The organism is Streptomyces sp. NPDC048392, from assembly GCF_043200575.1.
Taxonomy (GTDB): Bacteria; Actinomycetota; Actinomycetes; order Streptomycetales; family Streptomycetaceae; genus Streptomyces.
The window spans coordinates 1-57,671 of record NZ_JBICYB010000003.1 but is presented as its reverse complement, the minus strand read 5'-3'; the positions used below and the strand labels follow the sequence as shown (position 1 = coordinate 57,671).

The 57,671-nt window shown below is 72.8% G+C and carries 47 protein-coding genes, 1 pseudogene and 1 riboswitch (1 of these 49 running past the window's edge); of the genes and pseudogenes, 32 read left to right on the top strand and 16 right to left on the bottom strand.

The genetic code is table 11. From position 1 onward, the window contains the following. A protein-coding gene (locus tag ACGFYH_RS06470) for a chitinase C-terminal domain-containing protein (protein WP_393802001.1) crosses the window boundary here: on the bottom strand, positions 1–1,646 show its 5' portion. Its footprint begins 727 nt before the window's first position; only the first 1,646 of its 2,373 coding nucleotides appear in the window; the start codon lies at positions 1,644–1,646; its stop codon lies off the left edge, out of view. A 227-nt stretch (positions 1,647–1,873) separates the two neighbouring features. Next, a riboswitch (FMN riboswitch) is annotated at positions 1,874–2,004 on the top strand. A gap of 149 nt (positions 2,005–2,153) precedes the next feature. Here ACGFYH_RS06470 and ACGFYH_RS06465 point away from each other — a divergent pair. From ACGFYH_RS06465 to ACGFYH_RS06425, 9 genes are all read left to right on the top strand, one after another. Then, entirely contained in the window at positions 2,154–2,756 is a 603-nt protein-coding gene (locus ACGFYH_RS06465; RefSeq protein ID WP_393802000.1) for a riboflavin synthase, read from the top strand. Further along, positions 2,753–3,397 carry a nicotinamide riboside transporter PnuC gene (locus ACGFYH_RS06460; protein WP_393801999.1) on the top strand — a complete coding sequence of 215 codons (645 nt, stop codon included), beginning with the start codon at positions 2,753–2,755 and terminating at the stop codon, positions 3,395–3,397. The genes ACGFYH_RS06465 and ACGFYH_RS06460 overlap by 4 nt, the downstream gene beginning before the upstream one ends. After that, positions 3,394–4,683, top strand: coding sequence for a bifunctional 3,4-dihydroxy-2-butanone-4-phosphate synthase/GTP cyclohydrolase II (locus tag ACGFYH_RS06455; RefSeq protein WP_393801998.1), 1,290 nt, complete (start codon positions 3,394–3,396; stop codon positions 4,681–4,683). The genes ACGFYH_RS06460 and ACGFYH_RS06455 overlap by 4 nt, the downstream gene beginning before the upstream one ends. Positions 4,684–4,713: 30 nt before the next feature. Next, positions 4,714–5,199, top strand: a complete 486-nt coding sequence (gene ribH / locus ACGFYH_RS06450) for a 6,7-dimethyl-8-ribityllumazine synthase (RefSeq protein WP_393801997.1) — start codon at positions 4,714–4,716, stop codon at positions 5,197–5,199. A 33-nt stretch (positions 5,200–5,232) separates the two neighbouring features. Further along, positions 5,233–5,505, top strand: a complete 273-nt coding sequence (locus ACGFYH_RS06445; protein WP_007447430.1) for a phosphoribosyl-ATP diphosphatase — start codon at positions 5,233–5,235, stop codon at positions 5,503–5,505. Positions 5,506–5,555: 50 nt separating this feature from the next. Beyond that, the gene (gene hisG, locus ACGFYH_RS06440) at positions 5,556–6,413 is read left to right on the top strand and encodes an ATP phosphoribosyltransferase (RefSeq protein WP_393801996.1); all 858 of its coding nucleotides are present in this window, start codon (positions 5,556–5,558) and stop codon (positions 6,411–6,413) included. A gap of 26 nt (positions 6,414–6,439) precedes the next feature. Further along, on the top strand, positions 6,440–6,898 hold the full coding sequence (locus tag ACGFYH_RS06435; RefSeq protein WP_393801995.1) for a PH domain-containing protein: 459 nt from the start codon (positions 6,440–6,442) through the stop codon (positions 6,896–6,898). A gap of 204 nt (positions 6,899–7,102) precedes the next feature. Further along, a complete protein-coding gene (locus tag ACGFYH_RS06430; RefSeq protein WP_393801994.1) occupies positions 7,103–8,434 on the top strand; it encodes a hemolysin family protein in 1,332 nt (443 codons plus the stop codon). Continuing rightward, positions 8,431–9,468, top strand: coding sequence for a hemolysin family protein (locus tag ACGFYH_RS06425; protein ID WP_393801993.1), 1,038 nt, complete (start codon positions 8,431–8,433; stop codon positions 9,466–9,468). Before ACGFYH_RS06430 ends, ACGFYH_RS06425 begins: the two co-directional genes overlap by 4 nt. 97 nt (positions 9,469–9,565) lie before the next feature. Here the strand turns inward: ACGFYH_RS06425 and ACGFYH_RS06420 are convergent, their stop codons facing one another. Next, positions 9,566–11,422, bottom strand: coding sequence for an AAA family ATPase (locus ACGFYH_RS06420; RefSeq protein ID WP_393802298.1), 1,857 nt, complete (start codon positions 11,420–11,422; stop codon positions 9,566–9,568). Between the two features lie 429 nt (positions 11,423–11,851). Further along, entirely contained in the window at positions 11,852–12,421 is a 570-nt protein-coding gene (locus tag ACGFYH_RS06415; RefSeq protein ID WP_393801992.1) for a uridine kinase, read from the bottom strand. A gap of 268 nt (positions 12,422–12,689) precedes the next feature. Here ACGFYH_RS06415 and ACGFYH_RS06410 point away from each other — a divergent pair, with 268 nt between their 5' ends. The 4 genes from ACGFYH_RS06410 (at position 12,690) to ACGFYH_RS06395 (ending at position 16,765) form a co-directional block, all read left to right on the top strand. After that, complete coding sequence (locus ACGFYH_RS06410; RefSeq protein ID WP_393801991.1) at positions 12,690–14,078, top strand: peptidase C39 family protein; 1,389 nt, start codon at positions 12,690–12,692, stop codon at positions 14,076–14,078. Positions 14,079–14,186: 108 nt separating this feature from the next. Then, positions 14,187–14,333 carry an SCO1431 family membrane protein gene (locus ACGFYH_RS06405; protein ID WP_393801990.1) on the top strand — a complete coding sequence of 49 codons (147 nt, stop codon included), beginning with the start codon at positions 14,187–14,189 and terminating at the stop codon, positions 14,331–14,333. A gap of 81 nt (positions 14,334–14,414) precedes the next feature. After that, a complete protein-coding gene (locus ACGFYH_RS06400) occupies positions 14,415–15,077 on the top strand; it encodes a TetR/AcrR family transcriptional regulator (protein WP_393801989.1) in 663 nt (220 codons plus the stop codon). A gap of 512 nt (positions 15,078–15,589) precedes the next feature. Further along, positions 15,590–16,765 (top strand): acyl-CoA dehydrogenase family protein, encoded by a 1,176-nt coding sequence (locus ACGFYH_RS06395; protein ID WP_393801988.1) that lies wholly within the window; start codon positions 15,590–15,592, stop codon positions 16,763–16,765. Here the strand turns inward: ACGFYH_RS06395 and ACGFYH_RS06390 are convergent. Both ACGFYH_RS06390 and ACGFYH_RS06385 read right to left on the bottom strand, forming a co-directional pair. Continuing rightward, positions 16,728–17,045 carry a hypothetical protein gene (locus ACGFYH_RS06390; RefSeq protein WP_393801987.1) on the bottom strand — a complete coding sequence of 106 codons (318 nt, stop codon included), beginning with the start codon at positions 17,043–17,045 and terminating at the stop codon, positions 16,728–16,730. The genes ACGFYH_RS06395 and ACGFYH_RS06390 overlap by 38 nt on opposite strands. Positions 17,046–17,350: 305 nt before the next feature. Beyond that, complete coding sequence (locus tag ACGFYH_RS06385) at positions 17,351–17,788, bottom strand: hypothetical protein (protein ID WP_393801986.1); 438 nt, start codon at positions 17,786–17,788, stop codon at positions 17,351–17,353. A gap of 266 nt (positions 17,789–18,054) precedes the next feature. On the opposite strand from ACGFYH_RS06385, the gene ACGFYH_RS06380 reads away from it, so the two are divergent. The 4 genes from ACGFYH_RS06380 to fxsA all read left to right on the top strand — a co-directional run bounded on the left by ACGFYH_RS06380 (position 18,055) and on the right by fxsA (position 22,229). Continuing rightward, entirely contained in the window at positions 18,055–18,495 is a 441-nt protein-coding gene (locus ACGFYH_RS06380) for an Lrp/AsnC family transcriptional regulator (RefSeq protein WP_393801985.1), read from the top strand. Between the two features lie 89 nt (positions 18,496–18,584). Then, complete coding sequence (locus ACGFYH_RS06375; RefSeq protein WP_393801984.1) at positions 18,585–20,189, top strand: amidohydrolase; 1,605 nt, start codon at positions 18,585–18,587, stop codon at positions 20,187–20,189. Positions 20,190–20,715: 526 nt separating this feature from the next. Beyond that, entirely contained in the window at positions 20,716–21,603 is an 888-nt protein-coding gene (locus ACGFYH_RS06370; protein ID WP_393801983.1) for a polyprenol monophosphomannose synthase, read from the top strand. Positions 21,604–21,656: 53 nt separating this feature from the next. Beyond that, complete coding sequence (gene fxsA, locus ACGFYH_RS06365; protein WP_393801982.1) at positions 21,657–22,229, top strand: FxsA family membrane protein; 573 nt, start codon at positions 21,657–21,659, stop codon at positions 22,227–22,229. 102 nt (positions 22,230–22,331) lie between these two features. Here fxsA and ACGFYH_RS06360 read toward each other — a convergent pair whose 3' ends face one another. The 4 genes from ACGFYH_RS06360 to ACGFYH_RS06345 form a co-directional block, all read right to left on the bottom strand. Next, positions 22,332–22,706, bottom strand: a complete 375-nt coding sequence (locus ACGFYH_RS06360) for an RNA polymerase-binding protein RbpA (protein ID WP_003977404.1) — start codon at positions 22,704–22,706, stop codon at positions 22,332–22,334. A 279-nt stretch (positions 22,707–22,985) separates the two neighbouring features. Further along, positions 22,986–24,329 (bottom strand): MFS transporter, encoded by a 1,344-nt coding sequence (locus ACGFYH_RS06355; RefSeq protein ID WP_393801981.1) that lies wholly within the window; start codon positions 24,327–24,329, stop codon positions 22,986–22,988. A 53-nt stretch (positions 24,330–24,382) separates the two neighbouring features. Then, entirely contained in the window at positions 24,383–25,150 is a 768-nt protein-coding gene (locus tag ACGFYH_RS06350) for a glycerophosphodiester phosphodiesterase (RefSeq protein ID WP_393801980.1), read from the bottom strand. Further along, positions 25,147–25,797 (bottom strand): YitT family protein, encoded by a 651-nt coding sequence (locus tag ACGFYH_RS06345; RefSeq protein ID WP_393802297.1) that lies wholly within the window; start codon positions 25,795–25,797, stop codon positions 25,147–25,149. The genes ACGFYH_RS06350 and ACGFYH_RS06345 overlap by 4 nt, the downstream gene beginning before the upstream one ends. Before the next feature lie 173 nt (positions 25,798–25,970). Here ACGFYH_RS06345 and ACGFYH_RS06340 point away from each other — a divergent pair, with 173 nt between their 5' ends. Further along, entirely contained in the window at positions 25,971–27,470 is a 1,500-nt protein-coding gene (locus tag ACGFYH_RS06340; RefSeq protein ID WP_393801979.1) for a PLP-dependent aminotransferase family protein, read from the top strand. A gap of 289 nt (positions 27,471–27,759) precedes the next feature. Here ACGFYH_RS06340 and ACGFYH_RS06335 read toward each other — a convergent pair whose 3' ends face one another. Further along, entirely contained in the window at positions 27,760–29,547 is a 1,788-nt protein-coding gene (locus ACGFYH_RS06335; protein ID WP_393801978.1) for a hypothetical protein, read from the bottom strand. A gap of 52 nt (positions 29,548–29,599) precedes the next feature. Beyond that, the gene (locus ACGFYH_RS06330; RefSeq protein ID WP_393801977.1) at positions 29,600–29,794 is read right to left on the bottom strand and encodes a hypothetical protein; all 195 of its coding nucleotides are present in this window, start codon (positions 29,792–29,794) and stop codon (positions 29,600–29,602) included. 201 nt (positions 29,795–29,995) lie between these two features. Here ACGFYH_RS06330 and ACGFYH_RS06325 point away from each other — a divergent pair, with 201 nt between their 5' ends. Further along, positions 29,996–30,388, top strand: coding sequence for an ankyrin repeat domain-containing protein (locus tag ACGFYH_RS06325; protein WP_393801976.1), 393 nt, complete (start codon positions 29,996–29,998; stop codon positions 30,386–30,388). Positions 30,389–30,720: 332 nt separating this feature from the next. Further along, positions 30,721–32,139, top strand: coding sequence for a HEAT repeat domain-containing protein (locus tag ACGFYH_RS06320; RefSeq protein WP_393801975.1), 1,419 nt, complete (start codon positions 30,721–30,723; stop codon positions 32,137–32,139). A gap of 113 nt (positions 32,140–32,252) precedes the next feature. On the opposite strand, the pseudogene ACGFYH_RS06315 reads toward ACGFYH_RS06320, so the two are convergent. Next, positions 32,253–33,557: pseudogene (locus ACGFYH_RS06315) on the bottom strand (MFS transporter); the annotation flags it as partial. 211 nt (positions 33,558–33,768) lie between these two features. Between ACGFYH_RS06315 and ACGFYH_RS06310 the strand changes: the two are divergent. The 4 genes from ACGFYH_RS06310 to ACGFYH_RS06295 all read left to right on the top strand — a co-directional run bounded on the left by ACGFYH_RS06310 (position 33,769) and on the right by ACGFYH_RS06295 (position 41,827). Beyond that, complete coding sequence (locus tag ACGFYH_RS06310; RefSeq protein WP_393801974.1) at positions 33,769–34,464, top strand: GntR family transcriptional regulator; 696 nt, start codon at positions 33,769–33,771, stop codon at positions 34,462–34,464. Positions 34,465–34,581: 117 nt separating this feature from the next. After that, entirely contained in the window at positions 34,582–36,108 is a 1,527-nt protein-coding gene (locus ACGFYH_RS06305) for a hypothetical protein (protein WP_393801973.1), read from the top strand. A gap of 88 nt (positions 36,109–36,196) precedes the next feature. After that, on the top strand, positions 36,197–37,066 hold the full coding sequence (locus ACGFYH_RS06300) for a hypothetical protein (RefSeq protein WP_393801972.1): 870 nt from the start codon (positions 36,197–36,199) through the stop codon (positions 37,064–37,066). 75 nt (positions 37,067–37,141) lie between these two features. After that, entirely contained in the window at positions 37,142–41,827 is a 4,686-nt protein-coding gene (locus tag ACGFYH_RS06295; protein ID WP_393801971.1) for a hypothetical protein, read from the top strand. 345 nt (positions 41,828–42,172) lie between these two features. On the opposite strand, the gene ACGFYH_RS06290 is transcribed toward ACGFYH_RS06295, so the two are convergent. Then, entirely contained in the window at positions 42,173–42,703 is a 531-nt protein-coding gene (locus tag ACGFYH_RS06290; protein ID WP_393801970.1) for a hypothetical protein, read from the bottom strand. 418 nt (positions 42,704–43,121) lie between these two features. Between ACGFYH_RS06290 and ACGFYH_RS06285 the strand changes: the two genes are divergently transcribed. The 6 genes from ACGFYH_RS06285 to ACGFYH_RS06260 all read left to right on the top strand — a co-directional run bounded on the left by ACGFYH_RS06285 (position 43,122) and on the right by ACGFYH_RS06260 (position 49,361). Next, on the top strand, positions 43,122–45,983 hold the full coding sequence (locus tag ACGFYH_RS06285) for a nitrate- and nitrite sensing domain-containing protein (protein WP_393801969.1): 2,862 nt from the start codon (positions 43,122–43,124) through the stop codon (positions 45,981–45,983). After that, complete coding sequence (locus tag ACGFYH_RS06280) at positions 45,980–46,414, top strand: roadblock/LC7 domain-containing protein (protein ID WP_393801968.1); 435 nt, start codon at positions 45,980–45,982, stop codon at positions 46,412–46,414. The genes ACGFYH_RS06285 and ACGFYH_RS06280 overlap by 4 nt, the downstream gene beginning before the upstream one ends. A gap of 10 nt (positions 46,415–46,424) precedes the next feature. Beyond that, the gene (locus ACGFYH_RS06275) at positions 46,425–46,820 is read left to right on the top strand and encodes a DUF742 domain-containing protein (protein ID WP_393801967.1); all 396 of its coding nucleotides are present in this window, start codon (positions 46,425–46,427) and stop codon (positions 46,818–46,820) included. 46 nt (positions 46,821–46,866) lie between these two features. Further along, positions 46,867–47,472, top strand: coding sequence for an ATP/GTP-binding protein (locus tag ACGFYH_RS06270; RefSeq protein WP_393801966.1), 606 nt, complete (start codon positions 46,867–46,869; stop codon positions 47,470–47,472). Between the two features lie 492 nt (positions 47,473–47,964). Continuing rightward, on the top strand, positions 47,965–48,777 hold the full coding sequence (locus ACGFYH_RS06265) for a M15 family metallopeptidase (protein WP_393801965.1): 813 nt from the start codon (positions 47,965–47,967) through the stop codon (positions 48,775–48,777). 47 nt (positions 48,778–48,824) lie between these two features. Then, entirely contained in the window at positions 48,825–49,361 is a 537-nt protein-coding gene (locus tag ACGFYH_RS06260; protein WP_393801964.1) for an NUDIX domain-containing protein, read from the top strand. Here ACGFYH_RS06260 and ACGFYH_RS06255 read toward each other — a convergent pair. After that, positions 49,352–51,730, bottom strand: a complete 2,379-nt coding sequence (locus tag ACGFYH_RS06255; RefSeq protein ID WP_393801963.1) for a glycoside hydrolase family 31 protein — start codon at positions 51,728–51,730, stop codon at positions 49,352–49,354. The two genes, ACGFYH_RS06260 and ACGFYH_RS06255, sit on opposite strands and share 10 nt — an antisense overlap. 213 nt (positions 51,731–51,943) lie before the next feature. Between ACGFYH_RS06255 and ACGFYH_RS06250 the strand changes: the two genes are divergently transcribed. Both ACGFYH_RS06250 and ACGFYH_RS06245 read left to right on the top strand, forming a co-directional pair. Beyond that, entirely contained in the window at positions 51,944–53,920 is a 1,977-nt protein-coding gene (locus tag ACGFYH_RS06250; protein WP_393801962.1) for an acetoacetate--CoA ligase, read from the top strand. Between the two features lie 121 nt (positions 53,921–54,041). After that, a complete protein-coding gene (locus ACGFYH_RS06245; RefSeq protein ID WP_393801961.1) occupies positions 54,042–54,932 on the top strand; it encodes a hypothetical protein in 891 nt (296 codons plus the stop codon). Positions 54,933–55,004: 72 nt separating this feature from the next. Here the strand turns inward: ACGFYH_RS06245 and ptsP are convergent, their stop codons facing one another. Both ptsP and ACGFYH_RS06235 read right to left on the bottom strand, forming a co-directional pair. Further along, complete coding sequence (ptsP, locus tag ACGFYH_RS06240) at positions 55,005–56,675, bottom strand: phosphoenolpyruvate--protein phosphotransferase (protein WP_393801960.1); 1,671 nt, start codon at positions 56,673–56,675, stop codon at positions 55,005–55,007. An 85-nt stretch (positions 56,676–56,760) separates the two neighbouring features. Continuing rightward, entirely contained in the window at positions 56,761–57,210 is a 450-nt protein-coding gene (locus ACGFYH_RS06235) for a PTS glucose transporter subunit IIA (protein ID WP_393801959.1), read from the bottom strand. Positions 57,211–57,671: the final 461 nt, after the last annotated feature.

Here is a 57,671-nt window from a genome sequence, read left to right as displayed (position 1 = left end):
GTGTCGGTCAGCGTCGAACCCGGCACGTACTGGTCCTTGCCCGCGTCCCAGGCGTAGTCGCCGGCCAGCTCCCAGATCATCGTGCCGCCGATGCCGCGGTCGGCGACGTAGTCCGCCTTGGCCTTCACCGACTGCTCGTCCTCGGTCGACAGGAAGACCTTCTTCTCGGCGTTCCACAGCCAGGGCGCGACCAGCGTGGCGTCGTACCTGCGGGCGTAGGTCCCGGTCAGCTTCGTGCCGGCCGGGAAGCCGTAGTCGGTGACGTAGTCGCCGACGATGCCCTTCTCCAGGTTCTTGGCGTGCCACATCGGGTTGGAACCCGCGGGCGACTCCTTGCCGTCGGCGTCGAGGTCGTGCCACAGATTGTCGATGCCGACCGCGCCGTCACCGCACTTGGTCAGGCCCGAGCCCGCCGGGCAGTCCGTGGCGGGTGCCCTGCCCCAGAGCCCGTCGGTGCCGCCGGTGACGTTCTTGAAGCCCCGCGTGTAGTAGGGGAGCCCGATGTTGATGCGTCCGGCGGGCATCGAGCCGCGGAAGTAGTGGTATGCCCAGTCGGTGTTGAGGTAGCCGACACCGCCGTACTGGGAGGTGGTGTACACACCCGCCGAGGCGAGTTCCGCGTCCTTGCCGTCGTCGAAGAGGGAGGCGTTCGGGCCGACGTACTCGTTCCAGGCGCCGTGCAGGTCGTACGACATGATGTTGACGTAGTCCAGGTACTTCTGGACCTGGAAGGTCTCCATGCCGCGCAGCAGGTAACCGGAGGACGGCGCGGCGACGGAGAGGAGGTAGTGCCTGCCGTCCGCGGCGCCCGCGCGGTCGAGTCTCTCGCGCAGCGTCTTCATCAGCGCCGCGTAGCCCTCGGCCAGCCCGGCCCGGCGGCCGTTCGCGAAGGACCGGTCGAGCGGATTGCCCGCGTCCTTCATCGTCGTCGGGTACTCGTAGTCGATGTCGACGCCGTTGAAGCCGTACTCGCGCACGAAGTCGACCGCCGAGTCGGCGAAGGTGTCGATCCCGGCCCGGTTGACCGAGCCGTCGGCGTGGGTGGCCATCGAGTAGAAGCCGCCCGAGTCCACCCGTGTGCCGTCGTCCGCGAAATAGCCGCCCGTCTCGGCCCAGCCGCCCACCGAGATCATCGTCTTGACGTCCGGGTGCTGCTTCTTGAACTTGTTGAGCACATTGAAGTGGCCCTTGTAGGGGAGACCCGGGTCCATCTCGGCACCCTCGACCCCGGGCCACGTCATGCCGGTCGCCGGGTTCGCCGCGCCGTCCGAGCCGACCGAGAGCCTGTTGCCGCCGTCCACGTGCGCGAAGGCGTAGTTGATGTGGGTGATCCTGTCCCACGGGATGTCCGAGGCCAGGTACGCCGGCTTGCCGTCCTTGCCCGTGCGCCAGCCGGTGAAGTACCCGATCACCCGGCGCGGGTGGTCGACGCCCATCTTCTCCCGGCCCGCGGAGTCGTAGACCGAGCAGTACGGGACGTCCACGCCTGGAGTCTCGTAGAGGCCGTCGGGACGGCAGGACTCCTGGCCGGCGGCTTGGGACGCGGTCGCCGGTAGACCGGCGAGCAGCAGGCCGGCGACGGCGGCGGCCGCGAACAGGGCCGGACCGGCTCTGCGGCCGGTTCTGGGGCGTGAGGGGGAAGGCACAGTCGGTTCCTCTCCACGGAAGTTGCGCAGACCCTAGAGAGGACTAGACCACTGAGTCAATAGGTATGGACCAATCTCGGGGCGGCTCGGCGGCTCGGCGGCTCGGAGGCCGCCCGGCCGGCCGCCCGTGGCACGGCCCGCCGCCCGGGAGCGTTCTGTGAGCCACTCCACACGGTCCGTCCGCATGGACCGCGATCAGTCGTGGCACACTGGCCGTGTACCAGAAGCAGCGCACTCCGGGGTCGGTGAAAGTCCGAACCGGCGGTTACAGTCCGCGACCCGGTCGCCTCCAGCGGCCGGTTGACCAGGTGAAATTCCTGGACCGACGGTTAAAGTCCGGATGGGAGGCAGTGCGCGGCGGGCGAGCACAGGTGCGCGCCGCCGATCTCTGGACGCGCCCGTCACGGGCGGGTCCCGTCCGGTGGCGTTCCCGGTGTCCTCGCTCGCGGTCTCTGTCGTTCCGACAGCCCCGGAGTCCGTGCCCGAAGAGGCAGGAGGACCCGGGAAGTGTTCACCGGAATCGTCGAAGAGCTGGGCGAGATCACCGCCGTCGAGACCCTCGACGACGCCTGTCGCTTCCGTCTGCGCGGCCCCGCGGTCACCGAGGGGGCACGGCACGGCGACTCCGTCGCCGTCAACGGCGTCTGCCTCACGGTCGTCGATCACGAGGGCGACGAGTTCACCGCCGACGTGATGGCCGAGACGCTGAACCGCTCCAGCCTCGGCGTCCTCGCCGTCGGCTCCCGCGTCAACCTGGAGCGCCCCACCGCCGTCGGCGCCCGGCTCGGCGGGCACATCGTGCAGGGGCACGTCGACGGCACCGGCGAGATCCTGGAGCGCAAGCCCTCCGAACACTGGGAGATCGTCAGGATCTCCCTGCCCGCCGACCTCGCCCGCTACGTCGTGGAGAAGGGCTCCATCACCGTCGACGGGATCAGCCTCACCGTCGTCGAGGCGGGCCCCGACTTCTTCACCGTCAGCCTCATCCCCACCACCCTCGCCCTGACCACTCTGGGCATCAAACAGCCCGGCGATCCGGTCAACCTCGAGGTCGACGTCATCGCCAAGTACGTCGAGCGGCTGCTCGGCGCCCAGGGGGGCACCCGGTGAACTGGCTCAACTCCCAGGCGTTCACCCTCTTCGACCAGCACATCAAGTGGTCGGACATGATCGGCAACGTGATCGGTCTGCTCGGCCTCGCGCTCGGCTGGCGGCGCTCGATCTGGACCTGGCCCGTGCAGTTCGTCTCCGGACTCGTCCTCTTCGCGGCCTTCGCCACCGCCCACCTCTCCGGCAGCGCCGGCAAGCAGATCGTCGTCATGGTCGTCGCCACCTGGGGCTTCTGGCAGTGGAACCGCGGCCGGCGGCAGACCCAGGACGGCTCCATCGCCGTACGGTTCGCCACCTGGCGCGAACGCGGCGCGCTGCTCGGCGCCGCCGCCCTCGGCACCCTCGCGGTCGGCGGCCTGTTCACCGCCTTCCCGACCCTGTCCTGGGACCCCTGGCCGGACGCGTACATCTTCGTCGGCACCGTCGTCGCCATGTACGCCCAGGCGCGCGGCATGGTCGAGTTCTGGTTCGCCTGGCTGCTCGTCGACCTGGTCGGCGTCCCGCTGAACTTCGCCAACGGCTTCGCCTTCTCCGGCTTCGTCTACGTCCTCTACGGCGCGCTCGTCCTGTGGGGCCTGCGCGACTGGTGGCTGCGCTCGCGCGACGCGGCACGGCCCGTCCCGGAAGGAGCGCCCGCATGAGCACGGCACCCGTCCTCTACAGCCCCGACGGAATCGACGACCTTTCCCTCGACCCCGTCGGACAGGCCGTCGCCGACATCGCGGCCGGCCGCCCGGTCGTGGTCGTCGACGACGAGAACCGCGAGAACGAGGGCGACCTCGTCATCGCCGCCGAGAAGGCGACCGAGGAGATCGTCGCCTTCATGATGAGCGAGTGCCGCGGCCTGATCTGTGCCCCCATGGAAGGCGAGGAACTGGACCGGCTCCGGCTCCCGCAGATGGTCGACGACAACACCGAGTCGATGAAGACGGCCTTCACCGTCTCCGTGGACGCCACCGCCGCGCACGGCGTCAGCACCGGCATCTCCGCCCCGGACCGCGCCACCACCCTCCGGCTCCTGGCGAGCGGCACCGCCGAGCCCACCGACCTGGTCCGCCCCGGGCACGTCTTCCCCCTGCGGGCCCGCTCCGGCGGCGTGCTCGTCCGCGACGGCCACACCGAGGCCGCCGTCGACCTGGCCCGCCTCGCGGGGCTGCGCCCGGCCGGTGCCATCGTGGAGATCGCCGGCGAGGACGGGCGCATGCTGCGGCTGCCCGAACTGATCCCGTTCGCCCGCAAGCACGGCCTGACGATCATCTCCATCGAGGACCTCATCGCCTACCGGCGCAGCGAGGAGCCCACCGTCCGCCGCGAGGCCGAGGTCCGACTGCCCACCAGGCACGGCGAGTTCACGGCGTACGGCTACCGCTCCACGGTCGACGGCGTCGAGCACATCGCCCTCGTCCACGGCGACATCGGCGACGGCGCCGACGTCGTCGTCCGCATCCACTCCGAGTGCCTCACCGGCGACGTCTTCGGCTCCCAGCGCTGCGACTGCGGCCCCCAGTTGGACGCCTCCCTGGACCGCATCCAGGCCGAGGGCCGGGGCGTGGTGGTCTACCTGCGCGGCCACGAGGGGCGCGGCATCGGCCTGATGTCCAAGCTGCGTGCCTACGAACTCCAGGAGCGCGGCCGGGACACCCTCGACGCCAACCTGGAACTCGGCCTGCCCGCCGACGCCCGCGACTACGGCGCCGGCGCCCAGATCCTCGCCGACCTCGGCGTCCGTACCGTGCGCCTCATGACCAACAACCCGGCCAAGAGCGACGCCCTGGTCCGGCACGGCATCGAGGTCACCGGCCGCGAGCCGATGCCCGTCCAGGCCGGCGAGCACAACCTCCGCTACCTGCGCACCAAGCGGGACCGGATGGGACACGACCTGCCCTGGCTGGACACGACCCCCGTGTCCACCTGCGGCAACCAGTAAGCGCGGCAAGCAAGGGATTCAAGGAGACACGTGAGCGGCAAGGGTGCACCGGAGCTGTCCGTACGCAACGTGGGTGACCTGCGGGTCGCCGTCGTGGCGGCACAGTGGCACGACAAGGTGATGGACGGACTGGTGGACGGCGCCCTGCGCGCCCTGCACGACCTGGGGATCGACGAGCCGACCCTGCTCCGGGTCCCCGGCAGCTTCGAGCTCCCGGTGGTCGCCAAGGTCCTCGCGGGCCGCGGCTACGACGCCGTCGTCGCCCTCGGCGTCGTCATCCGCGGCGGCACCCCGCACTTCGACTACGTGTGCCAGGGCGTGACCCAGGGCCTGGTCCAGGTCTCCGTCGAGACCGGCGTCCCCGTCGGCTTCGGCGTCCTCACCTGCGACACCGAGGAGCAGGCCCTGGACCGGGCCGGCATCGAGGGTTCCAGCGAGGACAAGGGGCACGAGGCGGTGACCGCGGCCGTCGCCACGGCGGCCACGCTCCGCTCAGTATCCGAACCGTGGCGCTAGCCCGTCCGGCACACGCGTAAAGTGGGGCCCACCATGTCCAAGAAGACGTTCGAGGAGCTGTTCACCGAGCTCCAGCACAAGGCAGCCAACGGCGACCCCGCCACCTCCCGCACCGCCGAACTGGTCGACAAGGGCGTCCACGCCATCGGCAAGAAGGTCGTCGAGGAGGCCGCGGAGGTCTGGATGGCCGCCGAGCACGAGGGCAAGGACGCCGCCGCCGAGGAGATCTCGCAGCTGCTGTACCACGTCCAGGTGATGATGGTCGCCCGCGGTATCTCCCTGGACGACGTCTACGCCCACCTGTAGGCCCCGTTCTCCCCTTCCACCCACCCCCGCACACAAAGGAAGCCGACCTCATGCTGCGCATCGCCGTCCCCAACAAGGGTTCCCTGTCAGGCCCCGCGGGGGAGATGCTGCACGAGGCCGGCTACCAGCAGCGCCGCGAGGCCAAGGAACTGCGGATCGTCGACCCGACCAACGAGGTCGAGTTCTTCTACCTCCGCCCCCGCGACATCGCGATCTACGTCTCCTCCGGCAAGCTCGACATCGGCATCACCGGCCGCGACCTGCTGGTCGACTCCGGCGCCGACGCCGAGGAGATCCTGCCGCTCGGCTTCGCCCGCTCGACCTTCCGCTTCGCCGGCAAGCCGGGCACCGCGAACGGCGTCACGGACCTCAAGGGCCGGACCGTCGCCACCTCCTACGAGGGCATCGTCGCCGCCCACCTGGCCGAGCGGGGCGTCGACGCCTCCGTCGTCCACCTGGACGGCGCCGTCGAGACCGCCATCGAACTGGGCGTCGCCGAGGTCATCGCGGACGTCGTCGAGACCGGTACCTCCCTGCGCAACGCGGGCCTGGAGGTCTTCGGCGAGCCCATCATGAAGTCCGAGGCCATCGTGATCCGCCGCTCGGGCGCGGAGCCCGACGAGACCACCGAGCCCAAGGTCCAGCAGTTCCTGCGCCGCCTCCAGGGCGTCCTGGTGGCCCGGACGTACGTGATGATGGACTACGACTGCCGGGTGGAGCAGCTGGAGAAGGCCGTCGCCCTCACCCCCGGCCTGGAGTCCCCGACCGTGTCCCCGCTGCACAACGAGGGCTGGGTCGCCGTCCGCGCGATGGTCCCGGCCAAGGAGGCCCAGCGGATCATGGACGATCTGTACGAGATCGGTGCCCGGGCGATCCTGACCACGGCCATCCACGCCTGCCGGCTCTGACCCGCCCGCCGCCCCGGAGCAATGCCATGCCCGACACCACGCCGGACCTGCCCGTCACCTTCCGTCCGGGCCGCACCCGTGCCGTCCTGATCGTCCTCGCGCTCGTCGCCTTCGCGACCGTCACGGCGGTCGGGATGCTGCTGGGCGGCCTCGGCCCCGGGGAGCGCCTCAGCTTCGTGCTGACGGCCCTCCTCCTGGCCGGCGTACTGCTCATGCTGGCCCGGCCCCGGATCGTCGCCGACGAGGCGGGCGTCACCGTGGTCAACCTGACCACCCGGCGCCGCCTCGTGTGGCCCGAGATCCTCCGGGTCAACCTCCGCCAGGGCGACCCCTGGGTCTTCCTCGACCTCAGCGACGGCACCAGCCTGCCCGCGCTCGGCATCCAGCCGGGCATCGCCAGGCAGCGCGCCCTCGCCGACGCACGCGCCCTGCGAGACCTCGTGGAGGCCCGTTCCCACGCCCTCCCCGAGACTCCGTGTGACTGACGCGGGGCCGCCGCCCCTGCCGCGGGGGCCCTTTTCGTGATTAATCTGGGAACGAGGACGCGGCCGTCGCGTCCGCACCCCTGCCGCTCCGCCCGGTGCGCGGGGGTTCCTGCTACCCGAGGAGTGACTCCCTCCGGCGATGGACGGACCGTCCTGCAGTACCTGCGCCGCCCTCTGCTGTGACACCCCACAGGCGGCGGCATCATGACCACCCCCCTGCTGCTCCTGGCAGCCGCGTTCCTGCTGATCCTCGCCAACGGCTTCTTCGTCGCGGCGGAGTTCGGCCTGGTGACCGTCGAACGGCCGGACGCCGAGCAGGCCGCCGCGGCCGGCGACCGGCGCGCCCGCCGGGTCGTCGAGTCCCTCAAGGAGCTGTCCTTCCAGCTCTCCGGCACCCAGCTCGGGATCACCATCACCTCCCTCGTCGTCGGCATGCTCGCCGAACCGGCGCTCGCCCGACTGCTGGACGGACCCTTCACGGCGATCGGCGTCCCCGACGGCGCCGTGAACGGCGTGTCGGTCGTCGTCGGCATGCTGCTGGCCTCGGCGGTGCAGATGGTGATCGGCGAGCTGGTGCCCAAGAACTGGGCGGTGTCGAAACCGCTCCAGGTCGCGCGCTTCGTCGCCGGCCCGCAGCACGCCTTCGCCCGGCTCTTCCACCCGGTGATCGCCGTGCTCAACACCGTGGCCAACCGCCTGGTCCGCGCGCTCGGCATCGAACCCGCCGAAGAACTGGCCTCCGCCCGCACCCCCGGCGAACTGGTCTCCCTGGCCCGGCACTCGGCCCGGGCCGGCGCCCTGGAGCAGGACACCGCCGACCTCTTCGTGCGGACCCTGTCGCTCGGCGACCTGACCGCCCAGCACGTCATGACCCCGCGTGTGAAGGTCAGCGCCCTGCACTCCTCGGCCACCGCCGAGGACGTCGTCAACCTGACCCGCGCCACCGGTCTGTCCCGCTTCCCCGTCTACCGGGAGAAGATCGACGAGATCGTCGGCATGGTCCACCTCAAGGACGCCCTCGCGGTGCCCGTGCACGACCGGCTGCGCACCCCCGCCGGCCGGATCGCCCGCCCGGCGCTGCTCGTCCCCGAGACCCTGCCCGTACGGCCGCTGCTCACCCGCCTGCGCAGCGAGCAGCCCATCGCGGTCGTGGTCGACGAGTACGGCGGCACGGCCGGCGTCGTCACCCTGGAGGACATCGTCGAGGAGATCGTCGGTGAGGTCCGGGACGAGCACGACGGCCTCGACGTGCCCGAACTCGCCCCCGCTCCGCCCGAGGACGGCCGCCCGGCCTGGGACGTCGACGGCAGTTGCCGCGTCGACGCACTGCGACGCGTGGGTCTGGAGGCGCCCGAGGGCCCGTACGAGACGGTGGCCGGTCTCGTCGCCGACCTGCTCGGCCGTATCCCGGCCGTCGGCGACCGCGCGGAACTGCCCGGCTGGCGGCTCTCGGTCCGCCAGGTCGGCCACTACCGCGCCGAGCGGATACGCCTGGTGCGCACCGCGCAGGTGTCCGTACTGGAGGCCGCCCGATGAGCGTCCTGCAACTCCTCCTCGCCGCGCTGCTCGTGCTCGCCAACGGCTTCTTCGTCTGCGCCGAGTTCGCGCTCGTCTCCGTGCGCCGCAGCCAGATCGAACCGCTCGGCACCGCCCGCGCCCGGCAGGTGCTGTACGGCCTGGAGCGGCTGCCGCAGATGATGGCCGCCGCCCAGTTCGGCATCACCGTCTGCTCTTTGACCCTCGGTGCCGTCGCCGAACCGACCGTCGCGCAACTGCTGGAGCCGGTCTTCGAGTGGTTCCACCTGCCGCACGGGGTGATCCACCCGCTCGGCTACGTCATCGCGCTGGCCGCCGTGGTCTTCTGCCACCTCGTCATCGGCGAGATGGTCCCGAAGAACCTGGCGATGGCCGCCCCCGAGAAGGCCGCGCTGTGGCTCAGCCCCGGCCTGGTCGCCTTCGCCCGCCTGTGCAGGCCGATCACCATCGCGCTCGGCGCCTGCGCGCAGGGCATCCTGCGGATCTTCCACGTCGAGCCCAAGGACGCGGTCGAGGCCGTCTTCACCAGCGAGCAGCTCAACCGGCTGGTGGAGGACGCCGGTCAGGCCGGCCTGCTAGACCCGGAGGAACAGGAACGCCTCGAGGACGCCCTGGAACTGGGCTCCCGACCGGTGACGGACGTACTCCTGGGACGGGAGTCCCTGGTGACGGTCAGCCCCTCGGTCACCCCGGGGGAGATCGTCGCGCTCACCGCCCGCACCGGCTACTCGCGCTTCCCGATCGCGGCGGAGCAGGGTGCCTTCATGGGATACCTGCACGTCAAGGACGTCCTCGACCTGGAGGAGTCCGACCGCGCCGTCCCACAGCACCTGTGGCGCCCGATGACGACCCTGCGCCCCGAACTCCCCCTGGACGACGCCCTCACGGTCATGCGCCGCGCGGCAACCCACCTGGCCCAGGTCGCGGACGCGTCCGGGAAGGTGCTGGGCCTGGTCGCCCTGGAGGATGTACTGGAACTACTGGTCGGCGAGGTCCGGGACCCGGCCCACCGCGAGGTGACCCTGGCGACCTAGCCACGCGCCACGGGCGGGGTGCCTCCACCGAGGGGGAGGCACCCCGCAGCGCCGGGCACGGGTGCGGCCGCTCCCGGTCCGCACCCGTGCCCGGCGCCTACAGAGCCGACGGGTCCCCCGGCCCCCGACCCGACAGCACCTCCCCGTACGCCTGCATCAGATCCGGCAGCCGCAACGTCGCCAGATCGTCCCGGGTCAGTCCGCCGGGACAGACGGACAACCGCAGGTCCCGGTACGCACAGCTCTTCTCGTAGAGCGTCCGCAGAAACCGCCCGTTCCCCAACTCGTCGATCCATCCCTGGTCCACCACGTGCCCGGCGATCGACCGCAGCTCGTCCAGCGCCTCCTCGTCCCACACGTCCCCGTTCTCCGCCGCGAGCACCTCCCCGATCGAGGTCAGCTCCAGCGGCCGGTACGACGGGAAGTCCACCCGGGTGGTGAAGCGCGAGGACAGCCCGGGGTTGGCGCTCAGCAGCCGGTCCATGCCCTCCGGGTAGCCGGCCAGGATCACCACCAGGTGGTCGCGGTTGTCCTCGGCCCGCTTCAGCAGTACCTGGAGCGCCTCGTCGCCGTACGCGTCGCCCTTGCCGTAACCGGAGTTGGACAGGGAGTACGCCTCGTCGACGAAGAGGACCCCGCCGAGCGCGGAGTCGATCAGCTCGTTCGCCTTCACCGCGGTCTGGCCCAGATACTCGCCGACCAGATCGGCCCGCTGGGCCTCGACCAGATGGTCGCCGCCGAGCAGGCCGAGGGCGTAGAAGACGCGGCCCAGGATGCGGGCCACGGTGGTCTTGCCGGTGCCGGAGGGACCGGAGAAGACGAAGTGACGTTTGGGCGGCTGGACGGGCAGGCCCTGCCCGGCCCGCAGCCGCGCCATGTTCAGCTGCGCGGACAAGGCCTTGACCTGACGCTTCACCGGCTCCAGACCCACCATCCGCTCCAGCTCGGCGAGCGCCTCCTCCAATAACCCGGGGTCGGTGGGCCCGCTGGGCAGGGACGGGTCCGGGCCGCCCGCCTTCTCGCGCACCGAGGGCCCGCCGAGCGGGGGCAGCGGGACGGACGGCGGGGACCCCGGGGCGGAGAGCTTGAGATCGCGTTCCTCGGTGCCGAAGAGGGGGTCGAGCCCGTCCAGGCCGTCCGTTCCCGCACCGGCCTGCGCGAGCCCCGCGAGGTCGGTGGAGTCGTCGTAGCCGTCGCCCTCGGCGATCGCGGCCAGCCGGGCCGAGGTGTCCATGAAGGCGGGGTCGACGCGGTGCACCGCCCGGTACAGCGGGAGTGCGGCGGCGCTGCGGCCGGTGCCCTCGTGGGCCCGCGCCAGCCAGTAGCGCAGTTCCTTGCGCTGCGGCTGCTCACTGCGGCACCGCATGAGGGCCGCCGACAGCAGCGGCTCGGCCTGTCCGTACATCTCCAGGCGGACCCGGGCCATGCCGCTGAACAGGCCGGCCTCGATGCCCAGCAGAGGATCGCCCAGCAGCGGGTCGGTGTGCCGGACGAGCTGCTCCCAGTCCTTGACGAGATAGGCGCGGCAGGCGTGCAGGAAGCGGACCTGGGGGTCGGAGTCGACGGGCGGCAGCCCGGCCAGGGCCCGGTCCAGCTCCGGGACGTGCCGGCCGTCCAGCCAGTGCGAGGCGTGCGCCAGCAGCAGGTCGCGGGGGTTCTCCAGCACGGGCTGCACCCACCAGCCCAGCCAGTACCAGGAGTTGAGCGTCCGGCGATGGCGGCCCCGTTGCTCGCCGAAGCGGTCGCGGTTGCGGAACATGCGCAGCAGCGCGTTCGTCGTGTCCACCCGCAGAGCGTGCAGTCCCAGCCAGCCGTCGGCCATCGTGGGATCGATGCGCACCGCTGCCCGGAACTCCTCCTCCGCCTGCGGATAGGCCCCCATGGTGTAGGCGTCCACGCCGCGCAGCCAGGCGAGTTCGGCCGGGGCCTGTGGGCCCTGCGCGCCGAAGTCCATCACGTCCCCCACCTACCGTGCCCCCGTCGGTAAGCCGCCGAGCCGTCGCCCGCCGGCCGTCTCGGTCAACGGCTCTACCGCGGACCGGAGTTGCAGGTGCGCGCGGCAATCTCCCGTAGGTCGCACCGAGGGCATCGTACCCGCGGTGGTCTTTCCTCCGAAGGGTGCGGGAAGGGCCGTTCCGCGAGGTGGGAGCGGCAGGGGCGCACGACCGGACGGTGACCGAGGGTGATCGTGCGGCGCCGCAAAGCAGCCGCAGAAGGTGCTCAGGGCAGAACGAAGCCCCCGATCACGGGGGAACAACCGGGGGCTTCGCGTCTGCCGGCGGCTTCGAACTGCCGCACATCCAGAACGTAAGACCTGTACGACCTCTGGGTCAAGCGCAGTTGGGGCACGTCGGCGGGTTACCGGGCCGCGATCTTCACGACTTCAGCACATTGCGGAGGGCCCGTCACCCTGCGTGAGGAAGTGGGCCTCGTGGAGGGACCCCTTGGGCCCCGGCAGCACCTCGTACCCCTGTTCGCGCTGTCGCACCAGAAGGTGCGCGAAGGGGCGCGAGGGGTCCTCGGCGAAGTGCCGGCGCTCGGCCGGGATCCATCCGTCCCAGAACGTCTGCTGTTCCGCTCCGTCGCGCGCCCGCCCGCGCGCCCAGGCCTGCTCCCGGGGCAGTTCCATCCAGAGCAGCGCGGCCAGGTGCGGCCGCAGCGCCTCGCGGCCCGCGCCGACGCCCTCGACCAGGATCACCGGAGCGGGCGGCAGCGGGCGCGGCGCTCCGAAACGCCGGGTCCGCCAGTCGTAGGGGGCGTAGTGCGCGGTGTCCCCGCGCCGCAGGGGCTCGATCACCTGACCGAGCAGTCGCGCGGTCCAGTCGAAGAGCGCGTCATGGCTGGCGACGTCGTCGAGGTGCAGCACCGGCGCACCGCCCAGTTCGGCCGCCAGCCGTCCGGAGAACGTGGACTTACCGGACCCGGCGTACCCGTCGACGCCGACCAGACGCACGGGCCCGCAGGAGGGGGGAAGCCGGCGGAGCCGGGCTGCGAGGTCGAGGATGGCGGATCCTGTACGGCGGGAGGGGCGGACGAGGTGCGCTTCGCACTCTAACCGGACCCGTCCCCCGCGGCACCGCCCCTGGCGTGCCACTGGTCGACACCAATATTGGTGGCGCGGCGTGCCCGGAAGTGCTGGCAGGAGCGGACGCGTGCGGCCATAGTTGGCGCACGACCGTGCAACGGACCGCCCGTCCCGGACACCTGGGGGTCTCCCGCCCATGAGCAGAGTCGAACAGCCGTCCCGCAGAGCCGTCCTGGCCGCGGCCGTGGCCGCGGCTGCCACGGCGGGCGGCGCGTTCCCGGCCGCCGCCGCAGCCGCGCCCGGCGCGGACACCGGTGGCGGCGCCGCGGACACCGGCCGTGCCACCGCCCGGCCGGCCGACTACCGCGCCTGGACCACCTTCGGCGACTGGCGGCGCGGGACCGTGCGGGGGGCCCGCCCCGTCGCGGGTGCCCGCCCCGGCGTCGTGATCGGTGCCCCGGCAGGCACCACCGACTACACGGACCCGCACACCGGCACCACCGCCGCCTGGGAGTACGCGACCTGGACCTCGCCCGTCCACCGGCTCGCCGTGCCCTCGACGGAGGTCATCGCCTCCTGGAACGCGCACACCCCGAGCGGCACCTGGATCCAGGTCGAGCTGGAGGGCACCTATTCGGACGGCACGGACACGCCCTGGTACGTGATGGGCCGCTGGACGGCCGGTGACGGTGAGCGGGACATCCGGCGCACCTCGGTCGACGACCAGGGCGACGGCAGGAGCAGCATCTGGACCGACACCTTCTCGATCGACGACGCCTCCACCGGTCTGCGCCTGGCCTCCTACCGGCTCCGGCTCACCCTTTACCGCCGGCCCGGCACGCGCGCCACGCCCACCGTCTGGCGGCTCGGCGCGATGGGCTCCGACATCCCGGACCGCTTCACCGTGCCGGCCTCGACTCCGCGCCACGCCGGGGAACTGCGTGTCCCGCGCTACTCGCAGGAGATCCACAAGGGCCAGTACCCCGAGTACGACAACGGCGGCGAGGCCTGGTGCAGCCCCACCTCCTCGCAGATGATCATCGAGTACTGGGGCGGCCGCCTCACCGAGGAGCAGCTCGCCTGGGTCGACCCCTCCTACACCGATCCGCAGGTCTGCCACGCCGCCCGGTACACGTACGACCACCAGTACGCCGGCTGCGGCAACTGGCCCTTCAACGCCGCCTACGCCGCCACGTTCGAGGGTCTCCAGGGTGTGGTCACCCGCCTCGGCTCCCTCAACGACCTGGAGACGCTGATCGCCGCCGGCATCCCGGCCATAACGTCCCAGTCCTTCCTGGAGAAGGAGCTGACCGGGGCGGGGTACGGCACCTCGGGCCACCTGATGACCGTGATCGGCTTCACCGCCGCCGGGGACGTGATCGCCAACGACCCCGCCTCGGACGACGACGGCGCCGTGCGCCGCGTCTACCAGCGGCGCGAATGGGAGAACATCTGGCTCAGGACGAAGCGGTACAACGCCAGTGGCAAGGTCGTCTCCGGAACCGGCGGTGTCTGCTACCTGTACTTCCCCGCCCGCCCCGGTCCGAGTCAGCGCAAGGCGCTCGCGGCGGTGGGGGTGCGCTGACCGGCCGGGCTGTGACCAAGCTCTCGGCCGCGGAGGCCGCTCACGGTGGGAGGGTGGACAGCGTCACGGGGGGCCACCGAAGCAGAAGCCAGAGATCGGCGAGACGCCATGACCACACACACCACGACGGCCACCGCCCCCCGCGCCCGTACGGGCGGCCCCGAGGACAACGGCCCGGAGATCCTCGAGCACGTCATGGGCTGGACCCTCGTCGTGGTGGTCGCGATGCTCGTGGTGCAACTGGGCCTTCTGTGACATGACCCGGCGTGACCCGCCCCACGACCCGACCTGCCATACTGCGGATGTCCCGCCGCCCGTAGGAGACCAGGGTCGAAGTTGAATATCAGTCAACAAGGTGCCGACGCCCGTCCCCGGGCGCGCGGCACCGAGCGCTCGCTGGCACGCCGCGCCGAACTCATCGCCATCGGGCGGAGGTTGTTCGCCGACACGTCGTACGACGCGCTCTCGATGGACGACATCGCCCGCCAGGCGCATGTCGCCAAGGGGCTGATCTACTACTACTTCCAGTCCAAGCGGGGCTACTACCTGGCGATCATCCAGGACTCCGTCGCCGGCCTGGTGACCACCGCGGCACGCGGCACCGAACTGCCGCAGGTGGACCGGGTCCACCGCTCCATCGACGGGTATCTGCGCTACGCCGAGCACAACCAGGCCGCGTACCGCACGATCGTCAGCGGCGGAGTCGGCTTCGACGCCGAGGTGCATGCCATCAGGGACGGCGTGCGCGAGGCCATCGTCGCCACCATCTCCGAGGGGGCGTACGGCCGCTCCGACATCGGATCGCTGGCCCGCATGGGTCTGCTGGCCTGGGTGTGCAGTGTCGAGGGCGCCACCCTCGACTGGATCGGCCGCCCCGAACTGTCCCGCGAGACCATGCGCGAGCTGCTCGTGAAGTCGCTCGGCGGCACCCTGCGCGCCATCGAGGAGCTGGACCCCGCCTACCCTGCCCCCGCCCCCGCACGCCGGGGCGACGCCTGACGAAGGGGGCGGGAGCCCGAGCCGGACCCGCCCCCTCCGCACCGTGCGGCGCCGCGGCCGTGCCGGTGCCGGCCGGCGGACCGGCGCCGAGGGCGACGGAACACAGGGCGGCGAAGAGTGCCCGGGTGGGGCGGACGCGGGGGAAGCGCGGGACGTGCGCCAGGTGTCTCCTCGGGGGGAAGGGGGAGCGCGCCGATTGGCATGAACGCGGTCACGCGTTCGATGCGTCACCGTAGGAGGACTAGACCAGTGTGGGTCAATGGTTCGGACCATCTTCGGGTCCGGTAGCCGGAATCCGGCCCTTCGGGACCCGTCCGGGATTTCTTTCAGTAAGCGGTCGTTAACTGGTGACTCCATGCCTCCGATCGGGCATACTCACAGCGCACAGCCGCTGGTCAGCCGCTTCCGCGACCCGGGAGTGCGAGCATCGGCCAGGCCGAACGACCCGGCGGAGCCGCCTCCACCCAAGGCGCACGTCCGCCGATGTGCCCGACAGGGAGGAGAGCGTCGCCATGCCCGACCGCGCCCCGCAGCCGGTGGACCGGCAACTGCCCACGGACGAGGCACGGGACCTGGTCTCGCTCGTCCGCGACATCGCGCAACGCGAGATCACCCCGAGCGCGGCCGAGGAGGAGGACGCCGGACGCTTCCCGCGCGAGGTCTTCACCCTCCTCTCCGGCTCCGGCCTGCTCGGACTGCCCTACGATGCCGAGTTCGGCGGAGGTGAGCAGCCGTACGAGGTCTACCTCCAGGTCCTGGAGGAGCTTGCCACGGCCCGGCTCACCGTCGGCCTCGGCGTCAGCGTGCACACGCTCGCCTCCTACGCGCTGGCCTCCTACGGCACCAAGGAGCAGCAGGCCGAACACCTGCCCGCGATGCTCGGTGGAGGCCTGCTCGGCGCCTACTGCCTCTCCGAACCCGGCTCCGGCTCGGACGCCGCCTCGCTGCGCACCAAGGCCGTGCGCGAGAGCGGGGGAGACTGGGTGATCACCGGCACCAAGGCGTGGATCACGCACGGCGGCATCGCCGACTTCTACACCGTCATGGCGCGCACCGGGGAGGACGGGCCGCGCGGCATCACCGCCTTCCTGGTACCCGGCGACGCCGAGGGGCTGAGTGCCGCGGTGCCGGAGAAGAAGATGGGGCTCAAGGGCTCGCCCACCGCGCAGATCCACCTCGACGGCGTGCGGGTCCCCGACGCCCGCCGCCTCGGGGACGAGGGGCAGGGCTTCACGATCGCCCTGTCCGCGCTCGAATCCGGGCGGCTCGGCATCGCCGCCTGTGCGATCGGCGTGGCCCAGGCGGCGCTGGACGAGGCGGTGTCCTACGCGGCGGAGCGGCGGCAGTTCGGCAAGCCGATCGCCGACTTCCAGGGCCTTCGCTTCATGCTCGCCGACATGGCGACCCAGATCGAGGCAGGCCGTGCGCTGTACCTGACGGCGGCGCGACTGCGTGACGCCGGAGTGCCGTTCGCCAAGCAGGCCGCCATGGCCAAGCTGCACTGCACCGACACGGCGATGCGGGTCACCACCGACGCCGTGCAGATCCTCGGCGGGTACGGCTACACCGCCGACTTCCCGGCCGAGCGGTACATGCGCGAGGCCAAGGTGCTGCAGATCGTCGAGGGCACCAACCAGATCCAGCGGATGGTCATCGCCCGTCACCTCGCGGGTCCCGGGGGGCGGTGAAGTCGGGGGTGACGCGGAAGTCGCCGGTGACGCGGAAGTCGCCGGTGGCGAAGGAGTCGCCCGTGGCGAAGAAGTCACCGAGCCCGCGCGGGGGTTCAGCGAGCCTGACCCACTCCGGGTCGTGGCGCCCCGGCAGGGTGCGGCCGCCGTCGGCCCAGGTCCGCATCAGCTCACGGTAGATCGGCGGGTCCGGGATCTGCGGGGCCGGGGGAACCGGTCCCGCGGGCACCGGTACGAACACGCGGGGCCGACTCTCGGCCGCCGAGTACGTGGGGGTCATACCCGGGCAACGCGGCGAAGTGCGGACAGGTCACCGGCGAAGGCAATCGGGCGTGAGTTCGTGGGCGTCCGCGGCCGAGCCCCGGTTGCCGGACGTGGCCCGATGTCCGGCCGGCCCGGCCACCGGGCCCGGTCGGTTCATCCGCGCGGCCCGCACCGGCACGGAGCACACCGCCCCGCGCCACACCGCCCTGCGCCACACCGCCCTGCGCCACACCGCCCCGCGCCACGGCGGCCTGCGAGTCGTGGCGCGGGGCTGTCGACGGGACGGAGCGCGTGGCGTCCCCGAAGGGGCGCCCGGGTGCCTCAGGCCGCCTGGCGCCGCATCGTCGGCACCCGCATCGGGCGCGAGCCCGGACCGCCGACGTGGGAGAAGGGCTGGGTCCGCCAGTCGAGACCCTGGGGGAGCGTGAGGAGCAGGGCGGTGTCCTGCTCGTGGGGCCGGAACGACTCGTCCGCAGGGCTCGCCTCGGTGGCCCGGCGGCCGGTACCGGCGCAGACCGTGAGCCCGAACGGGTCCCACGGCGAGGCGCACAGCGCGTGCTCAGGCAGCACCGCCTCGTCCGCCAGCAGGGCGATGGGCTGCGCGCAGTCCGGGCAGATCACCCGGTACATCTCGAAGGTGTCGTAGGTGTCGAGTTCCTCGTCGCCGAAGGCGTCGGGTTCGACGCACTCCGGTGCGGGCTCGACGACCGGCTGCTGCCGCTTGGGCGTGGTACGTCCAGGGCGCTTCAGACTCTGCATGGGATTCTCCCCCTCGGGCTGGGCCGTGACGGCACTGCGGCCTCGACCACAGCAAGCACTTCCCGTCGCCCCTACGGGGTAATCACGAGAACATCACGGAGACCGTTCAAGGGGTGTGGTCTTCGTCACACGCTGCTCGCGGGCGCCCTGTGCGGCGGGTTTGTCCCCACTCGGCCGCCGCCCGGCGCCCGGCACGTCACGAACCGGGCATGACCCGGACTGCTCGGGTATCCGAGGAGATCAACCGCACTGTAGGTTCTTGCGCCATGGAGGAGCTGGACCGACAGATCGTGCAGCTGCTCGTCAAGGACGGGCGGATGAGCTACACAGACCTGGGCAAGGCCACGGGCCTGTCCACGTCGGCCGTGCACCAGCGGGTGCGGCGGCTGGAACAGCGTGGTGTCATCCGCGGTTACGCCGCGGTCGTCGACCCGGAGGCCGTCGGGCTGCCGATGACCGCCTTCATCTCGGTGAAACCCTTCGACCCCAGCGCCCCCGACGACATCGCGGACCGCCTCGCCGGCGCCCCCGAGATCGAGGCCTGCCACAGTGTCGCGGGCGACGAGAACTACATTCTCAAGGTCCGGGTGTCCACCCCGCACGAGCTGGAGGAACTCCTCGCGCGAGTCCGCTCCCTCGCCGGTGTCTCCACCCGCACCACCGTGGTCCTGTCCACCCCCTACGAGGCCCGGCCGCCGCGGATCTGACGGGCGCCCGTCCGGAAAGCGCCGGGCACGGACGACCGCCCGGCCGCCCCGACCGCCGGACGGCCTTCGGGAGGGGCGAGACTGGGTCCATGAGTGAGTCCACCACCCCGCCCACGACCGTCCTGCTGCGCCGCGGCGAGGTCCACAGTCCCGCCGACCCCTTCGCGACGGCCATGGTCGTCGAACGCGGACAGGTCGCCTGGGTCGGCTCCGAGGGTGCCGCGGACGCCTTCGCGGACGGGGTGGACGAGGTGATCGACCTGGACGGTTCCCTCGTCACCCCGGCGTTCACCGACGCACATGTGCACACCACCGCCACGGGTCTCGCCCTCACCGGCCTCGACCTGTCCGGCGCCCCCGACCGGGCGGCGGCACTCGCTCTCGTACGGGACTTCGCCGCCGCCCGCCCGGACGACCGCGTGCTCCTCGGCCACGGCTGGGACGCCGCCCGCTGGCCCGACGGACTGCCCCCGACACGCGCCGAACTGGACCGCGCCACCGGTGGCCGCCCGCTCTATCTCAGCCGTATCGACGTCCACTCGGCCGTCGTCAGCACCGCCCTGCTCGACCTGGCGCCGGGTGACCTCGCCCGCGGGGACGGCCCGCTCACCGGCGACGCCCACCACGCCGTACGCGCCGCGGCTCTCGGGGCCGTCACCCCCGCCCAGCGCGCCGGGGCCCAGCGCGCCGCCCTCGCACACGCCGCCTCCCTCGGCATCGGAACCGTTCACGAATGCGCAGGCCCGGAGATCTCCTCCGAGGACGACCTCACCGGTCTGCTGCGTCTCTCGGCCGCGGAGCCCGGGCCGCGGGTGATCGGCTACTGGGCCGAGCAGGACGTCGACAAGGCGCGGGAGCTGGGCGCCGTCGGGGCCGCGGGCGACCTCTTCGTCGACGGCTCCCTCGGCTCGCACACCGCCTGTCTGCACCAGCCGTACGCCGACGCCGGCCACACCGGCACCGCGCACCTGGACACCGCAGGCGTCGCCGCGCACGTCGTCGCCTGCACCGAGGCCGGGCTCCAGGCGGGCTTCCACGCCATCGGCGACGCCGCGGTCACCGCCGTCGTGGACGGGGTGCGCGCTGCCGCCGACAAGGTCGGCCTCGCCCGCGTCCGCGCCGCCCGCCACCGCGTCGAGCACGCCGAGATGCTCACCCCGGAGACGGTCGCGGCCTTCGCCGAACTGGGCCTGACCGCCTCCGTCCAGCCCGCCTTCGACGCGCTCTGGGGCGGCGAGGGCGGCATGTACGCCCAGCGCCTGGGCGCCGAACGGGCCCGCGCGCTCAACCCCTTCGCGGCCCTGCTCCGCGCCGGCGTGCCACTCGCCTTCGGCTCCGACAGCCCGGTCACGCCCCTCGACCCGTGGGGCACCGTGCGGGCCGCCGCGTTCCACCGCACGCCGGAACACCGTGTCTCCGTCCGCGCGGCGTTCACGGCGCACACGCGCGGCGGCTGGCGGGCGACCGGCCGCGACGACGCGGGCGTCCTGGTGCCGGGCGTGCCCGCGGACTACGCCGTGTGGCGTACCGGCGAACTCGTGGTCCAGGCCCCGGACGACCGGGTGGCGCGCTGGTCGACCGACCCGCGCTCCGGCACCCCCGGCCTGCCCGACCTGACCCCGGGCCGGGACCTGCCCGTCTGCCTGCGTACCGTGGTGGGCGGACGGACCGTCTTCGTACGGCCGGGCGAGTGATCTGGACGCCCGACGGGGCGATGATCTTCGCCTGGCCGCGACCTGCTTGTCCTCTGCGCTGACCTGCGGGTTGACATCAAAGGCGCAGGTCGAACGACTGTTGACAGGCGATGGCGGGAGGCCGGTAGGTTCGGCCGAGTCCACCACCGGACGCCCGACCGGGGAACCTTCCGCGCACGCGTCGCGGTGCCGCTGCGTCAGGGACGGTGTGCCCGCACCGGGGCACCGCCACTGGGAGCCAGGCTCAGCGCTCGCACCGCGACGAGGGAACGTTCCGGCCGGTCGGGAGGTGTGACCCGGGTGGGGCCCGGGCGCTCAGTAGACAACGGCTTTGGTCGACCCGCAGCCGGCGGGTCCCGGGCCGGCCCGAAGGGCGCCGGGCCCCCATCCGCAGCACAAACGGCCTGAATCGGCCATCCCTACCCCGGTCCTGGGGAAACGACACCACCGTACGGCTGTCCTGTCACGTCAGTGCAGGCCGCGGCGATTATGGTGTTCCTGTGCGTACGGACACGAAGGGGCAGTGGTGAACGACGGCGACGGGACGCCCGCGGCTGCGGGGCGGGGGAAGCGGTTCGGCCCCCTGGGCACGGCCTTGGTGATCATCCCGACCTACAACGAGGCGGAGAACATCAAGGCGATCGTCGCGCGCGTGCGCGAGGCGGTCCCCGAGGCGCACGTTCTCGTGGCCGACGACAACAGCCCCGACGGCACCGGCAAGCTCGCCGACGAACTGGCGGTCGAGGACGACCACGTCCAGGTCATGCACCGCAAGGGCAAGGAGGGACTGGGCGCCGCCTACCTCGCGGGCTTCCGCTGGGGCCTGGAGCACGGCTACGGCGTGCTGATCGAGATGGACGCCGACGGCTCCCACCAGCCCGAGGAACTGCCCCGCCTGCTGACCGCCCTCAAGGGCGCCGACCTGGTGCTCGGCTCCCGCTGGGTGCCCGGCGGCCGGGTGGTGAACTGGCCCAGGTCCCGCGAGTTCATCTCGCGCGGCGGCAGCATGTACTCGCGGATCGCGCTCGATCTGCCGCTGCGTGACATCACCGGCGGCTACCGCGCCTTCCGCCGCGAGACCCTGGAGGGGCTCGGCCTCGAAGAGGTCTCCTCGCAGGGCTACTGCTTCCAGGTCGACCTCGCCCGTCGGGCGCTCAAGGCCGGTTATCACGTCGTCGAGGTGCCGATCACGTTCGTCGAGCGTGAACTCGGCGACTCCAAGATGAGCCGCGACATCCTCGTGGAGGCCCTCTGGCGGGTCACCACGTGGGGCGTGGGGGAAAGGGTCGGCAGGGTCCTGGGCCGCGACAGGCGGACCGGCACGGCGGCCGGCGGGCAGACCGCTTCCGGCGGCGAGCCGGCGGAGGCCGACGACGAGTCGGCCAAGGCGTCCGACGGGAAGGCCCGACCGTGACGCCCGGCCGGCCTCTTATGCCGCACTGAGCCGGGGCCAGGCACACTGGGAGTATGACGACTGGCGCCCAGACCCCCAGGTCCCCCGCCCGGCCTCCGCGCTCACGGCTGCGCGCCCTCCTGCCGCTGTGCGTCGCCGCGTGGCTCGTGCTGGAGATCTGGCTGCTGGTCGTGGTCGCGGGAGCGACCAGTGGCGTCGTGGTCCTCCTGCTCCTGGCCGCCGGCGTGGTCCTCGGCTCCGTGGTCATCAAGGCGGCGGGCCGCCGTGCCTTCCGGAACCTCACGCAGACGCTCAACCAGCAGCAGTCGGGCGTCCAGCCCGAGACCCGCCCGAACAGCGAGGGCAACGGCCTGATGATGCTGGGCGGGCTCCTCCTGATCCTTCCCGGCCTGATCTCGGACGCGCTCGGCCTGCTCATGCTGCTGCCCCCGGTGCAGAAGGCCGTCAGCCGCTACGCCCAGCGGACCGTGGAGCGCAAGCTCCGCGACGCCGGACCGGGCAGCCTCGGTGACGCCTTCCGCCAGGCCCGCATGCACCACCCGGACGGCAGGGTCGTCCAGGGCGAGGTCGTACGGGACGAACCGGACGACGCCCCGCAGGATCCCCGCCCGCCGCTGACGCGCTGAGCCTCAGGCACCGCCCGGCACACACGGCAAAACCGCGGGTGCCGTACAAGAAGCTCTTGTACGGCACCCGCGGTTGTTCGGTCGGTCGCCTAGGGTTTCCCGCTACGCACTCTTGCGGCTGTCTCGCGGATGGACCGCGATGTTCATCGCGCCGGAGCGCAGAACGGCCAGCCGCTCCTCGAGGACCTCTTCGAGTTCCTCGCGGGTGCGTCGCTCCATCAGCATGTCCCAGTGCGTACGCGCGGGCTTGGCCTTTTTCTCCTCGGGGCCGTCGCCGTCAACCAGGAGTGCCTGGGCCCCGCAGACCTTGCACTCCCACTCCGGCGGGATCTCCGCCTCGACCGAGAAGGGCATCTCGAACCGATGCCCCTTCTCGCATGCGTACTCCACGGCCTGGCGCGGGGCCAGGTCGATGCCGCGGTCCGTCTCGTAGCTGGTCACCACGAGGCGCGTGCCGCGAAGAGCTCGCTCACTCATGAATCGTGCCTCCCGGGCTTGTCGCCCACAGGACAGGTGTGTCGCTGTCGTCGTCATCCGGTCAACGTCCGGGCGGCGGTAAAGATTCCCGTTCCGACTCCCGATCCGGGTCCTGCGTCGCCGTCGCAGCCGCAGCCTTGCAACCAGTGCAGTACCCGCCGACGTCCGGTTTGTCACCTCTGCTGGCAGATATGACATAGCGATTCGGCACCTTTGACGCGCAGTAACGGTACGCCTGGCAGGCCAAACGCGTACACTACAGCCCTTTCGCGCCGAGTGCTAAATCCTTTCGGGTACCGGGTTGCCCGCGTCGCCGATCGCCCGCCGCACGGAGACCCGCGCGAGCAGCACGAAGCCGATGACGAAGAACGCCACCAGCGAGATGGCGTCCCGGTAACTCCCGGTCAGCTGGTAGGTGAGCCCGAAGAGCAACGGCCCGAGCCAGCTCATCCCGCGGTCGCTCAGCTCGTACGCCGAGAAGTACTCGGCCTCCTTGCCGGGCGGGACCAGGTGGGAGAACAGGGACCGGGACAGCGCCTGGCTGCCGCCCAGGACCAGCCCGATGCCGGCGGCCAGCACGAAGAACCACACCGGCGCCCCGGACGGCAGGAAGTACCCGGCCGCGAGGGTCACCGTCCAGGCGACCAGCGAGCCGAGAATCGTGCGCTTGGCCCCGTACCTCCGGGCGAGCCGGCCGAGTGCCAGCGCGCCCGCCACCGCCAGGATCTGGACCAGCAGTACCGCCACGATCAGCGTGGACTGTCCGAGGTCCAGTTCCTCGGAACCGTAGACCGAGGCCTGGGAGATCACCGTCTGGATGCCGTCGTTGTAGACCAGGTACGCCAGCAGGAACGCCAGGGTCAGCGGGCGGCGGCGCATGTCGCGGACGGTCGCCGCGAGCTGCCGGAACCCGGGCAGCGCGGCCTCCCGCGCGGGAGCGCGCCGGTCACGCAGCCGGCGCAGCGGGACGAGGGCGAAGGCACCCCACCACAGCCCGGCCGATGCCAGGCAGACGCGGACCGCCGCGCTCTCGCTCAGCCCGAACGAGTCGTGGCCGGTGTAGAGGACCAGGTCGGCGACCAGCACCAGGGAACCGGCCGCGTAGCCGAAGGCCCAGCCCCGGGAGGAGACCGCGTCGCGCTCCTCGGGCGGGGCTATCTGGGGCAGATAGGAGTTGTAGAGCATCATCGCCACCGACTGCGCCGCGTTGGCGACGACCAGGAGCAGGCCGCCCAGCAGATAGCGGTGGCCGTCGAGGAAGAACATGCCGGTCGTGGCCGCGGCACCGGTGTACGCGGCGGCGGCCAGCAGGGGCTTCTTACGGCCGGAGCGGTCGGCCACGGCACCCACCAGGGGCATCACCAGCACGGCCACGATCACCGAAAGCGACACCGAGTACGCGAAGAACGACCCGGCGCGCACCGGTATGCCCAGTGGATGGACGTAGCCGTCGGCGTCCGCCGCCGATTCTGCGACCGACGTCAGATAGGGCCCCAGGAACACGGTGAGGACGCTCGTCGAGTAGACCGAGCACGCCCAGTCGTAGAAGTACCATCCGCGCTGTTCGCGCCGCCGCTCGTCGGCTCCGTCGGCCGCGTCGCTGTGCAGGGTGCCGGTGCCCACCCGTGCCCTCGCTTCCCCGTGAACGCGCACCGCCCCCGGGGCGCGACGACGTCTCATGCCCAGACGCCGCGGTCCTCCATGACCTTGCGCAGTGTGTCGATGTGATCGGTCATGATGCCATCCACTCCCAGGTCCAGAAGCCGGTGCATCCGGTCCGGATCGTTCACCGTCCAGACGTGCACCTGGAGCCCGCGCGCGTGGGCGGCGCGCACGAAGCGGTGGTCCACCACCGGGATGCCCGACCGGGCCTCGGGAACCTGAGCCGCCAGCGCCGAGCGGCGCAGCGCGGCGGGCACGCCCCACGAGCGAAGCCGCAGCCCGAGGACGCCACGGGTGCCGTACGAGGTGGCCAGGCGCGTGCCGCCCATCCGCTGCGCGCGGACCACGCGGGCCTCGGAGAAGGAGCCGACGCAGATCCGGTCCCAGGAGTTCGTCCGCGTGATCAGCTCCAGGAGGGGCCGCAGCGCGGGCTCCGCCTTCACGTCGATGTTCCAGCGCACCTCGGGAAAGACTTCCAGAAGCTCCTCGAAGAGCGGCACCGGTTCCTCGCCCGCCACGCGGGCGTGGCGCACCTTCTCCCACGTCAGGTCGGCGATCCGGCCGGCACCGTCCGTCACCCGGTCCAGGGTCGCGTCGTGGAAGGCGACGAGCTTCCCGTCCCGCGTGGCGTGCACGTCGGTCTCGATGTACCGGTAGCCCGCCGCGACCGCGCGGCCGAACTGCCGCAGCGTGTTCTCCAGGCCGTCGGCCGATCCGCCCCGGTGGGCGAAGGCGATCGGGCCGGGATGGTCGAGGTAGGGGTGGCGTGTCGGGGTGGTCACCGAGGCAGTATCGCGCGCCCCGGCCGACCGGTGGCAGCCACCGTGCTCACCTCCGGTGCCGGGGGCACGGCGAAAGCGCGCAGGAACACCTGGGCGAGCGGGCCGATCGACACGGCGTAGAGCAGGGTGCCGGGGCCGACCGTACCGCCGAGGGCGAAGCCCGTCACCACGACGGTGATCTCGACGGCGGTCCGCACCAGGCGCACCGAGAGCCCCGTGCGCTGGTTCAGCCCCGTCATGAGGCCGTCGCGCGGGCCCGGACCGAACCGTGCGGCGATGTACAGTCCGGTCGCCGCGCCGTTCAGGACGATGCCCGCCGCCGTCATGGCGATGCGCGGGGTCCAGCCGTGGGCGTCGGGCGCGACGGTCAGCGTCGCGTCCATCGCGGCGCCGATCACGAGCACGTTGGAGACCGTGCCGAGGCCGGGCCGCTGGCGCAGCGGGATCCACAGCAGCAGGACCGCCGCGCCCAGGATGGTCAGCACCACCCCCATCGACAGCCCGGTGTGCTCGGCCAGGCCCTGGTGCAGCACGTTCCACGGCTCCAGACCGAGCCCGGACCTGACCAGGAGCGCCGAACTCGCGCCGTACAGCACGAGACCGCCGTAGAGCTGGGTGAGCCGCCGTGCGAGACGTCGTTCCCGCAGTCCGGACCGCCCGAACCGCCCGGGCTCCCCCGGCTCCCCGGCCTGCTCGGCCTGACTGGCCTGACTGGACAAAACGTGCCCCCTGTGTGGTGGTAGTGGCCTGCTGCATGACACCCTGTGGCTTGAGGGGCAGAGCCAACCATGGCCAATTCGGGGAAGGTGGACTGATTTTCATGGCACAGTGGACCTCGGCCGTGGGGGCGGGTCAGCTGGCCCGGCTGCTCGGCTCCCAGCAGGACCGCCCGGCCGGACCCGGCACCCGCCGCCCACCCGCCTATCGGGCGCTTGCCGACGGCATCCGGCTGCTGGTCCTCGAAGGCCGCGTACCGGTCGCCGCCCGGCTGCCCGCCGAGCGTGAGCTGGCCCTCGCCCTGACCGTCAGCCGCACCACCGTCGCCGCCGCCTACGAGGCGCTGCGGGCCGAGGGCTTCCTGGAGTCCCGGCGGGGCGCGGGCAGCTGGACGGCCGTCCCGGCCGGCAACCCGCTGCCGGCGCGCGGTCTTGAGCCCCTGCCGCCCGAGGCCCTCGGCTCGGTGATCGACCTGGGCTGCGCGGCGCTGCCCGCACCCGAGCCCTGGCTCACCCGCGCCGTGCAGGGGGCCCTCGAGGAGCTGCCGCCGTACGCGCACACCCACGGCGACTACCCGGCCGGACTGCCCGCGCTGCGCGCGATGATCGCCGAGCGGTACACCGCGCGGGGCATCGCGACCATGCCCGAGCAGATCATGGTCACCACCGGGGCCATGGGCGCGATCGACGCCATCTGCCACCTCTTCGGCGGGCGCGGCGAGCGCATCGCCGTGGAGTCGCCCTCGTACGCGAACATCCTCCAGCTGATGCGCGAGGCCGGGGCCAGGCTGGTGCCCGTCGCGATGGCCGAGGGGCTCACCGGCTGGGACGTGGACCGCTGGCGCCAGGTGCTGCGCGAGGCCGCACCCCGCATCGCCTATGTCGTCGCCGACTTCCACAACCCCACCGGTGCGCTCGCCGACGACGACCAGCGACGCCGGCTCGTGGACGCGGCCCGGTCGGCGGGGACGGTCCTCGTGGCCGACGAGACCATGAGCGAGCTGTGGCTGGACGACGACGTCGAGATGCCGCGCCCGGTGTGCGCCTTCGACCCGGCCGGGTCCACCGTCGTCACCGTCGGCTCCGCGAGCAAGGCCTTCTGGGCCGGGATGCGCATCGGCTGGGTCCGAGCCGCGCCCGATGTGATCCGCAGCCTGGTCGCCGCGCGGGCGTACGCCGACCTGGGCACCCCCGTGCTGGAGCAGCTCGCCGTGAACTGGCTGTTCAGCACGGGCGGCTGGGAACAGGCCGTGACGGTGCGCCGAGAACAGGCCCGGCGGAACCGCGACGAGCTGGTGACGGCGGTCCGGCGGGAGTTGCCCGACTGGGAGTTCGAGGTGCCCCGGGGCGGACTGACCCTGTGGGTGCGGACCGGGGGCCTGTCGGGCTCCCGGCTCGCCGAGGCGGGAGAGCGGGTGGGCGTACGCGTTCCGTCGGGGCCGCGCTTCGGGGTCGACGGCGCCTTCGAGGGCTACGTCCGGCTGCCGTTCACCGTGGGCGGCGCGGTGGCCGAGGAGGCGGCGGTCCGACTGGCCGCGGCGGCCCGGCTGGTGGAGAGCGGGGGTGCCGGGGGCGGCGAGGCGCCGCGGACGTTCGTGGCCTGAGCCTGCCCGGCGGATCGGGCCATGGGAGACGCACCGGCGCCGATCGGTGCCGGGGGGACGAGTGGAGTCCGGCGCGTCCGGCTGCTCGGGCCGGGGGCGCCGACGCGCCGCGTCGACCACCGGCGGCGACGCGGCGGACCGCCGTGCCGCACCCGCGTCCGCGCTGTGGCCCGCCGGAGGGGCCGCGGCCGCCGGCCCCGCGGGAGCGGGCGCGGGCAGCACGCGGACTCGCGGCGTACCCGTGGCGGAAGGCCGGGGCGCGGCGGGTGGCGCCGCCCCGGCCGCGGTGTCAGGAGGTCTCCGCCGCGACCGCCTTGGCGGGGACCGTCTCGGCGGGAGCCGGTTCGGGGGCCGCCTCGGACGCCGTCGTCTCCACAGCCGCCCGGGCCGGCTCGGCCTCTGCCGCGGCCTCCTCCGGCTCGCCCGCGATGACCGCCGGGACGTCGTTCTTCTCCCTGGACAGGACCTTCGGCTCCGCCTCCGCCTCCGCCTCCGCCTCCGCCTCCGCCTCTGCCTCGGCCTCTGCTTCCGCCTCCGGGGGGAGGGGCGCCTGCTCCCCGTCCGCCGGTGTCGTGCGCGGTGGGAGCAGGTCGAGCACCGCCTGCCGGTGTGCTTCGCCCGTCGCGTCGTCGTAGGGGTCCGGGGTGGCCGGGACCTGGAGGCGGTGCACCGGTCCGGTGCCCAGGCGGGCGTATCCCCGGCCGGGCGGAACCTGGTCGACGGGTGTGGTGTGCGGCGGAGCGCCCAGCACGGTCGTCAGCTCGTCCACCGTGGCCGGGCCGAGGACCACACGCGCGCGTGTGTGCTGCCGTACGGCGTCGGTGAGGCCGTCCAGGGCGTCCAGCTGGTCGGCGACCACCACGGTCACGTTCGCGGCCCGGCCGTGCCGCAGCGGGATCTGGAGCAGGGACTGCGGGTCCCGCCGGCCGCCCGTGGCGGCGAGGTGGCTGAACGCGGTCGGACGGTCCACGAAGACCCACAGGGGCCGCCGGGTGTCGTCCGGCGCCGCCAGGCCCTGCTGGCGGGCCCGGTTGACGGCAATCAGCCGCCGTTCCGTCTCGGCGGCGGCCCACTCCAGGCTGGTCAGCGCGCCGGTGAGACCGCACTCCACGGCCAGGACGCCGTCGCGGCCGACCAGGCAGGCGTACTCGCCGGTGCCGCCGCCGTCGACGATCAGCAGGTCGCCGTGGTGCAGCGCCTGGAGCGCGACGGAGCGCAGCAGGGTGGAGGTACCGGTGCCCGGCCGGCCCAGGACCAGCAGATGGGGCTCGGTCGAGCGGATGCCGGTGCGCCATACGACCGGCGGTACGTCCCGCCGCTCCACGCCGTGGGTGAGCGGGAGCGTGCGCCGGACCCGGGTCGGGTCGGTGAAGCCGAGAACGGTCTCGCCGGGGGCCGTCACGAAACGCTGGGCGGCGATGTCGGTGGGCAGCGCCGCGAGCACGTCGACGGAGAGGTGGTTGGCCTCCTCGTCCCACGTGAAGTGGTACTCCCGGCCCCGGCCGGACTTCGCGGTGAGCAGGTGCTCGATCCGGGCCCGGGACTCGGCCTCCCCGTCGGTGAAGTACGCGGGGTAGCGGATCACCAGATGGGCGAAGCGTCCGCCGTCGTCGAACTCGTACGCCGGGAACGCCTTCTCCCAGCCGCCGCCGTGGGCGTACAGGGGGTCGGGGTCCTCGGCGATCGAGAAGTAGGGGACCAGCGCCTCGTAGAGCGACTGCAGGCGCCTGGTCTGAGTGTCGTCGGGGCCCTCGGGCGCCGGCGGGGTGCGTTCCCTGCCCTGCCAGGCTGCCGCCGCCATCAGGACGATGACGGCGAGCAGCGGGCCGTACGGCACGAGCGCCACGACCAGTACCACCGAGGCCGCCAGGAACAGCAGCGCGCCGCGCCGGTCCTTGGGGGTCTCGGTCCATCTGCGCCGCGCGGCCGCGGCCAGTCGGCGCAGACCGCGGGCGATCGTGATCAGCGGCTGGAGGACGTCGGTGGCGCTGTCGGCCGCCGTCCGGGCCAGCTCCCGGCTCCGGGCGAGCTGTGCGCCGCCGTTGCTCAGAATGCGGGGGAGGGGCCGCCGGGCCACTGCTGCCTCCTGGAGGTGCGTACGTGCGGATGTCGGGCGGGGGAGCGGGCCGTCAGAACCTGATTCCGCCGAGGAGGCCCGCCAGGCTCTCGCCGCCTGCCTTGATGCTCGGGGCGATGGCGGTACTCGCGAGGTAGAACCCGAACAGGACCGCGACCAGCGCGTGCGAGGCCTTGAGGCCGTCCTTGCGGAAGAAGATGAAGACGACGATGCCGAGCAGGACCACGCCTGAGATAGAGAGGATCATGTGAGTTCTCCTGGTTCACGGGGACAGTCACCATGAGTACTTCCAGGCTCACAGCATGTATCCATACGATAAAAGGTGCAAATGGGGGAAATTCTTCGGAAATACCCCAGGTGGCTCAGTGGTCCTTGGGCCGGTCGAGTGCTGCGCGAGCCAGTACCCTGGCGATTCGCCCGACGTTCGTAGTGAGAGGTGGTCCGGCCGATGAGTGAAGTCCCCGACCCCGGGGTCGTGGAGCTGGCGACCAGGATCTTCGATCTGGCCCGGCAGGGACGGACCGAGGAGCTGGTGGCGTACGTGGACGCCGGTGTTCCGGCCGACCTCACCAACGACCGGGGCGACTCCATCGTCATGCTCGCCGCCTATCACGGCCACGCCGACGCGGTGCGCGCGCTGCTCGCCCGGGGCGCGGACGCCGACCGTGTCAACGACCGGGGGCAGACTCCGCTCGCCGGGGCCGCCTTCAAGGGCGAGACGGAAGTGACCAAGGCGCTTCTGGAGGCCGGCGCCGATCCCGCGGCGGGCACTCCGTCGGCCGTCGACACGGCGCGCATGTTCGCCCGGACGGACCTGCTGGAGCTGTTCGGAGCCCAGTGACCGGACGGCGGAGCGGACCTCGTCCGGGTTCACTCCATATTTTCTGACCAGGGGAAACACCGAAAACGGGGGAGGCGGTACGGGGCCGCCGAAATTTCGGTCGCGGCAGATGTGACCGCCGGGCCATCATGACGACGTGGTTCACGGACGTGATGGCCGGGCAGATGTTGCCGCACCGCGCGGGCCGTGACACAGCCCGCAAGGGCCACCGACGAGAGGCAGGAACATGGTCTTCAGCAAGCAAGAGACGGCGGGCGCTCCGACGTGTTGGCGCACGGCCAGGTAACGCGTGCTCCCCGGTTGCGTCGACGCTTGATGTGAGGCTGTTTCCCATGTTCGATCCGGTCATAGCGCCCAGCGGTACGCTGCTCGGCCTGCTTCAGCGGGGTCGCGGCGACGGCACGCTGCACGCGCTCACCGCTCCGCGCGCCGAAGCGCTCGCGGCCCTGAACCACTGTGTGCTCCACGACCCCCGCCACGACTGGCAGGTCGAGAACCGTTCCCTCTACTACGCCCGCCTCTATCTCGACCTGAACGGCGAGCTGGACGCGGTCGAGGCCCACCTCTTCGGCCCCGAGGACATCCTGGACGCCGACGAGTCGCGCACCGGGCTGGCCCTCGCGGTCCTCGGCCACCTCGCCTCCTACGGCAGGCTCGACGCGCTCCAGCTGTTGCGCAGGTACGCCGCCCACGGCGTCAACTGGGCGTGGGCCCTGGACGAGCTGGCGCTGCGCGACGACGACGCCGGTCTGCGCGCCCTCGCCGCGCCGGTCCTGGCCCGCTTCCCGCGCGATCCCGAGGGCGAGGCCGAGCTGGCCGTCGCCGTGCGGGACGCCTTCGAACTCCGCCCCTGGCGCCTGTGGGCCGACGATCCTCGCGCATCGATCGCCACGCGCGTGCGTGCCGCCCAGGAGAGGGGCTGTTTCGACCGCTGGCAGCGGCAGCTGGACTCCACCGGGCCGCGTCCGGGCTGGAGTGTGCGAGCCGTGTTCGAGTGGGCCGAGCAGGGCGTCGAGCGCGGGACCCCGCTCCATGTGCCGGCCGCCCGCTGCCTCACCGCTGTCGCCGGCCCCGAGGACCGGCCCGAGATCGTCGAGGCCGCGCGGTCCGGCACCGAGGGCGCCCGCTGCACCGCCCTGCGCTACCTCGCCGACAGCGATGATCCGGCCGTCCTCGACCTGGTCGAGGGCGCCGTGGCCACCGGCTCGGCTCCGGTCGTGGAGGCCGCCGTCGCCGCCTACGAGCGCATGCGCGGCACCGCCGCCGTCGACCGGGCGCGCGGCTGGGTGCACCGGCCCGATGCCCTGGGTGCCGCCGCCGGACGGGTGCTCGCCTGCCGGGGCGCCGCCCAGGACCGCGATCTCGTGCTCGCGGTGCTGCGGGAGGCGGTACGGGGCGAAGGCCCCGACGCGCCGACCCTGTGGACCCTCGTCGACGGCACCGGACGGCTCGGCATCGCCTGCGCCGCCCCCGTACTGCGCCACATCTACCGCGAGACCGCCTCCTCCCACCTGCGCGGCCGGGCCGCCCGCGCGCTGGCCGCCACCGATCCGTCCTTCGCGGCGGGATTCGCCATCGAGTGCCTGTGGGACTGCGAGGAGACCACCCGTGAACTCGCCGCCCGCCATGCCGAGACCGGCGACAACCGCGTCGTCGAACGGCTGCGCAGGCTCGCCGCGGACCCGGCCGAGGAGGACGAGGTCCAGACGGCGGTGCGCAGCCGCTTCGGACCGGACGCGCCCGCCGTGTGAGAGCCGGTTCGGGCGGGCGCCGACCAAGCCCGCACCGGCGCCCGCGGGCCGCCCGCCCGGTGTGGGGCGGGTGCCGGGCGGCGCCCTCCGCCCTCTCCTCGTGGCGAGGACGTGTCCGCTCCGCGTGTCTCCGGCAGCCCCAGCAGGGCCAGCGCCGCGATGCCGTAACCGATGGCGCCGAAGACCAGCGCGCCGCCCACCCCCCCGGCTGTCGGCGAGGAAGCCGACCGTGGTGGGGAAGACGGCGCCCACGGCGCGCCCGGTGTTGTAGGTGAAGCCCTGACCCGCGCCCCGTACCGCCGTCGGATACAGCTCGCTCAGGTACGAACCGAAGCCGCTGAAGATGGCCGACATGCAGAAACCGAGCGGGAAACCGAGTACCAGGAGCAGGGTGTCGGCGCCGCCGGGGATGTTCGCGTACGCCAGGATGCACAGCGCCGACAGCAGCGCGAAGAGCCAGATGTTGCGCCTGCGGCCCAGCACGTCGGTGAGATGACCGCCGGTGAGGTAGCCGATGAAGGCGCCCGAGATGAGGAACGTCAGGTAGCCGCCGGTGCCGACGACCGACAGGTCGCGCTCGTCCTTCAGATACGTCGGCACCCAGGTGGCGAGGGTGTAGTAGCCGCCCTGGACACCGGTGGAGAGCAGGCTCGCGAAGAGCGTCACGCGCAACAGGCCCGGTGAGTCCGCCGTGCCCGGCTTGAAGATCGCCGGCGAAGGGGGTCTTCCCGGCCTCCCCTTCCCGGGCCTCGGCGGCCCGAGGCGCGTCGTGGACGCTGCGGCGCACCCACACCACGAGCAGCGCCGGGAGCGCGCCCGTCCAGAACATGACGCGCCAGGCCAGGTCGTCCCCGGCCGGCGAGAACACCAGCGTGTACACGACCACCGCGAGTGCCCAGCCCACGGCCCAGGAGCTCTGGACCGCGCCGAGCGTACGTCCCCGGTGCCTGGCGCTCGCGTACTCGGCGACCAGGACGGCCCCCACCGCCCACTCGACGCCGAAGCCGAGGACCTGGAGTGCGCGGAAGACGAGCAGCGTCTCGTAGTTGGGCGCGAAACCGCAGGCCACCGTGAACACGGCGTAGGTGATCACGGTGAGCAGCAGCGCCCTGACCCGGCCGACACGGTCCGCCAGCACACCCGCGAGGGCGCCGCCGATGGCCGAGACGACGAGTGTGACCGTCGTGAGCAGACCGGTCTGGCCGCTGTCCAGACCGAAGTACGCGGCCAGCGCCACCATGGTCAGCGGCAGGGTGAAGTAGTCGTAGGAGTCGAGGGCGTAGCCGCCGAAGGCGCGGCGGCCCCGCGGGCCGAGGGCGCGCAGCCAGCCGAACGGGCCCGTCCTGCGCGGGGCGTCCGGCCGTGCCGGGCGGACGGGTACGGGCGGGCGGAGCCTGCGGTGGAGGGGGTGTGCTCATGGTGCACCTCTGCAGTGGGGAGGACGGAGGGTGCTGGTCGAGTGAGCTGTGCGGTGCCGAGCGGCGGCGTGGCGTGCGGCGGCGTGGCGTGGCGTGGCGTGGCGAGCGGAGCGGGCGCCGTGCCGGGCCTTGACGGCACCGAAGGGGATCGTTCAACGATCCCTCAATAACCCCGTTGTTTCGTTCTGGTATCTGCGATTGAATTCCGGGCATGGCAGAGCAGTTGACGGGACTGGCCGACGACCGCGCCCTCCTGGGCCGGACCAGCACCGCCGAGCGGGTCTCGGACATCCTCAGGAGCCGGATCGCCGAGGGCTACTTCCCACCGGGGACCCGCCTGTCGGAGGACAGCATCGGCGGCGCCCTCGGCGTCTCCCGCAACACCCTGCGCGAGTCGTTCCGGCTGCTCACGCACGAACGCCTGCTCGTCCACGAGCTGAACCGTGGCGTCTTCGTCCGCGTCCTGACCGTCGAGGACGTCGAGGACATCTACCGCACCCGCGCTCTCGTCGAGTGCGCCGTGGTCCGCGGCCTCGGCGAGCCGCCGTACGCCCTGGACGGGCTCGCCGAGGCGGTGGAGGACGGGCGGAGGTCGGCCCGCGAAGGTGACTGGAAAGCCGTGGGTACGGCCAACATCCACTTCCACCGGGAACTGGTCGCCCTCGCCGGCAGCGAGCGCACCGACGAACTGATGCGCAGCGTCTTCGCCGAACTGCGCCTGGCCTTCCACGTCGTGGACGATCCGCGCCGTCTGCACGAGCCGTACATCGCCCGGAACGCGGAGCTCCTCGCGACCCTGGAGACCGGCGACCGGGAGACGGCCGCACGACTGCTCGCGGTCTACCTCGAGAATTCGCTCAAGCGTGTCGTGGAGGTCTACCTGCGGCGGGTCGGCGACGACGGGTAGCGACGGCGGGTAGCGACGGCGGCGGGACCGGGCGGTACGGCGGCCGTCGGTCCGTGCCGCCGGGGGCCGTCTGTGCCGTTTGGGCCGATGTCAGACCGAGGACCTAGTCTGTGCACCGTGACTTCGCCTGCATCGACGGACAGCGTTCCGCCCCAGCTCAGCGCGGGGCCGCGCCCCGCCCCGGGTCCGGCCGCCGACGAGGGACTGGCGCGGCGGCTGCGTGCGCTCGCCTGCACGGCGCCGCTGCACGACCTCGACGCACGCAAGGCCAACCTCGCCGGCGAGTACTCGGTCTACGGCATGGCGGAGGTCGCCCTCGCCGCCATCGACCTCGTCACGCTGAACATGGACTTCGACACGGGCGCCGACCACGACCAGATAGTGGCCAGGCTGATCCCGCGGGTCGCCGCCCAGGCACCGCGCCGCCCCGCCGCCGAGCACGAGCGGGTGGCCCGCTGGGTCCTGGAGAACCTGATCAACGTCGGCAGCGTCGACCGCGGCTTCCGCGCGGTGTACGGCACCTTCGGACCGGACGGCACCTATGTGCGCCGCGACTACGACTTCAAACTGCTCGAAGAGGTCCCGGGCCCCGGCGGCACCGTCTACCTGCGCACCACCGACGAGGCGGTCAACGTCCTCGTCGGCGCCCTGGACACCGACGTCACCAGCGCCCAGATCGCCGCCGAGGTCAAACTGGAGGTGCTGATCAACCGGGGGCGGCTCGCCGACGCCCAGCTCGCCGCCGAACAGGCCCGCTACCGGACCGTGCAGTACTCCGAGACCCTGCGCCGCGCCCTGGACGCCACCCGGCGCAACGTCCGCGCGGTGGACTGGCTCAGTGCCGTCCCCGACATGATCGCCGAGGCCCTGGACCACGTCGCCGACCGGTACCGTCACGAGAACGCGATTCTCACCAACATCCGCAAGGCCCGCGACGAGACCGAGGACGCCGGGCACAAGCGCCGCGCCGCCGAACTGGTCGACATCGTCAAGGACTGCATCCGCCGGCACACCCAGCTCCAGTCCCGGCTCCTGGAGGCCGGTCCGCTCTTCCGCGCCGAACAGGACCGGCAGGCCTTCGCCACCCCCCTGACGACCTCGGGCCTCGATCTGTACGGCCACCTCGTCGCCCCCGTGCTGCCGTTGCCCGTGGAGCGGGCGCTCCGCGTCACCGACGCCTTCTTCGCCCGCGGCACCGGTCTGCGCACGCCCGTGTCCGTCCGGGTCGGCGACCTCGTCGACATCCTCCTGACCCCGCCGGTGGAGCGGGAGCACCTGGGCGCCGAGATGCCGCAGCCCGACCTCATCGCCACCCCGGACGACAGCCGCTTCAGCGAGGAGCAGCTCGCCGCGGCCATGGAACTGCTCGACCTGCCGCACGACGCCCCGCGCAGGCTGTCGGGGCTGCTGGCCGACGCCCGCGCCCGCGACGCCGAGCTGCCGTACCTCGTCGCCCTGCTCGCCGTCCACGCGGCCAGCCCACCCGTCGGCACCGCCTACCGCCAGGGCGAGCCGAAGCTGCTGTTCGCCGTGGACGACGGCACCGAGCTGGACGACCACGAGTTCGGCGGCGCCGACCTCATCGTCGGCACGGCACTGCTGGACGCGGCGGGGATGGCCGCGGACCGGACGGAGGCGGCATGACCGGCCCGCACCACCCCACCCGGCACCCCAGCCCCGAGCACCAGCATCGGCACCAGCGCCGGCGCCAGCACAGCGAGGAGTACCGACCGTGACCGAGCACGTCGAACGGAGCGAACCGGAGGCGGGTGCCGCGGCGGTCACGCCCGCCGACGCCGCCGACGCGGCGCGGCTCGTCGCGTTCGGCCTCCAGCCCAAGCTGCTGCCCGCCCGTGACCAGGAGTACGCCGACCTGCTGCGCCGCTACCGGGAGGACCCTCCCTTCGCACGGCTCGCCGACGCCGTGGCGGCCGGCCTCGGGCTGATCGTCCTGGAGGTGTCCCCGCGCGCGGGGATGGCCGTCGCCGCCGCCGAGGACTCGGTGTTCGCCGTCCGCATGGGCGACTACGCGCGTCGCGCCGCCACCGATTCCGGCGACCGCTTCCTGCACGGCCTCGCCCACCTCGCCGTGGCCGCCATGGCCTATCCGCGCCCCGAGGACCTCGCCGACGACGGTTACATCGGGCGCGTCACGGTCAACGGCGTGGACGCGTTCGTCCGCCAGGCCTGCCGGAGACTGGAGGAGCGGGCCGAGCAGCAGGGCGAGAACACCGACCCGGCCACCGACCTCCCGGGCCTGGAGGCCGCCTGGCGGATCTGGGTGCGGCGCAGCTCGACCGGCGCCACCAAGGACGCGCGCAGACTCCCGGGCTCCACCACCGGCATCGTCGGCAAGGCCGCCGGGTTCCTCACCGAGTCCGGCTTCCTCCAGCGCACCGGCGACGACAACGGCGGCACCTACCGGACCACGGCCCGCTACCAGCTCCAGGTGCGCGACATGGCGGGCAGCGCCGCCATGGCCGAGCTGCTGGACCTGGGCGTGGTCCCGGTCACCGACGGCACCGCGACGCTGCTGCCGGCCGAGGAGACGGACGACCCGGAACTGGTCGCCGACGCCGGCCTGCCCTTCCACTCCTCCTGACCCCGGGCCTCCTGCCCTCCTGACTCCACCCCGTCCGAACGTCACCGACTTCCCGAAGACTTACGAGAGTCCGCCATGTACGAGCTGTCCCGGGTCCGCCTCTACTCCATCGGGCCCGCCGGTGCGCGCTACGCCGACACCGTGCTTGACCTGCGCGGTGTCGGCGAGCTCGTGCCCGACCCCGCGCCCACGCAGGCGGAGTTCTTCGAAGAGGAGCCCGTCGGCCCGCCGCGCAGGCCCGCCCCCGCAGGCGTGCTGTTCCTGGAGAACGGCGGCGGCAAGTCCGTGCTCCTCAAGCTGATCTTCTCGGTGATGCTGCCGGGCCACCGCAACACGCTGGGCGGCGCCAGCTCCGGCGTGCTGCGCAAGTTCCTGCTCGCCGACGACTGCGGACACGTGGCACTGGAGTGGCAGCACGTGCAGACCGGCGAGTGCGTCGTCGTCGGCAAGGTCAGCGAGTGGCGCGGGCGGCAGGTCTCGGGCGACCCGCGGAAGTTCGCCGAGGCCTGGTACTCCTTCCGGCCCGGACCCGGACTGACCCTGGACAACCTGCCGGTCGCCGAGGCCACCGCCGTACGCCCGTCCGTCGAGGGCGTCTCCGGCGCGCAGGGCAGGCGGCGCACCATGAAGGGGTTCCGGGACGCGCTCACCGAGGCCGGCAAGGCGTACCCGCACCTGGAGGCGCACTGGGAGGAGATCCACGACCGCTGGATCGAGCACCTCGGCGACCTCGGCCTCGATCCCGAACTCTTCCGCTACCAGCGCGAGATGAACGCCGACGAGGGCGAGGCCGCCGGCCTCTTCGCGGTCAAGAAGGACTCCGACTTCACCGACCTGCTGCTGCGGGCCGTCACCGACACCCGCGACACCGACGGACTCGCCGACCTGGTCGGCGGCTTCGGCAGCAAGCTGGGCCGGCGCGCCGAGCTGATCGCCGAACGCGACTTCACCGCCGGGTCCGTCGACCTCCTCGGCCGGATCGTCGAAGCCGCCGAGGCCCGCAGCCGCGCCCGGGACGTCCACACCGCCGCCGAACGCCGTACCAGGAACCTGGCCCGCCGGCTCTCCGCCCGCGGCGCCCGTGAGCGGGTCCGGGCAGGCGACCTCGCCCAGCGGGTCACGGCCGCCGCGTACGCCGTCACGCACGCCGAGTCCGCCCGGGACCGCAGCGGTCTCATCGCCGCCGAACTCGCCTACCGGCACGCCTCGCTGGCCCTGACCGCGGCCGAGAAGTCCGCCGCCGCGCAGAAGCGCGAACTGGCCGACGCCCGCACCCTGCACTCCGCCTGGCAGGCCGCCGAGGCCGTCCTGCGCCACCGCACCGCCGCCGACCGTGTCGCCCGCGTGTCCGCCGCCATCCAGGAGGCGGAACGGGACGCGGCCCCCGCGCTCGCCGCCCGCGCCAGGGCCGCCGTCGCGCTCGTCCACGCCCTGCACGCGGCGGCCGGAAAGGCCGAGCACCACGCCAACGAGGAGGAGGAGAGGTCCGCCGCCCTCCAGGAGGTCAGCGACGCCGCCCACCGGGACTCCACCACCGCGGCCACCGAGGCGCAGCGTGCCCGCAGCGAGGCCGGGCACCTGCGCCAGCGTCTCACCGAGGTCGGGCAGGAGACCGCCGAAGCCGTCCGCGCCGGCTGGCTGGACGACAGCGCGCCCGACGCCGACCCGGCCCGCGCCGCCCTAGCGGCCAGCGACGCGGAGAAGACGACCGTCGCGGCCTGGGACACCGCCCGCGATGCCGCAGGCCGGGCCACCGAGCACGCCCGCGAGGCCGCCGCCGCGGAGAACCGCGCCGAACTGACGGCGGCCCGCGCCGCGGACGCGGCCACCGCGGCCGAGCGCGCCCACGAGTCCGAGCGGCGCACCGCCGGGGCACTGGCCGCGGAGGAACGGCTCGCCGAACTGCTCGGCCTGGCCGCCGGGACCCATCACGGCATCCCCCAGCCCCGCCGGGACGCGGACCGCGACGACCGGGCCGCCGCTCCCCGGGCACCGCAGTGCGCGCTGACCCCCGAGGAACTCGACCGCTTCGCCGACGAACTGCGCGAACTGCTCGACGCCACCGTCTCCGCCGGCGAACGCCAGCTGTTCGAACTGCGCACCGCCGCGGCGGACGACTCCCGCATCCTCGGCGCGCTCGGCGACGGCGGGCTGCTGCCGCCCGGCCCGGACGTGCTGGCCACCGTGGAGTTCCTCGGCGAGCACGGCATCCCCGCCCTGCCCGGCTGGCGCTATCTCGCGCAGGCCGTCGACCCGGCCGACCACGCGCGCGTGCTGGCCGCCCGCCCCGAGCTGGTCGACGGCGTGATCATCACCGACCCCGACTCGCACACCCGCGCCCGGGCGGTCCTCGGCGAGGCGGCCCTGCTGCCGCGCTCCGCCGTGGCCGTCGGCACGGCCGCCGCCCTGCTCGCCCCGACCCCGGCTCCCGCGTCCGATTCCGGGGACGTCTTCCTCGTACCGCCGAATCCGGCCATGCACGACGAGCAGGCCGCCGACGAGGAGCGGCACACGCTGCGCGCACGGGCGGGTGAGCGGGACGAGGAGATCCGCGGCCTCGCCGCCCGGCTGGGCAAGGACCGCGAGCTGGCCGCCCGGCTCGCCTCCTGGCGCACCGGCTGCCCCACCGGGCGCCTTGCCGAGCTGGCCAGGGCCGCGGAGGAGACCCGCGCCTTCGCCGAGGAGACCGAGGCCGAGCTGACCGAGGCACGTACCGTGCGGGCCGAGGCCGACGAGAGTGCCGCCGAGGCCGTACACCTGCGGGACGAGCGGCAGGAGGCCGCACAGAAGGCCCGCCGCGCCGCCGACGCCCTCGCCGGACTCGCCTTCCGGCTGCGCGAACGCGCCGGCTGGCAGGCCAGACTCCGTGAACTGGCCGACGAGGGCGCCGAGGCCGAGGCCCGCGCCCAGGCCTGTCTGGAACGGGCCCGCGCCGCCGACGAGGACCGGCGTGCCGCCCAGCGTGCCGCCGACGACGCCCGCCGCACCGCGCGCGCCCTGCGCGCCGAGCGTTCCGAGATCGCCGGCGCCCCCGACGACGTGCCCGAGGACGGACCGGAGAGCGCGTCCGGGGAGGGCACGGACGTGCCCAGGGCGCCCCTGCCCGACCTGCGCGAGGCCTACCGCGCCGCCTCCCAGGTGTACGAGAAGGTCGGCGTGGGTGCCGATCTGCGCGCCGAACAGGCTCGCGCGGAGAGCGACGAGAGCGCGGCCCGCGCGGATCTGGACCGGCTCAGCAACAAGGTCCGCACCCGGGCCGGACAGCTCCTCGAATCGCCCGACGGCTCCGACGGGCCCTCCCGGCAGGCCGCCGTCGCCCGCGCCGAGGAGCTGGTGCAGCTCCTGGAAACCCGCATGTCGAGCGCGAGCGAACAGCTCGGCCGGCTGCGCGGCGAAGCCGAACGGCACGCGCCCGAGGACGGCGACACCCACACCGAACTCCCCGGCGAACTCCACCCGCGTGACGCCGAGCACGCCCAGACCCTGCTGCGCACGGCGACCACCGAACTCGCCTCCCGCACCGAGGCGCTCGCCCGGGCCCGCGAGGCCCACACCGAACTGCTCGACGCCCACCGCGCGGCCGAGGACGCGGCCGGCGGCTTCGACGAGATCGCCGCCATGCTCCGCGACCTGCTGCGCGAACACGGGTCGGAGGAGGAGCAAGAGGAGCCCGAGCCCTACGCCGGTGACCTGGAGGAGGCCCGCCGGTCCGCCGCCGAGGCCCGCCGCTCGCTGCGCGGCTGCGCCGCCGACCTGTCCGCCGCCGAGGCCGCCGTACGCGAGGCGAGCGACGTGCTCGTCCGGCACGCCAACTCCACCCGTTACGAACAGGTCCGCACGCCCGCACGCCAGCAGATCCGCGAGCTGCCCGCCGCCGCGCTGCCCGAACACGCCGCCAGGTGGGCGGACGCCTTCGCGCCCCGGCTCCGCGTGCTCACCGACGAGCTGGCACAGCTGGAGCGCAACCGTGACTCGATCGTGGACCGGCTGCGCGGCCTGGTCGAGTCCGCCCTCGCCACGCTCCGTTCCGCCCAGCGGCTCTCCCGGCTGCCGGAAGGGCTCGGCGAGTGGTCCGGGCAGGAGTTCCTGCGCATCCGCTTCGAGGAGCCCGACCAGGCCGTCCTCACCGAGCGGCTCGGCGAGGTCGTCGACGAGGCCACCCGCGCCGCCGTGAAGAAGAACTCCGACCTGCGCCGCGACGGCATGTCGCTGCTGCTGCGCGGTGTCGCCGCGGCCCTGCAGCCCAAGGGCGTCGCCGTCGAGATCCTCAAGCCCGATGCCGTACTGCGCGCCGAGCGCGTCCCCGTCGGACAGATGGGCGACGTCTTCTCCGGCGGTCAGCTGCTCACCGCCGCGATCGCCCTGTACTGCACGATGGCCGCGCTGCGCAGCAACGACCGGGGCCGCGACCGGCACCGCCACGCCGGCACCCTGTTCCTCGACAACCCCATCGGCCGCGCCAACGCCACCTACCTGCTGGAGCTCCAGCGGGCCGTCTCGGACGCGCTCGGCGTCCAGCTCCTGTACACCACCGGCCTGTTCGACACGACCGCGCTGGCCGAGTTCCCACTGGTCATCCGGTTGCGCAATGACGCGGACCTCAGGGCGGGGCTGAAGTACATCAGCGTGGAGGAGCACCTGAGGCCGGGGCTGCCGCAGCCGACGCCTGCCGCGGAGGGGGAGGGCGAGTCGGTGCACAGCGAGATCACGGCGACCCGTATGTTCAAACGCCCCGCGCAGTCACCGGCCCAGGGCGCCTGACCGGCGAGCCGTCGGAGCAGCCACTGGCGGAAGAACCCGACGGGACGCTTGCCGGTACCAGCGACCGGCCCGCGCGGCAGGCCAGGGACGCCGTGGACCGTCGGGCCCGTTCGCAGGCCGCGAAGCCCCGGGTGCCGACCCGCGCGGGCGAGCTCACGCCGGGCCCGCATGAAGGAGCGGCCCCGGCCCACGGCGAACACCACGGTCGTACGGCCGTCCCGTTCGTACCGGGCGGGGGAACGGCCCTTCGTGGGTGCGCCCTCGGCTGTCTCCCCCCGGTGGCGGAGGCCGACCGGGTACCGGCGTAGTCCGGCGTGTCCCGCGCCCAGGGCGCCGCCCGGCCGCTCAGGGGTGCGACAGCTGTCCCGCGCCGCCCCGCCGGCCTATCCGTCCCCGGTCCCGCTCGGCGGCCCGGTCCTGCCGCCTCGCCCGGCGGCGCTCGCGGCGCATGGCCCGCGCGGTGCTGCTGGGCACCGACACGACACCGTGACGCTGGTTCCACACCTGCCGTGTCACCCACACGTCCAGCACGCCCCACGTGGCCACGACCGTGCCCGCCACACTGGCGAGCACCATCGGGAAGGCCAGCCAGGACTCCGCCATCGTGCAGAGGAAGGCGACCATCGCCAGTATCAGCGTCACGGAGACGACCAGTACCGCGCGCACGGCCGCCGTACGCACCGGGTCCGGCAACCGGCGCCGTGGCGCGGGTTCTTCGTGCCACAACGGCCGGTACCCCGACTGCCGCTCGCGCGCCCGTGTGTCCGGTCCTGCCGCCGGGATGCCGCGATCCGGCACCTCGGCCACCGGTGCGGTCCCTTCGGCCGCACCGTCGTCCTCGGGCGCTCCGCGCCGCTCCGCCGTGCCCATCAACATGTCACTCCCCACCGCCAGCAGACAGCTCGACCGTGCCCCACGACACGGCTCCCCTCTGGCTGCCCGGCTTGCGCTGCTTTACGCCGCCCGGGGGCGGGATGCGGCTCCTGTGGCCCATTCCGCCTCCGTTTCCCGTAGTGAAGGACGAACGTGGGGTCCCCAAGATTCCCGGAAATCCCGCGCAGTCGAAGAATTTCGGCCAATCCGCCCGTCACGCCGAACGGCACCCTCCCCCTCCGCAGGCGGATCCCGGGACGCAATCTCCCGCAATGACCGGACAACTGACCCTTACCGGCACCGGGTGCGGAAGCACGGCCTCCGGACGGGTCTTCGAGTTACCCGTGCGTCAGTAGTAGGCTCGCGCCGTTTGTTGACGCACATGTGTGCCCCCGCAGGTGGGGTCGAGCTGGGGGAGGCCATGCGCTTTCGCGGGAAGTCGATCCGCCGGAAGATCGTGGCGCTGCTTCTCGTGCCGCTGGTCTCCCTGACCGCGATCTGGGCCTTCGCCACAGTACTGACGGGACGTGAGGCGGGACGGCTGTTCAGCGTCTCGACCGTCGTCGAGAAGATCGGTTACCCGATCGAGGACACCGTCCGCGTCCTCCAGCAGGAACGCCGCCAGACCCTCGTCCACCTCGCCGACCCGCGCGCCTCCGACGGACTGGCCGCCCTGCAGCGCAGCCGTACCGCCACCGACGAGGCCGTCGCCGAGATCCGCCGCAACGCCGCCGATCCCGACGTGCGCGACGACATGGGCCCGGCCGAGGAGGAACGTCTCACCGCGGTGCTGGACGCCTTCGACGGCATCGGCTCCCTGCGCCGCAGCGTCGAGGACGGCACCGTGGACCGCGCCCAGGCCCTCGGCCTCTACAACCGCCTGGTCGACCCCTGCCACGAGCTGCTCGCCAACCTCAACGTCGTCGACAACGTGGGCCTGGACAAGCAGTACCGCGCGCTCGTCAACGTCTCCCGCGCCCGCGAACTGCTCTCCCGCGAGGACGCCCTCCTCGGCTCCGCCCTGGTCGCCGGCCGGCTCACCCGCACGGAGACACGGGACGTCTCCGACCTCGTCGCGCAGCGCACCGTGATGTACGACACCAACCTGCCGCTGCTGCCCTCCGCCGAACGCGGCCGTTACCAGCGGTTCTGGAAGAACGCCTCCTCCGCTCCGCTGCGGGTCGCCGAGCAGGCCGCCGTGTCCTCCGGGTCCGGCACGCCCCGCGGTGTCACCGCCAAGAGCTGGGACACCGCCGCCGGCAGCGTTCTGGAGGAACTCGGCGACCTCGACGACCACGCGGCCGACCGCTACCAGGACCGCGTCGACCCGGTCGCCACCCACACCATCGCCAAGGCCGTCATCGCCGGAGTGCTCGGCCTGATCGCCCTGCTGTACTCCCTCTTCCTGTCCGTACGCGTCGGCCGTTCCCTCATCCGCGACCTCAAGCAGCTGCGCCTGGAGGCCCACGAGGCCTCCGGTGTCCGCCTGCCGAGCGTGATGCGCCGCCTGTCGGCGGGCGAGGAGGTCGACGTCGAGACCGAAGTGCCGCGTTTGGAGTACGACAGGAACGAGATCGGCGAGGTCGGCCAGGCCCTGAACACCCTCCAGCGGGCCGCCGTGGAAGCCGCAGTCAAGCAGGCCGAGCTGCGCGCCGGCGTCTCCGAGGTCTTCGTCAACCTGGCGCGCCGCAGCCAGGTGCTGCTGCACAAGCAGCTCACCCTGCTCGACACCATGGAGCGCAGGACCGAGGACACCGAGGAACTCGCCGACCTGTTCCGCCTGGACCACCTGACCACCCGCATGCGCCGGCACGCCGAGGGGCTGGTCATCCTCTCGGGTGCCGCAGCGTCCCGGCAGTGGCGCAAGCCCGTTCAGCTCATGGACATCGTGCGGGCCGCCGTGGCCGAGGTCGAGGACTACGAGCGCATCGAGGTCCGCCGGCTGCCCCGCATCGCCGTCACGGGTCCGGCCGTCGCCGACCTCACCCACCTGGTGGCCGAACTCCTGGAGAACGCCACCGTGTTCTCCCCGCCGCACACCGCCGTGCAGGTCCTGGGCGAACGCGTCGCCAACGGCTTCACCCTGGAGATCCACGACCGAGGCCTCGGCATGGCCGCCGACGCCCTCCTCGACGCCAACCTCCGGCTCGCCGAGACACCCGAGTTCGAGCTGTCCGACACCGACCGCCTCGGTCTGTTCGTCGTCAGCCGGCTCGCCCAGCGGCAGAACGTCCGGGTCTCCCTGCAGCCCTCCCCGTACGGCGGCACCACCGCGGTCGTCTTCGTCCCCGACGCGCTGCTCACGGACGAAGCCCCGGACACCAACGGTGTCGGCTTCCGCCTCGACCGGCCCCGGCACGTCAAGGAGAAGGAACGGGAGGCGAGCCGCCGTTCCGCCCTCTCCCACGTGCCCGCACGGCTCCCGGACCGGCCGACGCCGCTGGACGGCCCGGTCGAACTGGAGGCGCCCGTGGACCTGGACGCCCTCGACGACCTGCCGGGCGCGCTCGTCGACCAGGACGGCGAACGCGGCGGCCTGTTCCGACCGCGCCGGTCACTGGTCGCGGCCGACGACGACCAGGTGCCCCGCCGCACCGAACGACGCCGCCCCGAGCCCCGTCACGACGACGCGCCGGCCGAGGACGGGACCGAGGCGAACGCGCCGGTCGCGCTGCCCCGCCGCCGGACCCCGAAGCTGGTCAGCTCCCACGGGCGCCCGGTCCCGGAACGGCCCGTCCGGGGCACCGCGGACCAGCCGCCCGCGGCAGACCCGGACCGGACGGATTCACCGACCGCACCCGGCACCGGCGCGGACGCGCTGCCGGCCCTGCCCGCCCGCCGCCGCGGCGACCGTGCCGGCGGCCCCGCCGCCCGCGGCGACCTCACCGACGGCGCCACCGGGCACCGCGACGACGACGGCGACGGCGACGACGCCCGCCGTGCCGGCCGTACGGAGCCCGACGCGCGGCCGTCGCCCCCCGCCCGCCCCCGCGGCGCGCCCCTCGCGCGCGAGGACGCCCCCTCCGTGAACGCCGAGTCCGGCGCGCTGCCCCGGCGAGTACGGCAGGCCAGTCTGGCCCCTCAGCTCAGGCAGAGCCCCGAACCGTCCGCCGAGGACCGCTCCGACCCCGTCGACCGTGACGCCGACGAGGTACGCAGCCGTATGGCCTCGCTCCAGCGCGGCTGGCAGCGCGGCCGCGAGGAGAACGCCGCGGGCGACGACGTCCCCGGCGGCACAGCACCATCAGCACCACGAGGAACGACTAAGGGGGACGGTCGATGACCGCACCGAAGGCGACCGGCCACACCGCGACCAGGTCCGGGGAGCTGAACTGGCTGCTCGACGACCTGGTGGACCGTGTCGCGAGCGTCCGCAAGGCCGTCGTCCTGTCGGGGGACGGCCTGGCAACGGGCGTATCCAAGGACCTGACCAGGGAGGACAGCGAGCACCTGGCCGCCGTGGCGTCCGGATTCCACAGCCTCGCCAAGGGCGTGGGCCGCCACTTCGAGGCGGGCAGCGTCCGGCAGACGGTCGTCGAACTCGACGACGCCTTCCTGTTCGTCACGGCCGCCGGCGACGGGAGTTGTCTGGCCGTCCTGTCGGACGCCGACTCGGACGTCGGGCAGGTCGCCTACGAGATGACCCTGCTCGTCAAGCGGGTCGGCGTGCACCTGGGCACCGCTCCCCGCACCGATCTGCCCTCGGGCGGGTAAGCGGGACGACATGAGCGCAGACGGTCAGGGAAGAAACCACTGGTTCGACGACGAGGCGGGTCCCGTCGTCCGTCCGTACGCCATGACGCGCGGCCGCACCACCAGCGCGGCCCAGCACCGCCTCGACCTGATCGCGGTGGTCGTCACGGAACCCCACGCGGACGACCCGGAGGCGGACGTCACCCTCTCCCCGGAGCATGTGGACATCGTCGGACTGTGCCGGGACGAACCGCAGTCGGTCGCCGAACTCGCCGCCGAACTCGACCTCCCCGTCGGGGTCGTGCGCGTTCTGATCGGAGACCTCGTGGACATCGAACTCGTCCGCGTCAACCGGCCCGTGCCCCCGGCCGAACTGCCGGACGAGAACATCCTGCGCGACGTGATCAACGGGCTGAGGGCACTGTGAACCGGCCCCCGGGAACGTCGGGCGGCACGTTAAGGAGAAGAGATCGATGATCTTCGGGCGTTCTCAGCGCGGCAAGCCGCCGGTCGAGCCCGTCACGCTCAAGATCCTGGTGGCGGGCGGCTTCGGCGTGGGCAAGACCACCCTCGTCGGCGCGGTAAGCGAGATCAGACCGCTGCGCACCGAGGAACTGCTCACCGAGGCCGGGCGTCCCGTCGACGACGTCAGCGGGGTGGAGGGCAAGCACACCACTACGGTGGCCATGGACTTCGGGCGGATCACGCTGCGCGAGGATCTGGTGCTCTACCTCTTCGGCACGCCCGGCCAGGAGCGGTTCTGGTTCATGTGGGACGAACTGTCCGAGGGCGCGCTGGGCGCGGTCGTACTGGCCGACACCCGGCGCCTGGAGGACTGCTTCGCAGCCGTCGACTACTTCGAGCGGCGCTCCATCCCGTTCGTGGTCGCCGTCAACCACTTCGAGGGATCGGCCCGCTACCCGGCCGAGACGGTCCGCCAGGCCCTCGACCTCGACGCCGGCGTGCCCCTGGTGATGTGCGACGCCCGGGACCGGGAGTCCGCCAAGGAGGTCCTCATCGGCGTCGTCCAGCACGCGATGTCCCAGGCGACGGACCGCCGCCGGGTCGTCACCACCTGAGCGGCTGCGCTCAGGGGTTCCGCCCCAGGGGTTCCGTCCAGGGGCTCCGCCCCTCGCCGCCGTCGCCGTCCTCCGTCCGGCCGGCACTCTTGTCCCACCGCCCCGCGCCGGTCGCGGTACTCGCGGTCTACTCGCGGTCGTGCACCGACGTCGCCACGGCGGGCGCGCACTCGGCGTACCGCCGCGCGCGGCGCCGACAGCGTGAGCCGGCCGCCGAGTCCGGGATCTCGCCGCGTCTCGGCCAGGATGTCGCCGGTCGCCGGCCGGGCAGGCACCGCCAGTACCGCGACCCCGCCGGTCGTCGGACCGACCACCGGTCGGAAGGCCCAGCGGGGAGTGCCCGTCCAGGAGCGCACGGGAGCAGGAAGGCGCGGCCGGCACCCGCCGGGCCCGGTTACCCGGGATTCCCGCGCGCTCGCGCGCGGTACGAACCGGCGAGTCACCGGCCCGCCCTCTTCCCCGCGGAACCCGACCCTGATAGATGCAGGGAACATGACACGACGACTCCCCACCGTGCTCCGCGGTCTGGTCACCGCCTTCGCCGCCCTGCTCACCGTCACGGCCGCCCCGGCCACCGCGCAGGCAGGGCCAGGACCCAGGGCCCCCGAGGACTTCGTGGCCCTGAGAAGCGTCGACCCGACGATCATCGAGGAGATGCGCTACGTCACCGCGCACAACTTCGTCGGCGAACGCATCGACGGCTACCGCCAGCGCCTGTGCATCCTCAACCGTCCCGCGGCCGAGGCCCTCCACCTCGCCCAGAGGCGACTGCTGCGCCAGGGCTACTCCCTCAAGGTGTACGACTGCTACCGGCCCCAGCGCGCCGTCGACCACTTCGTGCGCTGGGCCGAAGACCTCGACGACCAGGACATGAAGGCCGAGTTCTATCCGGACGTCGACAAGACCCGCCTGTTCGACGACGGCTACATCGCGGAGAAGTCCGGCCACAGCCGCGGCTCGACCATGGACCTCACCCTCGTGCGGCTCCCGGCCGTGCCCACCCGCCCGTACCACCCCGGACAGCCCCTGGCGCCCTGCTTCGCGCCGCAGGCCGAGCGCTTCCCCGACAACTCCGTCGACATGGGCACCGGCTACGACTGCTTCGACACCCGCTCACACACCCTCGACCCCCGCGTCCAGGGCGCCCAGCGCGCCAACCGGCTGCTGCTCAAGAACACCCTCGAAGACGTCGGCCTGGTCAACCTCCCCGAAGAGTGGTGGCACTTCACGTACCAGCCCGAGCCCCACCCGGACACCTACTTCGACTTCCCGGTCTCCGCGAAGTCACTCGCCGGCCGCCGCTGAACGGCCTGCCGGAGCCGCCCCCTCCGCGATCGGATACAGTCCGCCGCGTGTCCGAAACTGAAACCTCCGTTCCCAACTCCGCGCCGAACTCCCACTGTTCGAGCTGCGGAACGCCCTACGGAGAGGGCGTCTCCGGCTGGCCCCGCACCTGCCGCGCGTGCGGCACCGTGGCCTACCGCAACCCGCTGCCCGTCGCGGTGGCCCTCCTGCCGGTGTACGACACGCAGGGCACCGCCCTGGTCGTCATCAGCCGCACCGTGACCCCCGCGCGCGGGGGCGTCGCCCTGCCCGGCGGCTACGTCGACGACCGGGAGGACTGGCGGCAGGCCGTCGTCCGCGAGCTCAAGGAGGAGACGGGCATCGACGCGGCGAGCCGCGACGTACGGCTCGCCGACGCCATGAGCTCGCCCGACGGCCACCTGCTGCTCTTCGGGCTGCTGCCCGAGCGGCCGGCGGAGGGCCTGCCGCCCTCCGCCGCCACGGACGAGACGGAGGGCTGGCACCTCCTGCGCAGGGCGGAAGAGCTAGCCTTCCCGCTCCACACCCGGGCCGTACGGGCCTTCTTCGAGGGCCGCTACATCTGAGCCGAGCGCTCCGCGAGCCCACGGACGCGGACCGGGCGGGACGGCTCGCTCACACCGTCCTCGCCCTCCCGCTCCACGACCACCCGCCGCCCCTCCCAGCGGGACACGTACCGTTCGATCTCCGCTTCCGCCCAGCCGTCGCCCGCGTCCGGCACGACCAGCCCACCGCCGGTCCGCCCCCGCGCGGGCGCCCACACCTCGAGTTCCGGTGCGCCGTCTTCCCCGCGCACCGGAACCACCGCTCCCGCGCGCGCGAACACCGGTATCCGCGCCAGCGGAGCGTCGACGACCACCTGCGCGGGCCCTTCGTACGCCCGTTCCGTCACCACGTCGTACCAGCGCCCCCGCGGCAACCGCACCGCACGCCGGTCCGCACCGGCACAGAACACCGGGGCAACCAGCAGACAGTCGCCCAGCAGAAAGGCGTCCTCGCAGTCCCGCGACGCCCGGTCCTCCGGCGCCGACCACCAAAGGGGACGCACATACGGAGCGCCAGTACGCCGGGCCAGGTGCGCCAGCGTCACGAAGTACGGCAGCAGCCGCCGCCGCTCGACGAGCGCCACGCGCGCGTACTCCAGCACCTCGGGCCCGAACTCCCACGGCTCCCGGCGTTCCGCCCGCGGACCGGCATGGGCGCGGAACAGCGGCAGATAGGCGGCCAGCTGCAACCACCGCAGATACAGCTCCGGCGACGGCCTCCCGCCGGACCCGCCCACATCCGGCCCCGCATACGGCACCCCGCACAGCCCGAGCCCCATCACCAGCGCCAGCGAGGCACGCAGCCCCGGCCAGCCCGTGGCCGCGTCCCCGGACCAGACGCCCCCGTAGCGCTGCATGCCGGCCCACCCGGAGCGAGAGAGGACGAACGGCCGCCCGCCGGGCGCCAGCGCCCGCAGCCCCTCGTACCCGGCCCGCGCCATGCACAGCGCGTAGACGTTGTGCGCCTCCCGGTGGTCACCGCCCCTGCCCTCCAGCGAGTGCCGGGCCGACCGCGGCAACGTCGACTCCCCGAAGGCGGCGAACGACGTGGGTTCGTCCAGGTCGTGCCAGACGCCCGCGAACCCCTGCCCGAGCCGCTCCTCGTAGAGCCCACCCCACCACTCGCGCGCACCCGCGTGCGTGAAGTCGGGGAAGACCACGTTCCCTGGCCGCCCCACACCGCGGACGACCGCCCCGGCGGCGTCCCGCACGAACACGTCCCCGCGCACCCCGTTGTCGTACACGGCGGTGCCGGGCGCCACCGGCACCGCCGGTTCGACGGCCGACACGAGCCGGACGCCCTCCCCGCGCAGCTCCTCGGCGAGCACGTGCAGCTTCGGGAACCGGTCCCCGTCGACGGTGAACACCTGCTGGGCGTCGGCATGCCCCATGCCCACATGCACCGCGTCCAGTGGCAGACCACGCTCCCGATGACCCGCGACGACCCGCCGCATGTCCGGCTCGTCGCCAGAACCCCCCAGCGCGTGCTGATACCCGAGCGCCCACGCCGGCGGCAGCACGGGCGCCCCGGTCAGCGACGCCCAGGCCAGCAGCACGCGCGCGGGGGTGCCCACCACCACCCAGCACCGCAGCGGGCCGCCGGCCATCCGCAGCACACTCCGACCCGGCCGGTCGTGCCCGGACCCCGCCCCCTCCACCCCCTCCCGCAGCGCCACCGTGCCGTCCCACGCGTTGTCGTGAAAGACCAGATGCGTCCCCGTGTCCGCCACCACCATCTGCACCGGCATGGTGACGGACCTCGCGTCCTCACCGGCGCCGCAGGGCGGCTGGGGGCCGGTGTTCCACAGCCGGTACGTGCCCTCTCGCAGCCGGGGACCCGCGGACCGCCCGCCGAGTCCGAAGAACCGGGCGTCGGCGGCCACCTCCGACCGCTGCGTCCAGCGCGCCGGCCCGCCGTCGACCGGCTCCCACCAACGGGGCGGCAGCTCCCGCCGCAGGACCACACCGCCGGGCGTACGCACCTCGACGGCTCCGTGCCGGGACACGGCCACCGTCGCCCGCTCCGCCACCACCCGCCAGCCGCCGTCCTTGTCCGGCTCAAGCACCGCCCGCGAATCCGGCTCCGGACAGCGGCCCGCCAACGCGTACGACGGCTCCGGCCCGGCCCCGTCCCAGCCCCAGAACACGGCTCCGTTCACCGCGACGAGGACGCGCAGCTCCGAGCGGCCGAACCGGACCACACCGCCCCCCGGGCCGGGCTCCACCTCCCGCATCGGCCCCGGCGCCCGTGCCCGCTCCGCACCCCGCGGCGGCAGCCCGGCGGCATCCGCGCGCCGTCGGCGCCACGCGGCCCGTACCGTACGCAACCCCTGCGACAACCCCGCGGAACCGACCGTCTTCATCGAACGCACCAGGTCACGACCGTCCATGCTGCTCACCCTGCCATCGACCACTTCGCGCGGGGGCGGCGTTCAACTGCCGTTCACCCATGACGGGACCACATCTTCATGTGGCCGGCTGTGTGGGGCGCGCCCTGGTGCGGAAGTCGATCACATGGCATCGTCCCTGTCAGCCGCGTCACGCGCACACCCCAGCCCGTGCGCGGAGGACGCACACGACGCGCACAGTCCGGGAGCCGCCCCATGCCGACCGTGAACCCCCAGCCGCTCTGGCAGCCAGACGCGCAACGCATCGCCCAGGCACGGATCACCAGGTTCCAGACCTGGGCGGCCGAGCACCACGGCGCCCCCGCCGAAGGCGGGTACGCCGCCCTGCACCACTGGTCCGTGAACGACCTGGACACCTTCTGGAAAGCCGTCACGGAGTGGTTCGACGTCCGGTTCTCCACCCCCTGCGCGCGCGTGCTGGGCGACCGCGCCATGCCCGGCGCCCAGTGGTTCCCCGGCGCGACGCTGAACTACGCCGAACACGCCCTGCGCGCGGCCGCCACCCGCGCGGACGAACCGGCCCTCCTGTATGTCGACGAAACCCACGAACCGGTCCCCGTCACCTGGGCCGAGCTGCGCCGTCAGGTCGGCTCCCTCGCCGCCGAACTCCGCGCCCTCGGCGTACGCCCCGGCGACCGCGTCAGCGGCTACCTCCCCAACATCCCCCAGGCCGTCGTCGCCCTCCTGGCCACGGCGGCCGTGGGCGGCGTCTGGACCTCCTGCGCCCCGGACTTCGGTGCCCGCAGCGTCCTCGACCGCTTCCAGCAGGTCGAACCCGTCGTCCTGTTCACCGTCGACGGCTACCGCTACGGCGGCAGGGAACACGACCGCCGCGACACCGTCGCCGAACTCCGCCGGGAACTGCCCACCCTGCGCGCGGTGGTCCACATCCCGGTCCTCGGCACCCAGGCACCGGAAGGCGCCCTGGAATGGGAGGCCCTGACGACCGCGGACAGGGAGCCCGTCTTCGAGCAGGTGTCCTTCGACCACCCCCTGTGGGTGCTCTACTCCTCCGGCACCACCGGCCTGCCCAAGGCCATCGTCCAGTCCCAGGGCGGCATCCTGGTCGAGCACCTCAAACAGCTCGGCCTGCACTGCGACCTGGGCCCCGAGGACCGCTTCTTCTGGTACACGTCGACCGGCTGGATGATGTGGAACTTCCTCGTCTCCGGCCTGCTCACCGGCACCACGATCGTCCTCTACGACGGCAGCCCCGGCTTCCCGGCCACGGACGCCCAGTGGCGCATCGCCGAGCGCACCGGCGCCACGCTCTTCGGCACCTCCGCCGCCTACGTCATGGCCTGCCGCAAGGCCGACGTGCACCCGGCCCGCGACCTGGACCTGTCCACGATCCAGTGCGTCGCCACCACCGGCTCCCCGCTCCCGCCCGACGGCTTCCGCTGGCTGCACGACGAGTTCGCCGAGAGCGGTGCGGACCTGTGGATCGCCTCCGTCAGCGGCGGCACCGACGTCTGCTCCTGCTTCGCGGGCGCCGTCCCCACCCTGCCGGTCCACGTCGGCGAACTCCAGGCCCCCGGCCTCGGCACCGACCTCCAGTCCTGGGACCCGGAGGGCAACCCCCTCACCGACGAGGTCGGCGAGCTGGTCGTCACCAACCCCATGCCCTCGATGCCGATCCGCTTCTGGAACGACCCCGACGGCAGCCGCTACCACGACAGCTACTTCGACACCTACCCCGGCGTCTGGCGGCACGGCGACTGGATCACCCTCACCTCCCGCGGTTCCGTGGTCATCCACGGACGCTCCGACTCGACCCTCAACCGGCAGGGCGTCCGCATGGGATCGGCCGACATCTACGAGGCAGTAGAGCGGCTCCCCGAGATCAGGGAATCCCTCGTCATCGGCGTCGAACAGCCCGACGGCGGCTACTGGATGCCCCTGTTCGTGCACCTGGCCCCCGGAGCCGACCTCGACGAGGCCCTCCTCGACCGCGTCAAGCAGACCATCCGCGCGCAACTCTCCCCCCGCCACGTCCCGGACGAGGTCATCGAGGTGCCCGGTATCCCGCACACCCTGACCGGCAAACGCATCGAGGTCCCGGTCAAGCGCCTCCTCCAGGGCACCCCGCTGGACAAGGCCGTCAACCCCGGCTCCATCGACAACCTCGACCTGCTCCACTTCTACGAGGACCTCGCCCGCAAACGCTCCTGACCAGGACACCGACGAGCCGGCCGCCCCGAGCCGCGGCCGGCTCCACGCGCCTGTCCGAGACCGTTGTCAGTGCCCCCGATTACTGTGAGTGAGCATTGATCGACCGCGCACAGGGGGAAACATGGCGCACACCGACCAGACCATGCGACGCGTCCTGCACCGCGAGATCGCGGGCACCATCGGACTGCTCACCGACGAACACGACTTCCGAGCCATGCGGCGCTACCGCAGCTTCACCTTCCACGACCACGCCGCCTACCTCCGCCAGGTGGAAGCCCTGCTCAAGGCACGCACGGCGCAGGGCACCCACACCACGATCGCGCTCTTCGACCCGGAGGAGTACGCCGACTTCTGCACAGCGGCGGGCCTCGACGCCGACGCCCCCGCCAGCCGCGCCCGCTTCACCGCCGAACTGGCCGCCCACGGACCCACCGTGCCGTACGAGGGCCAGTCCCTCGCCGAGCTGCTCCCGGCCCTCGTCGACGAAGCCGTCCGCCAGGCCACCCGCGAGTACACGGCCGGCCTGCTCGCCGGCCTCGGCAGCTGCGCCACCTGCGGCGAGGACCTCGGCCGGGCCGCCTTCACCCGCGCCTCCCGGCTCCTGCGCCGGGTCCTGGAGACCGCCCCGCCGGGCAGCCGGCACCTGGTCTGCAGTGTCTCGGGTCCACCGCATGCCCTTGTCTCCGTCCTGCTCGCCGACGAGGAGATCGACGGCACCCCGCACGTCGACGAGACCGAGGCCCTGGAATTCACCGGTGTCCTCGCCCTCGGCCTGGCCACCCACAGCCCCGGCGGACTGGTCATGCGCATCAGCACCCCGGGCGGCCCCGACCGCATCCACGGCTGGCGCCTGCGGGGATACGGTCTCGATCCCCTCACAGCCGGTGAGGTCTTCGACGCCTACTGCACCGACGTCGAGTCCGGCGACCTCATCTCTCCCGAATCCAACGTCGACTACTGCGCGCCGCCCGACCTCGGAGACGATCACCAGCCCCCGGGACACCACCACTGAACGCGGGCGGGGCGCCCCACCCGAAGGTGGAACGCCCCGCACCACGGTCACAGCGAAAGCCGCCCCCGGCCCCTACTCGCCGGACAGCACCGCCTGAGCGGCGCCGCGCGCCTCCTCGGCACTGTCCGTCGCCCGGGCGGCCGCCGCGGCACGCTCGCACTGCGCCAGCGTGAACTTCGCCAGGGTCGCCCGCACATACGGCAGTGACGCCGCACCCATCGAGAGAGAGGTGACGCCCAGACCGGTCAGCACACAGGCCAGCAGCGGATCCGAAGCGGCCTCACCGCAGACACCGCAGCTCTTGCCCTCGGCCTTCGCCGCCTCGGCCGACAGCGCGACCAGGTCGAGCAGCGCCGGCTGCCACGGGTCCTGCAGCCGGGACACCGCACCCACCTGACGGTCGGCGGCGAAGGTGTACTGCGCGAGGTCGTTCGTTCCCAGCGACAGGAACTCGACCTCCTGCAGCACCGAGCGGGCCCGCAGCGCGGCCGACGGGATCTCCACCATCGCGCCGTACTTCGCCCGCAGCCCGGCCTCGCGGCAGGCGTCCGCGAACGCCTTGGCGTCGGCCCGGTCCGCCACCATCGGGGCCATGACCTCGAGGTAGACCGGCAGCCCCTCGGCCGCCTTCGCCAGCGCCGTCAGCTGTGTACGCAGTACGTCCGGGTGGTCGAGCAGCGTCCGCAGGCCCCGCACGCCGAGTGCCGGGTTCGGCTCGTCACCGGGGGTCAGGAAGTCCAGCGGCTTGTCGGCGCCGGCGTCCAGCACCCGCACGACGACCCGCCCCTGCGGAAACGCCTCCAGCACCTGGCGGTAGGCGGTGACCTGCTTCTCCTCCGACGGGGCGTTCCCGCTGTCGTCGAGGAAGAGGAACTCGGTCCGGAACAGACCGACACCCTCCGCGCCTGCCTCGACCGCCGCGGGAACGTCGGCGGGACCACCGATGTTCGCCAGCAGCGGCACCTTGTGACCGTCCGAGGTCGCCCCCGGCCCGGTCGCCGCGGCCAGCGCGGCCTTTCGCTCGGCCGCCTCCGCCGCCAGCCGCGCCTTCTCCTCCTCACTGGGGTTCACGAAGATCTCACCGGTGCTTCCGTCGACGGCGACGACGGTGCCCTCGGGCAGCTCGCCCGCTCCGGGCAGGGCCACCACGGCAGGCACACCGAGCGCCCGCGCGAGAATCGCGCTGTGGCTGGTCGGCCCGCCCTCCTCGGTGACGAAGCCGAGGACGAGAGCCGGGTCGAGGAGCGCGGTGTCGGCCGGCGCGAGATCCCGCGCGATGAGAACGTACGGCTCGTCGCTGTCCGGCACCCCCGGCATCGGCACCCCGAGCAGACGGGCGACGATACGATTCCGCACGTCGTCGAGGTCTGCCACGCGACCGGCCAGGTACTCACCGGCACCGGCCAGCAGGGCGCGGTACGCGGCGAACGCGTCGTACACCGCGCGCTCGGCCGTACTGCCCACGGTGATCCGCCGCTCCACGTCCGCCATCAGCTCGGGGTCCTGGGCCATCATGGCCTGCGCCTCGAGCACCGCCTGGGCCTCGCCCCCCGCCAGATTGCCGCGTGCCGTCAGATCGGCCGCGACAGCTTCCACGGCCTTGCGGGCGCGCCCCTGCTCGCGCTCCGCGTCCTCGGCCGGGATCTGCTTCGCCGGCGGCTCCAGGACCGCCGTCCCCATGTGCCGAACCTCGCCGATCGCCACTCCGTGACTCACACCGACGCCTCGCAGCGTTGTCTCCATCTCACCCGTCCCGATAGTGCGGCGGGTCGCGCCGCCGCGGTGGTTGTCCTGTCGGCGTCCGTGCCGTCGTCCGACGGCACGGACGTCACTTCCAGAGGAAAAGACTCTCGCCGGCCTTCACGTCGCCGTTCTCACGGAGGTCGGTCAGGGCCTCGGCCGTGGCCTCCAGAGCCACGACCGGGCAGATCGGCGACTTGCCCGCGGCCTCGACGGCGGACGGGTCCCAGCGCACCACACCCTGACCGCGGACGACGGTGTCGCCCTTGTTCACCAGCAGTTCGAAGCCCTCGCCATTGAGCTGCACGGTGTCGATGCCGAGATGAGTCAGCACGCCGTGGCCACTGTCGTCGACGACGACGAAGGCGTGCGGGTGCAGAGAAACGATGACGCCGTCGACGGGGGCGACGGCCTCGGAGGGCTCCCGCACGGGGTCGATGGCGGTACCCGGGCCGACCATGGCCCCGGAGAAGACGGGATCGGGCACAGCGGCCAGGCCGATGGCGCGTCCTGCGAGCGGGGACGAGACGGTGGTCATGGGAAGCCTCCCAGGGGCGGAGATACGAACGGGCCGTCACTGTCTGTCCCGGACGGCGCACTGAGCAGCAGGGTATGTCATAGGAAGTACCGGTTCCGCATGAGTGTTCCGATTAGAGGTCTAGACCACACTCGCCACGGATTTGCACCTGTTCCGCGGCCCCGTGTACTGTCGTTGCTCCTGCTTGCGGTTGAGTGATGAGTAACAAGGCGTCCTCGCCCCGGCAGTACCCAACTCGGTCAGATCCTATCGCCGGATCACCTTCTGCATGCCCGCAGGACGGTGGTCAGAAGCACCGGGAAAGCCTGATAGTGTTGGAAACATCGGAGGGAAGCGCCCGGAGGAAAGCCCGAGAGGGTGAGTACGAAGGAAGCGTCCGTTCCTTGAGAACTCAACAGCGTGCCAAAAGTCAACGCCAGATATGTTGATACCCCGACCTGATCGGTTCGTCTGATCGGGTT

Bases quoted from the DNA above. Each gene is read 5' to 3' on its own strand.
- ACGFYH_RS06455 (WP_393801998.1), top strand. From the start codon at position 3,394: ATGAGCACGGCACCCGTCCTCTACAGCCCCGACGGAATCGACGACCTT.
- ACGFYH_RS06445 (WP_007447430.1), top strand. From the start codon at position 5,233: ATGTCCAAGAAGACGTTCGAGGAGCTGTTCACCGAGCTCCAGCACAAG.
- hisG (WP_393801996.1), top strand. From the start codon at position 5,556: ATGCTGCGCATCGCCGTCCCCAACAAGGGTTCCCTGTCAGGCCCCGCG.
- ACGFYH_RS06435 (WP_393801995.1), top strand. From the start codon at position 6,440: ATGCCCGACACCACGCCGGACCTGCCCGTCACCTTCCGTCCGGGCCGC.
- ACGFYH_RS06430 (WP_393801994.1), top strand. From the start codon at position 7,103: ATGACCACCCCCCTGCTGCTCCTGGCAGCCGCGTTCCTGCTGATCCTC.
- ACGFYH_RS06425 (WP_393801993.1), top strand. From the start codon at position 8,431: ATGAGCGTCCTGCAACTCCTCCTCGCCGCGCTGCTCGTGCTCGCCAAC.
- ACGFYH_RS06420 (WP_393802298.1), bottom strand. From the start codon at position 11,422: ATGGACTTCGGCGCGCAGGGCCCACAGGCCCCGGCCGAACTCGCCTGG.
- ACGFYH_RS06410 (WP_393801991.1), top strand. From the start codon at position 12,690: ATGAGCAGAGTCGAACAGCCGTCCCGCAGAGCCGTCCTGGCCGCGGCC.
- ACGFYH_RS06405 (WP_393801990.1), top strand. From the start codon at position 14,187: ATGACCACACACACCACGACGGCCACCGCCCCCCGCGCCCGTACGGGC.
- ACGFYH_RS06395 (WP_393801988.1), top strand. From the start codon at position 15,590: ATGCCCGACCGCGCCCCGCAGCCGGTGGACCGGCAACTGCCCACGGAC.
- ACGFYH_RS06390 (WP_393801987.1), bottom strand. From the start codon at position 17,045: ATGACCCCCACGTACTCGGCGGCCGAGAGTCGGCCCCGCGTGTTCGTA.
- ACGFYH_RS06385 (WP_393801986.1), bottom strand. From the start codon at position 17,788: ATGCAGAGTCTGAAGCGCCCTGGACGTACCACGCCCAAGCGGCAGCAG.
- ACGFYH_RS06380 (WP_393801985.1), top strand. From the start codon at position 18,055: ATGGAGGAGCTGGACCGACAGATCGTGCAGCTGCTCGTCAAGGACGGG.
- ACGFYH_RS06375 (WP_393801984.1), top strand. From the start codon at position 18,585: ATGAGTGAGTCCACCACCCCGCCCACGACCGTCCTGCTGCGCCGCGGC.
- fxsA (WP_393801982.1), top strand. From the start codon at position 21,657: ATGACGACTGGCGCCCAGACCCCCAGGTCCCCCGCCCGGCCTCCGCGC.
- ACGFYH_RS06360 (WP_003977404.1), bottom strand. From the start codon at position 22,706: ATGAGTGAGCGAGCTCTTCGCGGCACGCGCCTCGTGGTGACCAGCTAC.
- ACGFYH_RS06340 (WP_393801979.1), top strand. From the start codon at position 25,971: ATGGCACAGTGGACCTCGGCCGTGGGGGCGGGTCAGCTGGCCCGGCTG.
- ACGFYH_RS06330 (WP_393801977.1), bottom strand. From the start codon at position 29,794: ATGATCCTCTCTATCTCAGGCGTGGTCCTGCTCGGCATCGTCGTCTTC.
- ACGFYH_RS06325 (WP_393801976.1), top strand. From the start codon at position 29,996: ATGAGTGAAGTCCCCGACCCCGGGGTCGTGGAGCTGGCGACCAGGATC.
- ACGFYH_RS06320 (WP_393801975.1), top strand. From the start codon at position 30,721: ATGTTCGATCCGGTCATAGCGCCCAGCGGTACGCTGCTCGGCCTGCTT.
- ACGFYH_RS06310 (WP_393801974.1), top strand. From the start codon at position 33,769: ATGGCAGAGCAGTTGACGGGACTGGCCGACGACCGCGCCCTCCTGGGC.
- ACGFYH_RS06295 (WP_393801971.1), top strand. From the start codon at position 37,142: ATGTACGAGCTGTCCCGGGTCCGCCTCTACTCCATCGGGCCCGCCGGT.
- ACGFYH_RS06290 (WP_393801970.1), bottom strand. From the start codon at position 42,703: ATGTTGATGGGCACGGCGGAGCGGCGCGGAGCGCCCGAGGACGACGGT.
- ACGFYH_RS06285 (WP_393801969.1), top strand. From the start codon at position 43,122: ATGCGCTTTCGCGGGAAGTCGATCCGCCGGAAGATCGTGGCGCTGCTT.
- ACGFYH_RS06280 (WP_393801968.1), top strand. From the start codon at position 45,980: ATGACCGCACCGAAGGCGACCGGCCACACCGCGACCAGGTCCGGGGAG.
- ACGFYH_RS06275 (WP_393801967.1), top strand. From the start codon at position 46,425: ATGAGCGCAGACGGTCAGGGAAGAAACCACTGGTTCGACGACGAGGCG.
- ACGFYH_RS06270 (WP_393801966.1), top strand. From the start codon at position 46,867: ATGATCTTCGGGCGTTCTCAGCGCGGCAAGCCGCCGGTCGAGCCCGTC.
- ACGFYH_RS06265 (WP_393801965.1), top strand. From the start codon at position 47,965: ATGACACGACGACTCCCCACCGTGCTCCGCGGTCTGGTCACCGCCTTC.
- ACGFYH_RS06255 (WP_393801963.1), bottom strand. From the start codon at position 51,730: ATGGACGGTCGTGACCTGGTGCGTTCGATGAAGACGGTCGGTTCCGCG.
- ACGFYH_RS06250 (WP_393801962.1), top strand. From the start codon at position 51,944: ATGCCGACCGTGAACCCCCAGCCGCTCTGGCAGCCAGACGCGCAACGC.
- ACGFYH_RS06245 (WP_393801961.1), top strand. From the start codon at position 54,042: ATGGCGCACACCGACCAGACCATGCGACGCGTCCTGCACCGCGAGATC.
- ptsP (WP_393801960.1), bottom strand. From the start codon at position 56,675: ATGGAGACAACGCTGCGAGGCGTCGGTGTGAGTCACGGAGTGGCGATC.
- ACGFYH_RS06235 (WP_393801959.1), bottom strand. From the start codon at position 57,210: ATGACCACCGTCTCGTCCCCGCTCGCAGGACGCGCCATCGGCCTGGCC.